At 61.6% G+C, this 57671-nt stretch carries 51 protein-coding genes and 1 pseudogene (2 of these 52 only partly in view); 10 read left to right on the forward strand and 42 right to left on the reverse strand.

The window, feature by feature from the left end; genetic code table 11:
- On the reverse strand, positions 1-430 hold the beginning of the coding sequence (putA, locus tag B0G81_RS25280) for a trifunctional transcriptional regulator/proline dehydrogenase/L-glutamate gamma-semialdehyde dehydrogenase (RefSeq protein WP_134138718.1). It extends 3500 nt beyond the left edge of the window; only the first 430 of its 3930 coding nucleotides appear in the window; its start codon is at positions 428-430; its stop codon lies beyond the left edge, outside the window.
- Positions 431-750: 320 nt separating this feature from the next.
- Here putA and B0G81_RS43790 point away from each other — a divergent pair, with 320 nt between their 5' ends.
- Positions 751-921: a hypothetical protein gene (locus B0G81_RS43790; RefSeq protein WP_166679059.1), complete on the forward strand. Its 171-nt coding sequence runs from the start codon at positions 751-753 to the stop codon at positions 919-921.
- Between the two features lie 124 nt (positions 922-1045).
- Here B0G81_RS43790 and B0G81_RS25285 read toward each other — a convergent pair whose 3' ends face one another.
- The 4 genes from B0G81_RS25285 to hemE form a co-directional block, all read right to left on the reverse strand.
- Positions 1046-1291 carry a hypothetical protein gene (locus tag B0G81_RS25285; RefSeq protein ID WP_134138723.1) on the reverse strand — a complete coding sequence of 82 codons (246 nt, stop codon included), beginning with the start codon at positions 1289-1291 and terminating at the stop codon, positions 1046-1048.
- Positions 1288-2709 (reverse strand): putative sulfate exporter family transporter, encoded by a 1422-nt coding sequence (locus B0G81_RS25290; protein ID WP_106284946.1) that lies wholly within the window; start codon positions 2707-2709, stop codon positions 1288-1290. The genes B0G81_RS25285 and B0G81_RS25290 overlap by 4 nt, the downstream gene beginning before the upstream one ends.
- Positions 2710-2879: 170 nt before the next feature.
- On the reverse strand, positions 2880-5126 hold the full coding sequence (locus tag B0G81_RS25295; protein ID WP_208328551.1) for a primosomal protein N': 2247 nt from the start codon (positions 5124-5126) through the stop codon (positions 2880-2882).
- A 465-nt stretch (positions 5127-5591) separates the two neighbouring features.
- Positions 5592-6692 (reverse strand): uroporphyrinogen decarboxylase, encoded by a 1101-nt coding sequence (gene hemE / locus B0G81_RS25300; protein ID WP_134138725.1) that lies wholly within the window; start codon positions 6690-6692, stop codon positions 5592-5594.
- A 218-nt stretch (positions 6693-6910) separates the two neighbouring features.
- On the opposite strand from hemE, the gene B0G81_RS25305 reads away from it, so the two are divergent.
- Together B0G81_RS25305 and B0G81_RS43795 are read left to right on the forward strand one after the other, a co-directional pair.
- Positions 6911-7708 carry a transporter substrate-binding domain-containing protein gene (locus B0G81_RS25305; protein ID WP_134138730.1) on the forward strand — a complete coding sequence of 266 codons (798 nt, stop codon included), beginning with the start codon at positions 6911-6913 and terminating at the stop codon, positions 7706-7708.
- A gap of 127 nt (positions 7709-7835) precedes the next feature.
- Positions 7836-8195 carry a hypothetical protein gene (locus B0G81_RS43795; protein WP_166679060.1) on the forward strand — a complete coding sequence of 120 codons (360 nt, stop codon included), beginning with the start codon at positions 7836-7838 and terminating at the stop codon, positions 8193-8195.
- Between the two features lie 394 nt (positions 8196-8589).
- Here B0G81_RS43795 and B0G81_RS25310 read toward each other — a convergent pair whose 3' ends face one another.
- From B0G81_RS25310 to B0G81_RS25435, 26 genes and pseudogenes are all read right to left on the reverse strand, one after another.
- On the reverse strand, positions 8590-10320 hold the full coding sequence (locus tag B0G81_RS25310) for an AMP-binding protein (RefSeq protein ID WP_134138735.1): 1731 nt from the start codon (positions 10318-10320) through the stop codon (positions 8590-8592).
- Between the two features lie 198 nt (positions 10321-10518).
- Positions 10519-10944 carry a F0F1 ATP synthase subunit epsilon gene (locus tag B0G81_RS25315; RefSeq protein WP_012434800.1) on the reverse strand — a complete coding sequence of 142 codons (426 nt, stop codon included), beginning with the start codon at positions 10942-10944 and terminating at the stop codon, positions 10519-10521.
- A gap of 69 nt (positions 10945-11013) precedes the next feature.
- Positions 11014-12408 carry a F0F1 ATP synthase subunit beta gene (gene atpD / locus B0G81_RS25320; RefSeq protein ID WP_116143580.1) on the reverse strand — a complete coding sequence of 465 codons (1395 nt, stop codon included), beginning with the start codon at positions 12406-12408 and terminating at the stop codon, positions 11014-11016.
- Positions 12409-12510: 102 nt separating this feature from the next.
- The gene (atpG, locus tag B0G81_RS25325) at positions 12511-13395 is read right to left on the reverse strand and encodes a F0F1 ATP synthase subunit gamma (protein ID WP_106284868.1); all 885 of its coding nucleotides are present in this window, start codon (positions 13393-13395) and stop codon (positions 12511-12513) included.
- A gap of 139 nt (positions 13396-13534) precedes the next feature.
- The gene (atpA, locus tag B0G81_RS25330) at positions 13535-15076 is read right to left on the reverse strand and encodes a F0F1 ATP synthase subunit alpha (RefSeq protein ID WP_116118562.1); all 1542 of its coding nucleotides are present in this window, start codon (positions 15074-15076) and stop codon (positions 13535-13537) included.
- 58 nt (positions 15077-15134) lie between these two features.
- On the reverse strand, positions 15135-15674 hold the full coding sequence (locus tag B0G81_RS25335) for a F0F1 ATP synthase subunit delta (RefSeq protein ID WP_006050846.1): 540 nt from the start codon (positions 15672-15674) through the stop codon (positions 15135-15137).
- Positions 15675-15676: 2 nt separating this feature from the next.
- Positions 15677-16147, reverse strand: coding sequence for a F0F1 ATP synthase subunit B (locus tag B0G81_RS25340; protein WP_106284870.1), 471 nt, complete (start codon positions 16145-16147; stop codon positions 15677-15679).
- A 136-nt stretch (positions 16148-16283) separates the two neighbouring features.
- On the reverse strand, positions 16284-16553 hold the full coding sequence (atpE, locus tag B0G81_RS25345; protein WP_007180033.1) for a F0F1 ATP synthase subunit C: 270 nt from the start codon (positions 16551-16553) through the stop codon (positions 16284-16286).
- Positions 16554-16641: 88 nt separating this feature from the next.
- Positions 16642-17493, reverse strand: coding sequence for a F0F1 ATP synthase subunit A (atpB, locus tag B0G81_RS25350; RefSeq protein ID WP_106284871.1), 852 nt, complete (start codon positions 17491-17493; stop codon positions 16642-16644).
- 163 nt (positions 17494-17656) lie between these two features.
- The gene (locus B0G81_RS25355; RefSeq protein WP_134138738.1) at positions 17657-18202 is read right to left on the reverse strand and encodes an ATP synthase subunit I; all 546 of its coding nucleotides are present in this window, start codon (positions 18200-18202) and stop codon (positions 17657-17659) included.
- Between the two features lie 810 nt (positions 18203-19012).
- Positions 19013-19900 carry a ParB/RepB/Spo0J family partition protein gene (locus B0G81_RS25360; RefSeq protein ID WP_121306970.1) on the reverse strand — a complete coding sequence of 296 codons (888 nt, stop codon included), beginning with the start codon at positions 19898-19900 and terminating at the stop codon, positions 19013-19015.
- Positions 19901-19918: 18 nt separating this feature from the next.
- Positions 19919-20710 (reverse strand): ParA family protein, encoded by a 792-nt coding sequence (locus B0G81_RS25365; RefSeq protein WP_116118565.1) that lies wholly within the window; start codon positions 20708-20710, stop codon positions 19919-19921.
- A gap of 91 nt (positions 20711-20801) precedes the next feature.
- Positions 20802-21485 (reverse strand): 16S rRNA (guanine(527)-N(7))-methyltransferase RsmG, encoded by a 684-nt coding sequence (gene rsmG, locus B0G81_RS25370; RefSeq protein ID WP_134138743.1) that lies wholly within the window; start codon positions 21483-21485, stop codon positions 20802-20804.
- On the reverse strand, positions 21482-23440 hold the full coding sequence (mnmG, locus tag B0G81_RS25375; protein ID WP_134138745.1) for a tRNA uridine-5-carboxymethylaminomethyl(34) synthesis enzyme MnmG: 1959 nt from the start codon (positions 23438-23440) through the stop codon (positions 21482-21484). Before mnmG ends, rsmG begins: the two co-directional genes overlap by 4 nt.
- 173 nt (positions 23441-23613) lie before the next feature.
- Positions 23614-24366, reverse strand: coding sequence for an ABC transporter ATP-binding protein (locus tag B0G81_RS25380; protein WP_208328552.1), 753 nt, complete (start codon positions 24364-24366; stop codon positions 23614-23616).
- A gap of 11 nt (positions 24367-24377) precedes the next feature.
- Entirely contained in the window at positions 24378-26162 is a 1785-nt protein-coding gene (locus tag B0G81_RS25385) for a branched-chain amino acid ABC transporter ATP-binding protein/permease (protein ID WP_134138755.1), read from the reverse strand.
- A 4-nt stretch (positions 26163-26166) separates the two neighbouring features.
- Positions 26167-27222: a branched-chain amino acid ABC transporter permease gene (locus tag B0G81_RS25390; RefSeq protein ID WP_134138760.1), complete on the reverse strand. Its 1056-nt coding sequence runs from the start codon at positions 27220-27222 to the stop codon at positions 26167-26169.
- 206 nt (positions 27223-27428) lie between these two features.
- Positions 27429-28589, reverse strand: coding sequence for an ABC transporter substrate-binding protein (locus B0G81_RS25395; protein WP_106284880.1), 1161 nt, complete (start codon positions 28587-28589; stop codon positions 27429-27431).
- 369 nt (positions 28590-28958) lie between these two features.
- Positions 28959-30125, reverse strand: coding sequence for an ABC transporter substrate-binding protein (locus tag B0G81_RS25400; protein ID WP_134138765.1), 1167 nt, complete (start codon positions 30123-30125; stop codon positions 28959-28961).
- 518 nt (positions 30126-30643) lie between these two features.
- Positions 30644-31615, reverse strand: a complete 972-nt coding sequence (locus B0G81_RS25405; RefSeq protein WP_166679150.1) for a branched-chain amino acid ABC transporter permease — start codon at positions 31613-31615, stop codon at positions 30644-30646.
- On the reverse strand, positions 31615-32499 hold the full coding sequence (locus B0G81_RS25410; protein ID WP_106284883.1) for a branched-chain amino acid ABC transporter permease: 885 nt from the start codon (positions 32497-32499) through the stop codon (positions 31615-31617). Before B0G81_RS25410 ends, B0G81_RS25405 begins: the two co-directional genes overlap by 1 nt.
- Positions 32500-32687: 188 nt before the next feature.
- Positions 32688-33902 carry an ABC transporter substrate-binding protein gene (locus tag B0G81_RS25415; protein ID WP_106284884.1) on the reverse strand — a complete coding sequence of 405 codons (1215 nt, stop codon included), beginning with the start codon at positions 33900-33902 and terminating at the stop codon, positions 32688-32690.
- 51 nt (positions 33903-33953) lie between these two features.
- Positions 33954-34712 (reverse strand): ABC transporter ATP-binding protein, encoded by a 759-nt coding sequence (locus B0G81_RS25420; RefSeq protein WP_106284885.1) that lies wholly within the window; start codon positions 34710-34712, stop codon positions 33954-33956.
- Positions 34709-35488, reverse strand: a complete 780-nt coding sequence (locus B0G81_RS25425; RefSeq protein WP_007180049.1) for an ABC transporter ATP-binding protein — start codon at positions 35486-35488, stop codon at positions 34709-34711. The genes B0G81_RS25420 and B0G81_RS25425 overlap by 4 nt, the downstream gene beginning before the upstream one ends.
- 294 nt (positions 35489-35782) lie before the next feature.
- Positions 35783-37496: pseudogene (locus tag B0G81_RS25430) on the reverse strand (GMC family oxidoreductase N-terminal domain-containing protein).
- A 131-nt stretch (positions 37497-37627) separates the two neighbouring features.
- The gene (locus tag B0G81_RS25435; RefSeq protein ID WP_134138768.1) at positions 37628-39166 is read right to left on the reverse strand and encodes a CoA-acylating methylmalonate-semialdehyde dehydrogenase; all 1539 of its coding nucleotides are present in this window, start codon (positions 39164-39166) and stop codon (positions 37628-37630) included.
- 145 nt (positions 39167-39311) lie between these two features.
- On the opposite strand from B0G81_RS25435, the gene B0G81_RS25440 reads away from it, so the two are divergent.
- Entirely contained in the window at positions 39312-40211 is a 900-nt protein-coding gene (locus B0G81_RS25440) for a LysR family transcriptional regulator (RefSeq protein WP_116118577.1), read from the forward strand.
- Between the two features lie 350 nt (positions 40212-40561).
- On the forward strand, positions 40562-41098 hold the full coding sequence (locus B0G81_RS25445; RefSeq protein ID WP_134138773.1) for a class IV adenylate cyclase: 537 nt from the start codon (positions 40562-40564) through the stop codon (positions 41096-41098).
- 50 nt (positions 41099-41148) lie between these two features.
- Here the strand turns inward: B0G81_RS25445 and B0G81_RS25450 are convergent, their stop codons facing one another.
- Complete coding sequence (locus B0G81_RS25450; protein ID WP_134138779.1) at positions 41149-41640, reverse strand: Lrp/AsnC family transcriptional regulator; 492 nt, start codon at positions 41638-41640, stop codon at positions 41149-41151.
- A gap of 145 nt (positions 41641-41785) precedes the next feature.
- Here B0G81_RS25450 and phhA point away from each other — a divergent pair, with 145 nt between their 5' ends.
- Together phhA and B0G81_RS25460 are read left to right on the forward strand one after the other, a co-directional pair.
- The gene (phhA, locus tag B0G81_RS25455) at positions 41786-42676 is read left to right on the forward strand and encodes a phenylalanine 4-monooxygenase (RefSeq protein ID WP_134138783.1); all 891 of its coding nucleotides are present in this window, start codon (positions 41786-41788) and stop codon (positions 42674-42676) included.
- A 93-nt stretch (positions 42677-42769) separates the two neighbouring features.
- Entirely contained in the window at positions 42770-43060 is a 291-nt protein-coding gene (locus B0G81_RS25460; protein ID WP_134138788.1) for a 4a-hydroxytetrahydrobiopterin dehydratase, read from the forward strand.
- Positions 43061-43165: 105 nt separating this feature from the next.
- On the opposite strand, the gene B0G81_RS25465 is transcribed toward B0G81_RS25460, so the two are convergent.
- On the reverse strand, positions 43166-43384 hold the full coding sequence (locus tag B0G81_RS25465) for a DUF3717 domain-containing protein (RefSeq protein ID WP_134138791.1): 219 nt from the start codon (positions 43382-43384) through the stop codon (positions 43166-43168).
- A gap of 239 nt (positions 43385-43623) precedes the next feature.
- Here B0G81_RS25465 and B0G81_RS25470 point away from each other — a divergent pair, with 239 nt between their 5' ends.
- Both B0G81_RS25470 and B0G81_RS25475 read left to right on the forward strand, forming a co-directional pair.
- Positions 43624-44310, forward strand: coding sequence for a response regulator transcription factor (locus tag B0G81_RS25470; RefSeq protein ID WP_013590077.1), 687 nt, complete (start codon positions 43624-43626; stop codon positions 44308-44310).
- A gap of 134 nt (positions 44311-44444) precedes the next feature.
- Positions 44445-45950, forward strand: coding sequence for a sensor histidine kinase (locus B0G81_RS25475; protein ID WP_116119677.1), 1506 nt, complete (start codon positions 44445-44447; stop codon positions 45948-45950).
- 64 nt (positions 45951-46014) lie between these two features.
- On the opposite strand, the gene B0G81_RS25480 is transcribed toward B0G81_RS25475, so the two are convergent.
- From B0G81_RS25480 to mnmC, 7 genes are all read right to left on the reverse strand, one after another.
- On the reverse strand, positions 46015-46533 hold the full coding sequence (locus B0G81_RS25480) for an SET domain-containing protein-lysine N-methyltransferase (protein ID WP_106284893.1): 519 nt from the start codon (positions 46531-46533) through the stop codon (positions 46015-46017).
- A gap of 218 nt (positions 46534-46751) precedes the next feature.
- Positions 46752-47864: an NADH:flavin oxidoreductase/NADH oxidase gene (locus tag B0G81_RS25485; protein ID WP_116118581.1), complete on the reverse strand. Its 1113-nt coding sequence runs from the start codon at positions 47862-47864 to the stop codon at positions 46752-46754.
- Between the two features lie 74 nt (positions 47865-47938).
- Positions 47939-48652, reverse strand: a complete 714-nt coding sequence (locus B0G81_RS25490; protein ID WP_134138793.1) for a glutamine amidotransferase — start codon at positions 48650-48652, stop codon at positions 47939-47941.
- A gap of 127 nt (positions 48653-48779) precedes the next feature.
- The gene (locus tag B0G81_RS25495) at positions 48780-49418 is read right to left on the reverse strand and encodes a MarR family winged helix-turn-helix transcriptional regulator (RefSeq protein WP_106284896.1); all 639 of its coding nucleotides are present in this window, start codon (positions 49416-49418) and stop codon (positions 48780-48782) included.
- 538 nt (positions 49419-49956) lie between these two features.
- The gene (locus B0G81_RS25500) at positions 49957-51072 is read right to left on the reverse strand and encodes a YbdK family carboxylate-amine ligase (protein WP_134138799.1); all 1116 of its coding nucleotides are present in this window, start codon (positions 51070-51072) and stop codon (positions 49957-49959) included.
- A gap of 130 nt (positions 51073-51202) precedes the next feature.
- Positions 51203-52405: a cation:proton antiporter gene (locus B0G81_RS25505; protein ID WP_106284898.1), complete on the reverse strand. Its 1203-nt coding sequence runs from the start codon at positions 52403-52405 to the stop codon at positions 51203-51205.
- A gap of 846 nt (positions 52406-53251) precedes the next feature.
- On the reverse strand, positions 53252-55222 hold the full coding sequence (gene mnmC, locus B0G81_RS25510; RefSeq protein ID WP_134138803.1) for a bifunctional tRNA (5-methylaminomethyl-2-thiouridine)(34)-methyltransferase MnmD/FAD-dependent 5-carboxymethylaminomethyl-2-thiouridine(34) oxidoreductase MnmC: 1971 nt from the start codon (positions 55220-55222) through the stop codon (positions 53252-53254).
- A gap of 494 nt (positions 55223-55716) precedes the next feature.
- On the opposite strand from mnmC, the gene B0G81_RS25515 reads away from it, so the two are divergent.
- Entirely contained in the window at positions 55717-55995 is a 279-nt protein-coding gene (locus B0G81_RS25515; protein ID WP_006050811.1) for an HU family DNA-binding protein, read from the forward strand.
- A 124-nt stretch (positions 55996-56119) separates the two neighbouring features.
- Here B0G81_RS25515 and B0G81_RS25520 read toward each other — a convergent pair whose 3' ends face one another.
- The gene (locus tag B0G81_RS25520) at positions 56120-57442 is read right to left on the reverse strand and encodes a GTP-binding protein (protein ID WP_134138810.1); all 1323 of its coding nucleotides are present in this window, start codon (positions 57440-57442) and stop codon (positions 56120-56122) included.
- Positions 57443-57584: 142 nt separating this feature from the next.
- Positions 57585-57671, reverse strand: the end of a protein-coding gene (locus B0G81_RS25525; protein ID WP_134138816.1) for a lytic transglycosylase domain-containing protein. It continues 360 nt past the right edge of the window; the window shows 87 of its 447 coding nt (coding positions 361-447); its start codon lies off the right edge, out of view; the stop codon is at positions 57585-57587.

The raw sequence follows: 57671 nt of genomic DNA on the forward strand, positions 1-57671 counted from the left end.
CACCGCCCTTGCTCTTGGTGCGCAGCGTTTCGACGAGCTTGCCGGCCATTGTCTGCACATCGCCCGCGAGGTTGGCCGGCAAGCGAGCCTGACCGACCAGGAACGGCAAGCATTCCGGCTCGGGACGACGGTAAGCGGCCGTGATCGCCGCGCGCAGCACCGACTGCGGTTGCACGTTTTGCGCGAACTCGAGGAACGGGTGCGACGCGCCGTCTTCTTCCTGCTCGACCGTGGCGCCGTCGGCGAGATCCGCCGAGCCCGTCACGCCCGACAGTTCGGGCGGCAACTGGCCGTGCTCGATCTTTTCGAGGTACGCGAAGATGGCCTGCTTGATGAGCCAGTGCGGAGTGCGTTCAAGACGGGTAGCGGCATCTTTCAGCCGTGAACGCAGGAGGTCGTCGACCTTGACGCCAAGGGTGGTGCTAGCCATGTTTCCTTCTTCGGATACCAAACGAATGCGCTGGGAAAGACTAAAAGTTGGGCGAATCGTACGCCTCCCAATAAAAAGGTGCAACCATGCTCGGCGCATGGTTGCACCCTGCTGAGAGCCTTGTGCGGCGAGGGTTTGCGCCAGATGGCGCTGGCCGTGGGCGCAGTGGTGGCGCTTAGTACTTTCCCTGGCGTGATTCTTTTTGCATTTACCCTTATCAGAACGGGTCGGCGCGCCGTTATACGGAACATAGCGGCACGCGGCCTCCGGGCACGCACAAAAAAACGGTACGGGGTTTGAGAAGACAGGCGAGGACAGAAATGGAAAAGTGGCTGGTAATACTTGGCATCTGGGCGATGTGCGCGACTTGCGCGGTGTTGTTCATGCGCGGCGCGACGAGCGGCCCAGGCAGGCGCGAGCCCGACGAGGAAAACGTGCCCGCGGCGTCGCGCGCATCGGTGGGCGACGCGCGGACCGCGTTAAACGAGTGAACTGAACAAGTGAATGGGCGCGTCCGGCGTTCCGTGCCCGACAGAGCGAGGACTATCTTCGGCTGACGCACCGGCGGAACGCTGGCACCGCCGGGCTCGACGCCGCGGCTGGCTTAGGCGCGCGTCAATGTTGACGAACCGGTTCGAACCGCGCGCAACTGTCGCCGGGCGAGACGAGTTGGTCGTGCAACCGGCAGAGCCGGCTGTTCGCCACGCTCGCGCCGAATGCGGAACCAAACACGGCGAGACCCGGAATGCCCTGCTCCAACGAGCCCCGATTCTCAGCGCGATGCCGGCAGCCCGCGCAGCACGGCGCGTGCGTTTCATCGCGCGCCTGCGCCGTACTGTCGACGCGGACCGTGCGCCTCATGAGCCCTGCCCCAAGCTATTCCAGTACGGCGCGAACACGTGCGCGGAAAGCGCGTAACCGATGGCGATATTGACCACCACGCCCACCGTGAATGCGAGGAACGGCTTCAGGCCGGTTGCAGTGAGCGAGCGCAAGCGCGTCGTCAGCCCGATGCTCAGGAAGCAGAAAGTGAACGCCCACGTGCGCAACGCCGTGATCGGCGCGACGAATTCGGGCGTCACGACTTTGCGGTAATCGGCCAGCGAATAGTGACTGGCGATCCACGTCACCAGCGCCGATGCGATCACGAAACCGATCACGAACTTCGGGAAGCGCGCCCATATCTCGCCGGCGTTGGCCTTGGCTTTGACGCCGCTGTCCTGCGATTCCCAGCGCGTCGTCGCGACGATCGCCAGCACGAACGCCCAGATGCCGATCCAGATATCGCGGCCGACTACCTTCATCAGCGTGAACGCCTGCAACGACGCCTCCGGCGCGCCGGCAATCGCGCCGCCCGCGTGTTTCGCAAAGTCGCCGTACGCTTGAGCGGCCGCGATGCCGGCGGCGTCGGCGAATTCAGACGTGCCGATCCAGGCGCCGGCGACCGCAGTCGACAGGCCGAGCGAGCGGGATGCGAACGGCAACACGAAGATCATCACGATCGCCCACAGCACCACCAGCGTGATTGCCACCGAGGCCTGCTCGCGCTTGGCGCGCACTGCGCCGGCAATCGCGATGGCCGCCGAGACGCCGCACACCGCGCCGCCGACGCCGAGCACAGCGGCAAAACGCCGGTCGAGGCCGAAAGCTTTCGCGGCAAAGAAGATCACGAAGAACGTGACGAGCGAGACGATGGTGGCCTGCCCGACCGCGACCGGTCCCGCCCACACCAGCAACGTAAACGGTAACGTCGCGCCGAGCAGCACGATGCCGACCTTGATATAAAACTCGACGCGCAAGCCGGCCGAAAACCATTCAGGCAGCGTGAACACGTTCGAGATCAGCAGGCCCAGCGCCAGCGCGACGAGCGGCGGCTCGAGGTTGTACTTCGACGCGTTGACCCACGCGCCCAGCGTAAAAATCAGCGCCGACGCGATGAACAGAATCAGGAACGACGCCAGGAAGGCGCCGACCCGCTGCTTGAGCGCCGCCAGGCTTACGCCGAATAGAAGCGCGAACGCGATAAACAACGCGGCGTAGTTCGGCAAATGCTTGCCGACGTCCTGTGCGGCCAGCGCCACGCTCGACCATTTGGCCGGCGCTACCGCCAGCCATTTGATGCTGCTGCCCGACGCGAACAGCGCCCAGGCGACTACGATCACCAGCAGGCCGACCCACACCGCCCACCAGTCTTCAGTCGAAAAGAGCCCGCCACCTTGCGTGCCAGGCCGGTTCGTCGGCGCCGCGCCGGGTTGTAGTGCTGGGTTCGTATCGCTCATCGCCATGCCCCGAGGAAGTTGAGGTGCCTCGGCGCCGGAGAGTTGAAGTTTTGCCCGAAAGTGCGCCGATTCGGCGAAATATAGGCGAGCGGCGTTGCAAAACGAAACGACCATTCGCTCTAAGAATATGACCGAAAGAAGTAACGGCGGCGTCGCCCCGGCGATGCGACTTAGATGTCGAGCGGATCGACTTCCAGATTCCAGCGCAGCACGCCTTTCAGGCCGCGCAGCAGCGGCTGCCACGCACGCAAGGTGGCCTGCAGGGCGGCCCGCGAAGCGCTCTCGATCAGCAATTGCGCGCGGTGCACGTGCATCACTTTGACGATGGTGAGCGGCACGGCGTCGTAGACGGTCACACGTTCGGCAGCCGCAATGCCGGTCAACTCGGCCGCCGCCTGTTGCAGGAAGGCGAGCGCGGCTTCGAGCGTGCGGCCTTCGGCGCGCAGCAAAGCCTGATAGACGAACGGCGGCAAATGGGCGTCGCGTCGTTCGGCCAGCGTGGAGTTGGCGAAGCCGACGTAGTCGTGGCGGCCCAGCGCGTGATAAAGCGCATGGCGCGGATAGCGCGTCTGCACCAGCACTTCGCCCGGCAAACCCGCACGGCCTGCCCGGCCGCTCACTTGCATCAGTTGCGCGAAAAGCCGTTCGCTCGCGCGGAAGTCGTGGGAAAACAACGCGGTGTCGGCGTTCAGCACGCCCACCAGCGAGACGCGCTGAAAGTCGTGGCCTTTGGCGATCATCTGGGTGCCGACGAGGATGTCGACTTCGCCCGCGTGGACGTCGGAGAACAGCGCCTGCGCGCTGCCTTTGCGACGCGTGCTGTCCGCGTCGATGCGCAAGATGCGGGCGCCGGGCACCGCGCTCGCCAGCGTCTCTTCGACGCGCTGCGTGCCACGGCCCATCGGCGCGATATCGACGTTGCCGCACTCCGGGCACGAACGCGGGATGCGCGCTTCCCAGCCGCAGTGGTGGCAGCGCAGCGCGCGCTCGGGCTTATGCAGCACGACATACGCGCTGCATCGTGGACAACCGGCGACCCAACCGCAGGCATCGCAGGCAAGCTGCGGCGCATAACCGCGGCGGTTCAGGAACACCAGGCTTTGCTCGCCGCGTTCGAGCCGCGCCTTCAGCGCCGCGATCAGCGGCCCCGACAAACCTTCCACCGATGCCCGCCCGCGCCGCCGCTCCTCTTCCAGATCGATCAGTTTGACGGTCGGCAATACGGCCTCGGCGACGGCACGGCGCGACAACGTGAGCCGCTTGTAGCGGCCCTGGTCGGCCTGCCACCAGCTCTCCAGCGACGGCGTGGCCGAACCCAGCACGACCGGCAAGCCGAGTTGCTTGGCGCGATAAATCGCCAGATCGCGCGCCGAATAACGCAAACCTTCCTGCTGCTTGTAAGCCGGATCATGCTCCTCGTCGACGACGATGATCGCGAGCTTCGGCAGCGAGGCCAGCACCGCCAGCCGCGTGCCGAGCACGATCCGCGCGCGGCCGGTGTGCGCGGCGAACCAGTTGCGGGCGCGCTCGCCTTCAGCGAGGCCGCTGTGCAGCGTGACGATCGACGTGCCCTCGAGCGCGGCGAAACGCGCGCGGAAGGCCGCTTCGAACTGCGGCGTCAGATTGATTTCAGGGACGAGGACGAGCGCCTGAGCGTCGGGCTTTGCGGCCAGAATCTCGGCGAGCGCGCGCAAATAGACCTCCGTCTTGCCACTGCCCGTCACGCCGTGCAGCAGGAACGGCGCGAAGCCGTCGGCATCGCGGATGGCTTCGACGGCGGCCGCCTGCTCGTCCGTGAGCGTGGGCAGCGTGGGCGCGGGCGCGTCAGGCGAAGCGACCGTGACCAACGCCGCCGCGGCCTCGACAATATCTAGCGCGATCCAGCCTTCCGCCTGCCATGCGTCGAGCGTTGCCATTGCTTTGGGGTGCAGCGCGCGAGCATCGGCGGCGAGCATGAACTCGGTCCCAGCCAATGCCTGCGCCAGTTTCCGCAACGCGCTCGCCCGCGCCGGCAGGGTATCGGGCAACGCGGCGCGGCCTGCGGGCGTGAGGCTGTAGCGCTCTTCCGGCGCGAACAGGCGCGACCAGCGCGACGCATCGCGCAGCGCCTGCGGCAATGCGGGCAATGCGACCTCGCCGAGACCACGCTGGTAGTAGTCGGCGGCGAACGCGGCCAGCTTCAGCCATTCCGACGACACCGGCGGGCAAGCGGTGCACACGCCACTCACCGAGCGAAGACGATCGGCCGGCACGTCGCTGTGAGCGGTCACTTCGCAGACGAGCCCCACGACATGGCGTTTCCCGAACGGCACGCTGACCAGCCTGCCCGGCGCGACAGGCTCAGGCGTGTCGCAGCGGTAGTCGAACAGAGTCGGCAGCGGATGGTCGAGCGCGACGCGGACGAACACGTCGCTCACGCGTCAGCAGCGGTCAGGGGAACGAGCGCGACACGATGCCGCATCGCGAGGCCCATCGAGCAGACGGCGAATCCGTAGAAGTTAAAGTAAAACTTCAATTTCGGCGCTAAGTTTTGGATTCGGCTGAACAATTGCAATCGGTCCGCGTGCCTGTGGATAACTTTGTTGAGAACTTTGCCCGGACGGCCCGGGAACCGCGCCGCAGCGGCCTTCTGTGGGATTCCGCACAGTCTGTCACGAACCCGGGAAACCCTTGCCAGACAAGGCTTAGATCAAATGCGCCTGCAAAGTGCAAGGGCCAGGACACGACTAAAGCTTCTACCGCGCCGCAGCGTGATGAATGTGCATAAGTCAAGTCTTGACTTTCGCAAGACCGCCATCTGACGGCCTGTTAGCTGCAAATTTGCCCTTAGACCGAGAGCCCAGTTCGCTGCAATGCAACAAAAAATGGTAACGATTACGGCTTCAGGCCGGTGCATGAGCGCCGCTGCGGATCGCCCGGCTATGACGGTGCACTTCGTCCACCAGCTCAGCGACATTCTCCGGCGGCGTGAATTGCGAAATACCGTGGCCGAGATTGAACACGTGGCCCGGATGATTCCCGAAGCTGTCGAGCACCGCACGAGCTTCCATGCGGATCGAAGCCGGCGGCGCGAACAACACCGAGGGATCGATATTGCCCTGTAGCGCTACCTTCCCGCCTACGCGTTCGCGCGCCTTGCTCAGGTTGACCGTCCAGTCGAGGCCGACCGCATCCACGCCGGTTTCGGCGATCTCGTCGAGCCACAGGCCGCCACCCTTCGTGAAGGTGATCACCGGGACTTTCTCGCCGTCGTGCTCGCGCTTCAGCTGACTCACCACTTGTTGGATGTAGTGCAGCGAAAAACGTTGATACACACCGTCTGCCAGCGCCCCGCCCCACGTGTCGAAAATCATCACGGCTTGTGCGCCAGCTTCGATCTGCGCGTTCAGATACGCCGCGACTGAGCGCGCGTTGATGTCGAGAATGCGGTGCATCAGGTCCGGACGGGCGTAAAGCATCGACTTGACCGTGCGGAAATCCGCCGACCCGCCGCCTTCGACCATGTAGCACGCGAGCGTCCACGGGCTGCCCGAAAAGCCGATCAGCGGTACGCGTTGACGGCCTTGCGCGTCGGTCAGCGCCGTGCGAATTTCGCGCACGGCGTCGGTCACGTAGCGCAGCGTGGCGTCGATGTCCGGCACGGCGAGCCGCGCGACGTCGTCTTCCGTGCGAACCGGGCGAACAAACTTGGGACCCTCGCCGGCCACGAACTCGAGGCCGAGGCCCATGGCGTCGGGCACAGTGAGGATGTCCGAGAACAAGATCGCGGCGTCGAGCGGATAACGCTCGAGCGGCTGCAACGTGACTTCCGTCGCGAACGACGGGTTCTTCGCCAAACCGAGGAAACTGCCCGCGCGACCACGCGTGGCGTTGTATTCCGGCAGGTAGCGGCCGGCTTGCCGCATCAGCCAGATCGGCGTGTAGTCGGTCGGCTGGCGCAGCAGCGCGCGCAGGAAAGTGTCGTTCAGGAGTTTATGGGCCACGTTGCGTACGACTGAGGGCAAAGGGGCATTTTACCGGAGCCGGCTCGCCGCATCGTGCTTGATCCGGCCAATAACTGTTGGACGCGTCGCTCGCGGCCGGTTTTCCGCGGGCTGGCCGCGGCGTCATGACTTGGCCGAACGGCCAATGTTCAAGCGCGAATTGCCGGGCTATCATCCAACGGACTTACCAGACAATTACATACAACCAAGGAGACTCGATGAACAAGGCAGCACTCGCACTGCTCGGCGCACTGGCCGGCGTTTTGATGCACGCAGGCGTGGCCGGGGCACAGACCAGCGCCACACCCGCAACGCCCTCGCGACTCGACGAAATTCTCGCGCGCGGCACGCTGCGCGCCTGCACGACGGGTGACTACAAACCGTACTCGTTTTACAAGGCAGACGGGCAGTTTGAGGGCATCGATATCGACATGACCGAGTCGCTCGCCAAGTCGCTCGGCGTCAAGACGGAGTACGTCAAGACGTCGTGGTCGAATCTGATGAACGACTTCGTCGCCAAGTGCGACGTGGGCGTGGGCGGTGTGTCGCCGACCCTCGAGCGGCAGAAGCGCGCGTTTTTCACGGAGGCCTACATGGTCGACGGCAAGACGCCGATCGTTCGGTGCGACGACGTCAACAAATATCAAACCGTCGCCCAGATCGACCAACCGGCGACACGCGTGATCGTCAATCCTGGCGGCACCAACGAGCGCTTTGCGAAACAGTACTTTTCGCGTGCGAACTTGACCGTCTATCCGGATAACGTGACGATCTTCAAGCAGATCCTCGCCGGCAAAGCGGACGTGATGGTGACGGACGCGTCGGAGACCCTGCTACAGCAGAAGCTAAACCCCGGCCTTTGCTCGGTTCACCCGGACAAACCCTTCCAGTATGGTGAAAAGGCTTGGCTGCTGCCGCGTGGCGATGTGTCGTTTCAGCAATACGTCAACCAGTGGTTGCACCTTGCGCGGGCAACAGGCGAGTATCAAGCCATTTCGGACAAGTGGTTGAAGTAGCCTGAAGCGTTTCTTGGCCGCCCCTTTTTTCACTGTAAAACAGCGGCGGTCGAGAAACGCCAAATGATCACGCTCGCGCGCCAATCATGTAACTTACGGGGCGGTTTTAAGTAAAACCCAAAAAATAGTGGCATCGCAACTGGCCGCGAACGCAGTCTTTGCGCCCCAATTGCGTGCCCGGACGAATGCTGCAACGCAATGCGGCCGCGCACGTTGGATCGCAGAAGTTGGTGACTGCGGGCCAGCACCTGCAAAGCGGGGAATTATTCGTCCAAAAGATGAACGTGCAACCATTTCATGCGGCATCGACTTAACGGATTACGCCGCATTATGCTTCGCGAATAGCATCAATCATGCGTATGAAATTGCGACTGAGTCATCGGTAAAAATTGCGTTTAAATCGTCGCTTTTTGGCAATATGTCCTGCAGCGCCTTATCTGGCGGGCGTTACAACCTGAAACACTTTGTTACCGCGCTCGTAGATTAATTCGCCCACAATGCCCTCAACGGTTTCAACACGGATGTGGCTGTGTGCGTGGTGTGAGCGGATACGATGCACTTGCCGGTCGGCCTATGCCGAAGCCCTGTGAAGGGGCATCCCTGCTGGGGCCGTAGTCGACGTAGGGTCGTCGTCTCAGTCGGTTCCTTCTTTGGTCTCCTCGCGCTAACCCCGTAGCGTGTGGTTTTTAGCGGGCTCCAGGCCCGCTTTTTTTTCGTCTGGCCAAACGTTTGCGCGGTGCGGTAGCGCGCTGTTTCGGGCACGTTCGCGGCTTTTGGCGACTTGTACGGCGAACGGTTGGTTCTACTTGGTTTGTTCCTCGTGCCCTGTTGGCTGATCCGGGTCGCGCAATGATCTTGCCGCGCGGACCAGCCGTTGAGTGTCACGCCGTCTTGTCTTCCCGCAGCTTCAACTCGCTGATCATCCGCTCGCGCATGATGAACTTCTGCACTTTGCCGGTTACCGTCATGGGCAGTTCGTCGACGAAACGGATGTATTTGGGCACCTTATAGTGCGCAATCTGCCCCTGACAGAACTGCTGGATCTCTTCGGCTGTCGCCTGCTCGCCAGCGCGCAATACGACCCACGCACACACCTCTTCGCCGTACTTTGTGTCGGGCACGCCAAACACCTGCACGCTCTGGATCTTCGGGTGGCGGAATAGAAACTCTTCAATTTCGCGCGGATAGATGTTCTCGCCGCCGCGAATCAGCATGTCCTTCAGACGGCCGACGATGTTGCAGTAGCCTTCTGCGTCGAGCGTCGCCAAATCGCCCGTATGCATCCAGCCATCGACAATGCTTTCGCGCGTCTTCGCCTCGTCGCCCCAATACCCCTGCATCACCGAATACCCGCGCGTGCAAAGCTCACCGGTTTCGCCCACCGGCACGATCTCGCCGAGAGGATCGACGATTTTCACTTCGAGATGCGGCTGGATGCGGCCCACCGTTGTCGTGCGCTTGTCGAGCGGATCGGTCGTCGAGCTTTGGAACGAGACCGGACTGGTTTCCGTCATGCCATAGGCGATGGTGATTTCGCTCAGATGCATTCTGGAAACGACCTTCTTCATCGTCTCGATCGGACAAGGCGAGCCCGCCATGATGCCGGTGCGTAGGCGCGAGAAGTCGTAGGTGGCGAAGTTCGGATGATCGAGTTCGGCGATGAACATGGTCGGCACGCCATGCAACGCAGTGCACTTCTCTTCCGCGACCGCGGCCAGCGTCGCGGCAGGGTCGAAGCCTTCGCCTGGAAATACCATATTGGCGCCAACCGACACGCACGCCAGCACGGCCAGCACCATGCCAAAGCAGTGGTACAGCGGCACCGGAATGCATAAGCCGTCCTGCTCGCTCAGCCGCATTGCCATGGCAATGTAGCGCGCGTTGTTCACCACGTTGCTGTGGGTCAGCGTTGCGCCCTTCGGATTGCCTGTCGTGCCGCTGGTGAACTGGATATTGATCGGCTCATGGCACGAGAGCGTCGCGCCGATCGCGTCGAGCCTGGCCACGTCGAGCGACGCGCGTCCCTGCTCGATCACATCGGAAAAGGTCAGCATGCCGGGCGTTTCCGTGTCGCACATGCGAATCACGTAGCGCAACTCGGGCAACCTTGCCGCGTGCAATTCACCGGGCGCCTGCGTGGCCAGTTCGGGCGCGAGCTCCTGCAGCATCTCCAGGTACATGGACGCCTTGAAGCGCTCGGCGGCGATGATCGCCTTGCAGCCAACCTTATTCAGCGCGTACTCGAGCTCCGCGAGCCGATAGGCCGGATTGATGTTGACCAGTACGGCGCCGATTCGCGCAGTCGCAAACTGGGTCAGCAGCCACTCGACGCGATTCGGCGACCAGATGCCCACGCGGTCCCCCTTCGCGATACCGAGTGTGAGCAGCCCTGCCGCCAAAATGTCGACTTCTTCAGCGAACTCCCTCCAGGTCCACCGAATCCGTTGCTCCCGAAACACCACGGCCGGACGATCCGGAAAGCGTGCCGCGGTGTCGCGCAGAAACCGGCCGACCGTCGCTTCGCTCAGCGGAATGTCGGTCGACCCGCGGACATACGACAGCCCGTCTTTGGGTTCGATGAGTGCACCTTCGCCTGACACATGCGTTGCCATGGTGTTGTCTCCGTGAGCTCAGCGGAAGCTCGTCTATTGAAATGAATTTGAAATCGATTGTGCCACCGGCGTGTGTCGGTTCGGCATCAAGTGTTACCCGCACCGCGAAAACATGATTTTTCTTACCTTTCCGTAAACGTCAAGTCGAGGTCAAAAAAAAGCAGCCACGAAGGCTGCTTTCTCTCTGATACGTATTGCTTAGTTCTGACCGCGCAGCTTGCGCAGGCGCTGGATCGCAGCGAGCTGAGCCGTCGCGTACGCCAGTTCCGCTTGCGCGGTCGCGTATTCGAGGTTCGAACCCGTGTTCTGCAGCGCTTCTTCCGCACGCTTGCGTGCATCTTCAGCCTTGGCTTCGTCGAGATCCTTGCCGCGAATAGCCGTGTCAGCGAGAACCGTCACAGCGCCCGGCTGGATTTCGAGGATGCCGCCGGCGACGAAGACAAACTCTTCTTCACCGTTTTCAGCTTCGATGCGCACCGCACCCGGACGAATCCGCGTGATGAGCGGCGTGTGGCCCGGCAGAATACCGAGTTCACCTGCTTCGCCCGGCAGTGCGACGAACTTCGCCTGGCCCGAGAAGATCTGCTCTTCCGCGCTGACGACGTCTACTTTAATGGTTGCCATATCGACTCCTGGTGAGCGTAACTCGAGGGCACCGACATTGGCCGGCGCCCGCTTCTATACACCCGACCTTTACTGGATCTTCTTGGCCTTTTCGAAGGCTTCGTCGATCGTGCCGACCATGTAGAACGCTTGTTCCGGCAGGTGGTCACACTCGCCGTCAACGATCATCTTGAAGCCACGGATCGTTTCCTTCAGCGGCACGTACTTGCCCGGCGAGCCCGTGAACACTTCAGCGACGTGGAACGGCTGCGACAGGAAACGCTGGATCTTACGAGCGCGCGCCACGGCGAGCTTGTCTTCCGGCGCCAGTTCGTCCATGCCCAGAATCGCGATAATGTCGCGCAGTTCCTTGTAGCGCTGCAGCGTTTGCTGCACGCCGCGCGTGATCGAGTAGTGCTCTTCGCCAATCACGTTCGGGTCGATCTGACGCGAGGTCGAATCGAGCGGGTCGACTGCCGGGTAGATACCCAGCGAAGCGATGTCACGCGACAACACGACGGTTGCGTCCAGGTGGCCGAAAGTCGTAGCCGGCGACGGGTCGGTCAAGTCATCCGCAGGGACGTACACAGCCTGAACCGACGTGATCGAGCCGGTCTTGGTCGACGTAATACGCTCTTGCAGCTTACCCATTTCTTCAGCCAAAGTAGGCTGATAGCCCACTGCTGACGGCATACGGCCGAGCAGAGCTGACACTTCCGTGCCTGCCAGAGTGAAACGGTAGATGTTGTCGACGAAGAACAGCACGTCGAGACCTTCGTCACGGAAGTGCTCAGCCATCGTCAGACCGGTCAGCGCGACGCGCAGACGGTTGCCCGGCGGCTCGTTCATCTGGCCGTACACCAGCGCGACCTTGTCGAGAACGTTCGAGTCCTTCATTTCGTGATAGAAGTCGTTCCCTTCACGGGTACGCTCGCCAACACCGGCGAACACGGAATAACCACCGTGTTCCTTAGCGATGTTGTTGATCAGTTCCATCATGTTCACGGTCTTGCCCACGCCGGCGCCACCGAACAGGCCCACCTTACCGCCCTTGGCGAACGGGCAGATCAGGTCGATAACCTTGATGCCGGTTTCGAGCAGTTCCGTCGACGGCGACAGTTCGTCGAACGCCGGAGCCTTCTGGTGAATACCGCGAACCACGTCCGAGTTGATCGGACCGGCTTCGTCGATCGGACGACCCAGCACGTCCATGATACGGCCAAGGGTCGGCTTGCCGACCGGCACGCTGATCGGCTTGCCGGTGTTCTTCACCGTCGTACCGCGGCGCAAACCGTCCGATGCACCCAGACAGATGGTACGGACGACGCCGTCGCCCAGCTGTTGCTGGACTTCGAGGGTCAGTTCCGAACCGTCGAGAATGAGCGCGTCGTAAATCTTCGGCATGTGGTCACGCGGGAATTCCACGTCGATCACCGCGCCGATGCACTGTACGATCTTGCCTTCTACCAAAGCAGTAGTACTCATCGCTTTTCCTTTAGATACTTAATTCTTCACTCGCGCAAAGGCGCAGTTTCGATGGGGTGCGCCGCGAAGGCGCACACGAAGCGGCGTGCCTGACCGTCAAGGTCAGACTGCCGCCGCGCCACCGACGATTTCCGACAGTTCTTTCGTGATCGCGGCCTGACGGCTCTTGTTGTACACGAGCTGCAGTTCGTTGATGACCGTCTTCGCATTGTCCGAAGCGGCCTTCATCGCGACCATGCGTGCCGACTGTTCCGATGCCATGTTTTCCGCGACGGCCTGATAGACCAGCGCTTCGACATAACGCACCAGCAGTTCGTCCACCACTGCCTGCGCATCCGGCTCGTAGATGTAGTCCCACTGCGTGCTCGGCGTCGTGCCGTCTTCTTCCTTGCGCTCGAACTGGTCTGCCGACAGCGGCAGCAGTTGCTCGATCACCGGCTCCTGCTTCATCGTGTTGACGAAGCGCGTGTACGCGAGGTACACCGCCGAAACCTTGCCTTCGGAGTACAAGTCGAGCTGCACCTTCACCGCGCCAATCAGCTTTTCCAGATGCGGCGTGTCGCCCAGATGCACGACATTCGACACTACCTTGGCGCGCAAACGGTTCAGGAAACCCAGACCCTTGGTGCCGATCGCAGTTGCTTCGATCGTCTTGCCCTGGCCTTCCAGTTCCTTGAACTTCTGCAGCGACGCGCGCAGCACGTTGGTGTTCATACCGCCGCACAGACCTTTGTCGGTCGTGACGAGGATGATGCCGGCCGCCTTCGCGCCTTCGTTCGACACCATGAACGGGTGACGATACTCCGGGTTCGCACGGCTCATGTGCGCAGCGATATCGCGGACCTTGTCGGCGTACGGGCGAGCAGCGCGCATGCGCTCCTGAGCGCGGCGCATCTTCGATGCGGCCACCATCTCCATCGCTTTCGTGATCTTGCGCGTGTTTTGCACGCTCTTGATCTTGCCGCGAATTTCCTTCATTCCAGCCATTGCTTGCTCCTTGTCGGCCCGAGTCAGCGCTTCAGCGCTCACTCGGGTCCCATGCAAAGCGATCGAAGCAGCGCGGGTTCAGTTGCCTGCGGCCCGCGCCGCTTCAAGGTCCGTTTATGCCTTGCGGGTCACTCGCGGATCAATAAGCGCCGGACTTCTTGAAGTCTTTGAGAGCCGTGTGCAGCAGGGCTTCGTCGTCCTTCGAGAGTTCCTTGGTGTCTTCGACGCGCTTGATCAGGTCAGCGTGCTTCGTCTTCAGGTAGTCGCGCAGGCCCTTTTCGAACGGCAGCACTTGTGCAACTTCCAGATCGTCGAGGTAGCCGTTGTTCGCTGCGAACAGCGCGACAGCCAGTTCCCACACTTGCAGCGGCTGATATTGCGGCTGCTTCAGCAGTTCCGTCACGCGACGGCCGCGCTCCAGTTGCTTGCGGGTGGCTTCGTCAAGGTCCGATGCGAACTGCGCGAAGGCAGCCAGTTCACGGTACTGCGCGAGGTCGGTACGGATACCGCCCGACAGCTTCTTCACGACCTTCGTCTGAGCCGCACCACCAACGCGCGACACCGACACGCCGGCGTTAATTGCCGGGCGGATACCTGCGTTGAAGAGGTCGGTTTCCAGGAAGATCTGGCCGTCGGTAATCGAGATCACGTTCGTCGGAACGAATGCGGTCACGTCGCCGGCTTGCGTTTCAATGACCGGCAGTGCCGTCAGCGAACCGCTCTTGCCCTTCACTTCGCCGTTGGTGAACTTCTCGACGTAGTCTTCCGACACGCGAGCAGCGCGCTCCAGCAGACGCGAGTGCAGATAGAACACGTCGCCCGGATACGCTTCACGGCCCGGCGGGCGGCGCAGCAGCAGCGAGATCTGACGGTATGCCCAAGCTTGCTTGGTCAAGTCGTCATAAACGATCAGCGCGTCTTGACCGCGGTCGCGGAAGTATTCGCCCATCGTGCAGCCGGCGTACGGTGCCAGATATTGCATGGCAGCCGATTCCGAAGCCGAAGCGGCCACGACGATCGTGTATTCCAGCGCGCCGGTCTCTTCCAGCTTGCGCACCACGTTCATGATCGACGAAGCCTTCTGGCCGATCGCGACGTAGATACAGAAGAGGTTCTTGCCCTTCTGGTTGATGATCGCGTCGACTGCGACTGCGGTCTTGCCGCACTGGCGGTCGCCGATGATCAGCTCGCGCTGGCCACGGCCAACCGGCACCATCGCGTCGATCGACTTCAGACCGGTTTGGACCGGTTCCGAAACCGACTTACGCCAGATCACGCCCGGAGCAATCTTTTCGATTGCGTCGGTCTTTTTCGCGTTGATCGGGCCCTTGCCGTCGATCGGGTTGCCGAGTGCGTCGACCACGCGGCCGAGCAGTTCCGGACCCACCGGCACTTCCAGAATGCGGCCCGTCGTCTTGACGATGTCGCCTTCCGAAATGTGTTCGTACTCACCCAGAATCACGGCGCCGACCGAGTCGCGCTCGAGGTTCAGTGCGAGACCGAAGGTGTTGCCCGGGAATTCGAGCATTTCGCCCTGCATCACTTCCGACAGGCCGTGAATACGCACGATACCGTCGGTCACGGAGATCACAGTGCCCTGGTTGCGAACGTCTGCGCTCGCTTCAAGGCCCTGGATCCGGCTCTTGATCAGCTCGCTGATCTCAGAGGGATTGAGTTGCATTATTCGCTCCTGATAGTCAATTCTGTTGCGTGCCAGCCGCTTCAGCGCATAAGGCGCTTCAGGCCGTCAGAGCCGTTTGCATGCTGGCAAGCCGCGCGCGGACCGAGGTATCGAGCACTTCATCGCCGACCGTCACGCGCACGCCGCCGATCAGCGACGAGTCGATCTCGACCGTCGGCTTCAGCTTGCGTTTGAACTTGCGTTCGAGACTTGCGACGAGGTCGTTCAACTGCGCGCCTTCGAGCGGGAATGCGCTGACGATCAGCACATCGGCCGCCCCTTCGCGGGCGTTCTTCAACTCTTCGAACTGCACAGCAATTTCCGGCAGCAATTGCAGACGATGGTTGTCCACCAGCATTTGCACCAGATTCTTCGCTTGCGCGTTGTCCTTGAGCGGCGACTTGACCGCGGCCAGCAGCAGTTCGCTGACCTGGGCGCGGCTTACTTTCGGGCTCGAGGCGATCGACAGCACTTCGGGCAGACGCGCAACCTGTGCCAGCTCCTGCACGAGCGTGGACCAGGCGGCGATGTCACCAGCTTCGGCCACGCCAAACAGCGCTTCTGCGTACGGACGGGCGATGGTTGCAAGTTCGGCCATGATCAGAGCTCGGCTTTCAGTTGATTCAGCAGGTCAGCGTGAGCTGCCTGGTCGACTTCGCGCTTCAGGATCTGTTCAGCGCCCTTCACAGCGAGTGCGGCGACTTCACCGCGCAGCGTTTCGCGCGCCTTCACGACTTGCTGGTCCGCGTCGGCCTTCGCTTGCGCGATGATGCGAGCGGCTTCAGCCTGTGCTTGAGCCTTGATTTCGTCAGCGACTGCCACAGCGCGCTTTTCTGCGTCAGCAATACGTTGCTGACCGTCGTTGCGTGCCTGAGCGAGTTCCTGGTCGACGCGCTTGTGAGCGGCTTCGAGTTCTGCCTTGCCCTTTTCGGCAGCCGACAAACCGTCAGCAATCTTCTTCGAGCGCTCGTCGAGGGCGTTGATCAGCGGCGGCCACACGAACTTCATCGTGAACCACGCGAGGATCAGGAACACGACCATTTGCGCAAACAGGGTTGCGTTGAGATTCACGGTGTTTCCTTAAACGTTGCTAGTTCGGAAAGTGAAACGGCAAGGCGCTCATCGATTCTGTTCGATCAGCGCCCGAGTGCCCGTTCCGCCCTGCGCCCTCACTAGTTATAGCTCAGGCGCAAACTTCCGAGGAACCTCAGCCTGCCAGCTTCGACAGCAGCGGGTTCGCGAACGCAAACAGCATTGCCACACCAACGCCAATCAGGAACGCCGCATCGATCAGACCAGCCAGCAGGAACATCTTGGTTTGCAGCGGGTTCATCAGTTCCGGCTGACGTGCACATGCTTCGATGTACTTGCCGCCCATCAGGCCGATACCGATACAGGCGCCGATTGCACCCAGGCCGATGATGATGCCGATACCGATGGCGGTCAGACCCTGGATGTTGGCGATGAAAGCTTGCATGATCACTCCTTTGTGAAAAGTCTTTTAGAACTGGTTGGAACTGGGATTTAAATGAAACAAAACTAAAACGTCGTTCGACAAGCCGCGATTAGTGGCTGTCGTGTGCCTGGCCGATGTACACCAGCGTCAGCATCATGAAAATGAATGCTTGCAGCAGAACGATCAGGATGTGGAAGATCGCCCAAACCGTGCCAGCGATGACGTGGCCGATGAAGCCGAGCACCGACGCGTCCGCGCCGAAACCCCACATGCTGCCGAGCAGGGCAATCAGCAGGAACAACAGTTCGCCCGCGTACATGTTGCCGAACAGCCGCATGCCGAGCGAGACCGTCTTTGCGACGAACTCGATGATGTTCAATGCAAGGTTCGGGATCCACAGGAGCGGATGCGCACCGAACGGAGCGGACAGCAATTCATGTACGAAGCCGCCCGCGCCCTTGATCTTGAAGTTGTAGTAAATCATCAGCGCGAACACGCCGAGTGCGATGCCGAGCGTGCCGTTCAGGTCGGCGGTCGGCACGATGCGGTGATGGGGGATGACTTCCGACAGACCCAGCCAACCGATCACGCGGCCCGGCAGATCGACGGGGATGAAGTCGAGCGAGTTCATGAGGGCAACCCAGACGAACACGGTCAACGCCAGCGGCGCAATGAAGGTGCGCGTGCCGTGGATCATCGACTTCGATTGGTCCTCGACCATTTCAACCAGCATTTCGATCGCGCATTGGAAACGACCCGGCACGCCGGACGTTGCCTTGCGGGCAGCAAGATGCAGAATCAGGATCGTGGCCAGACCGCAAACGATCGACCAAAAAAGGGTGTCCAGATTCCAGACGTGAATGTCGAAAATCGACGTCTGGTGCGCGGTGGAAAAGTTCTGCAAGTGGTGCGCGATGTACTCGGACGGATCCAGAGCGCGCGTGCCTTCGCTAGCTGCCATATCGTTAATGCCACCCAAATTGTCGAAAATCGTCTTAGGCCGCTCCCGCAGCAATGCTGTATTGCGGGAACACGCCGGGCGCGGATCGTGTCATATCCGCACTCCTGATGCCGGCGCTGCGCGCCAGCCTGAATTTATTGCTGCTACTTTCGTTACCGCTACGTTAGCGCCAGGCTAAGGCGATCCAGTACGTCTTGAGCGCGATGAGGTAGGTCACGAGCAGCGGAACCCAGCGTACGTCGTGATACCAGAAGGCGATGGCTACAAACATCGCGATCGTTGTCCCCATCTTGAGCGCTTCGCCGATCATCCAGCTCATTGCTGTTTCGGCGCCGCTCAGCGTTCTCAGTCGTGCCGCGAACAACGCGCTCGGCACCCAGCAGATCGCTCCTCCCAGGAACGCGGACAGCGCAGCAGCGCCCGGCGGCTTGTAGAACAGCCACCACACCAGCGTAGCACCCAGGGACAAAACCATTTGCGCTGCCACGACCTTGAAGGGCGTGACGCGCGATGGACGGCTCACAGTGGGACCAAATAGCTTTTCAGCTTCGGCCCGCGTGAGCGGAACGATATTGTTATCTTGCTGCTCGACATCCCACGCTTCGTCAGGTGTTGCTTGCTGACCGGTGGACGCAACGGAAGCCTTGCGTTCAGCGCGGTGTTCGTCGTGCCCATTCTTCGGCGCTTGATTCGACGTTTTGACCGCCATCGCAGTGTTCCGAAAGTCTTGTTCCAGCCCGCGAGCTTACGCTGCGCTTACGGGGTTCCCGTGCAATTAAATCCGGGCGATTGTAAGCGATAGTTGCAGGCAATTCAAGACTTTAGGCCGTTCAATAACCAGTGTGAAAAGGCTCCTCACCATGCGGGAGCGCCTGTTTCACCGGGCGAAACACGTCAAATGTAAGGCTGTCGGGGAGTGCCAAAACACGCTGCCTAAGAAGGAAGAATTTGTCTCCGCTGATGGCTCGTTTAAACGCCGTAGCAGACGTCTCGAAAATGCAACAAACGCCGATTTTTGCCCAAGCATATGGACATTGCGGGCACTGCCGGGTAGGCGCAACGGGAATATCCACGAGAAAGGGTTGTCGAGAAGTATCCCCTCGCTTGCGCTGAATCAATGTGCCGGCGAGGAGGCGGTCAACTTTCAGCATTTGCTTGGGACACGCCCTCCTCGCCAAAGTTGTCCCATGGAGATTGCGACCTGGCCGCTTCGCGGCTCCTGAGACCAGTTGGGCTCAAATGCCCCGTATCGCGACGCCGACGGCCCCAATCCTCGCGGCCAGCAAGCGCCCGTGAAATGACCGGATATATGAGTAATCCTGATTATCTCACGCCACTTTATTTAGGAATCCGTCGGACGTTGATATGGATCACTGGTAGGTCGCAAAATCCGATCAAAGAAGCCATGCGCCTTTTGCAAACCCGCCGCGTCAAATGATCCACGGCGAATCCAATAGCTTGCGATTGGCAACAGGCCTTATCGCAAGCTATCAGGTGCACTTGCCGGTCAGCTCGTCAATCAGGCGGTGGCGTTACCACGCAAGCGGACCAGAATGCCCTCCAACGCATCCAGATCGCCGAAGTCCACCAGCACCTGGCCGCGCCCGCGTCGGCCGAGTTTGATCTTGACCGTCGCCGCCAGCAAGTCCGACAGCTCTTCTTCCAGCCGGCGAGTATCGCGGCCGCCATCGCCATTCGCACGCGCCTTCACCGCCGGCGCGGCCTTTGTAGTCGCCGTCACAAGCTTTTCGGTTTCGCGCACCGACATGCGCTTGTTAACCACCTGGTTGGCCAACGTGATTTGCGTCGCGGCGTCGACGGCCAGCAGTGCGCGGGCGTGGCCCATGTCGAGATCGCCGGCCAGCAGCATCGTTTGTACGGGCGACGCCAGGTTAAGCAGACGCAGCAGATTCGATACCGCGCTGCGCGAGCGGCCCACCGACTCCGCTGCCTGTTCGTGCGTGAAATTGAACTCGTCGAGCAAGCGCTGGATCCCCTGCGCTTCTTCCAGCGGATTCAGATCTTCACGCTGAATGTTCTCGATCAGCGCCATCGCGGCGGCGGCCTGGTCCGGCACGTTCTTCACCAGCACCGGCACTTCTTCGAGGCCCGCGAGACGCGCCGCGCGAAACCGCCGCTCGCCGGCGATGATCTCGTACTTGTCCGCCGAGATAGGACGCACGAGAATCGGCTGCATCACCCCTTGCGCGCGGATACTGGCCGCCAGTTCCTGCAATGCGCCCTCGTCCATGCGCGTACGTGGCTGATATTTGCCCGCTTGCATCCTGCTGAGCGGCAGCACATTCGGCGCACCTTCAATCGTTACTGCCTCGGTGATGTCTGCCGTACCGCCCAGCAAGGCTTCCAGACCGCGGCCCAATCCCTTCTTTCGCGCTACTGCGTTCATCGTGCTTCCTCGATCCGCTTAGGATGCCTGGGGCGCGTCATTCAATGCGCGCACCCGCTCAATCATTTCCGCGCCGAACTGCACATACGCCTGCGCACCGCGCGATGCCCTGTCGAACACCACGCCCGGCAAACCGTAGCTCGGTGCCTCGGCGAGACGCACGTTGCGCGGGATCACCACGTCGAACACCTTGTCGCCGAAATGCTCTTTCAGCTGATCCGAGACTTGCTGCTGCAGCGTGATGCGCGGGTCGAACATCACGCGCAACAGACCGATCACCTTCAGGTCGCGGTTGAGGTTCGCGTGCACCTGTTTGATGGTGTTGACCAGATCGGACAGGCCTTCGAGTGCGAAGTATTCGCACTGCATCGGGATCACGACGCCGTGCGCGGCGCACAGGCCATTGAGGGTCAGCAGCGACAAGGCCGGCGGGCAGTCGATCAGCACGAAATCATATTCGTTTTCGACTGCCGCGAGTGCAATCTTCAATTGCCGCTCACGGTTCTGCACACTGACCAATTCGACTTCGGCGCCGGCGAGTTCGCGGTTCGCGGGCAGCACGTCGTAATCGACAGCCTCCGGGCGCACTCGCGCATCGGCAACCGCAACGCCGTCCACCAGCACTTCGTAGACGGTGTTTGCGCACGCAGCCTTATCGATGCCGCTGCCCATCGTGGCGTTGCCCTGCGGGTCCAGGTCGATGAGTAGGACTCGCTGTCCCTGCGCTGCCAAGCTCGCGGCCAGATTGACTGTGGTCGTCGTTTTGCCGACGCCGCCCTTCTGGTTCGCAACGCAGAAGATTTTTGCCATCGTTGGAGTGTCCCTTTTGCAGCTTGGATGAAGTAAAAATCGTGTGATGCCGGTGCGGCTAGGAGGCCGGTATGTGCCAGCCGCTAGTCTCCTAGCTGGCGACATCCACTAAAACTTTGATCAGATGTCGCTCGGCATCGAGCGACGGCACGTTCAGCCGGATAACCTGTTCCACGCGGGCGCCCGCCGACAAGCGTTCGATCTCGCCGTCCGGGCGCACTCCTTTCATGGCCCAGATTGCGCCCTGCTCCGCAACCAGATGACGGGCCAGTGTAACGAAATCCGCGAGTTCTGCGAATGCGCGCGAGACAATTACGTCGAACTTTGCCGGTACTTCGGCGCCTGGCTGCAAAGTCTCGACCCGGCCGGTTACCACGGAGAGATTCGCAAGGCCGAGTTCAGCCTTGGCCTGTGCCTGGAACGCCGTCTTTTTGTGAACGATGTCGTTCACGGTCACGGTCCATTCTGGCAGGACAATCGCCAGCACAATGCCCGGCAGACCGCCACCCGAGCCAACGTCGAGCACGGAGGACGGGCCCAGCGGGCCGAGGTGCGGCACGATCGAAAGCGAATCCAGAATGTGCTGAACCAGCATCTGGCGTGGATCGCGGATCGCCGTGAGGTTATAGACGGCGTTCCACTTCGACAACAACGCGACATAGTCGAGCAGTTTGCCGAGTTGCGCGTCACTCAACTTGAGCCCGAGTTCGCGAACACCGGCCTCAAGCACCGGCGCCAACGCTTCCCGGCCACTCCCCTTCTGGCTCATCGTCATTGCGTCACCGGCGTGCTGTCTGTGCCAGGTTCGGCGGGTTTCGTCGGACGACGGCCCAACCCGCGCTTCAGATGGACCATCAGCAAGGAAATCGCCGCCGGCGTAATGCCCGAAATACGCGACGCCTGGCCAATGGTCTCCGGGCGGAATTGCGTTAGCTTCTGGCGTGCTTCAAATGACAGCCCGCGAACTTCCGCATAGTCCAGCCCGTCAGGTAAGCGCGTGCTCTCGTGCGCCTCGTTTCGCTCGATTTCGCCAGCCTGGCGCTCGATATAGCCCTGATATTTAATGCCGATTTCGATCTGCTCCTTGATCTGGGCAAGCAGAACATCGTCTTCGGCCAAGGTCTCCGGCGCGGCGCAGGCGCCAGCGCGCAAGCCGCAAACCCCGTCGTAGGACACGCCCGGTCGACGCAGCAGGTCCGCCAGGCTGTACTCGTGGTCGATCGGCTTGCCCAGCAACGCAGTCGCCTCGTCTGCCGGTAAGGTCTTAGGATTAACCCACGTCGTGCGAAGACGCTCTGTTTCACGTGAAACAGCATCGCGCTTGCGGCTGAAAGCGTCCCAGCGGATGTCGTCGACGACACCAAGTTCACGACCAATCTCCGTCAGGCGCATATCTGCATTGTCTTCGCGCAAGCTCAAGCGATACTCCGCGCGGCTTGTAAACATGCGATAGGGCTCGGACACGCCACGCGTCACCAGATCGTCGACGAGCACGCCGAGATAAGCCTCATCGCGGCGCGGGCACCACGCTTCCTTCCCTTGCACAAACAGACCTGCATTGATGCCCGCCAGCAGACCCTGCGCCGCCGCCTCTTCATAGCCAGTCGTACCGTTGATCTGACCGGCGAAGAACAGCCCATGGATCACCTTGGTTTCGAGCGATGCCTTCAGCCCGCGCGGGTCGAAGTAGTCATACTCGATCGCATAGCCCGGCCGCAGGATGTGTGCGTGCTCCAACCCGCGCATTGAACGCACGAGTTCCAGCTGCACATCGAACGGCAGGCTTGTGGAAATTCCGTTGGGATAGAACTCATTGGTCGTCAGGCCTTCCGGTTCGAGAAAGATCTGATGCGATTCCTTCGACGCGAATCGGTGAATCTTGTCTTCGATCGACGGGCAATAGCGCGGCCCCACCCCCTCGATCACGCCGGTGTACATCGGCGAACGGTCGAGACCGCCGCGAATGATGTCGTGCGTGCGCTCGTTGGTGTGCGTCACCCAGCATGGCACTTGCCGCGGATGCTGCTCAACGCGCCCAAGAAACGAGAAGACGGGCACCGGATCCAGATCGCCCGGCTGCTCCTCGAGTTGGGAGAAATCGATCGTCCGGCCGTCGATTCGCGGCGGCGTCCCCGTCTTAAGGCGACCTTGTGGCAGCTTCAGTTCCTTCAGACGCGCGGACAACGACACCGCGGCCGGATCGCCGGCGCGGCCGCCGGTGTAGTTGTTCAAACCCACGTGAATCTTGCCGTCGAGGAACGTCCCGGCGGTCAAGACCACGGCGCGCGCGCGAAAACGAATTCCCACCTGCGTCACAGCACCAACGACGCGATCGCCCTCCACCATCAGATCGTCCACTGCTTGCTGGAAAAGCCACAGATTCGGCTGATTCTCCAGCCGATGCCGGATAGCCTGCTTATACAGCAGACGGTCAGCCTGGGCGCGCGTCGCACGAACGGCCGGACCCTTCGACGAATTCAGGATGCGGAACTGAATGCCGCCCTCGTCCGTCGCGGCCGCCATTGCGCCGCCGAGCGCATCGACTTCCTTCACGAGATGGCCCTTGCCAATGCCGCCAATAGACGGATTGCAACTCATCTGGCCGAGGGTTTCGATATTGTGGGTCAACAGGAGAGTGGTATTACCCATGCGCGCCGAAGCTAAAGCGGCTTCGGTGCCGGCATGACCACCGCCGACGACGATTACGTCAAATTCTGTGGGAAAGAGCATCGCGAGATCTCACGCCAGATCATCGCGTGAGCCTTCAAAGGAAAGTATGAGCGAATTATAACGGGTTCGGTTTAGGCCCGAATTCGTCCGAATGGCCAACCCACAAAAAAGCGGCGTGTTTCACGTGAAACACGCCGCTTCGAACAAGCCGGAAACAGAAGCAAACTTAGGCGCTAAGCCACTTTCTTCGCCAGCCCAAGATAGGTTTCGATCACACGCGGATTCTGCGCCAAGTCCGCCGCCGGCCCTTCGAGCGCCAGTTCACCGGTTTCCAGCACATAGCCGTAATCGGAGATTTGCAGCGCGGCGCGCGCATTCTGTTCGATCAGCAATGTCGCCACGCCGGTCTGCCGCAACGCGCTGATGATGTGGAAGATTTCTTTCACGATCAACGGTGCGAGACCGAGACTCGGCTCGTCCAGCATCAGCAGGTCCGGCTTGCCCATGAGCGCCCGGCCCACTGCGAGCATCTGCCGCTCGCCACCGGACAAAGTTCCGGCAACCTGCTTGCGCCGCTCTTTCAGCCGCGGGAACAGGGTAAAGACCGGTTCGAGCTGATCCAGGAAGTTGCGCTCCCCTGCCCGTTTGCGCCGATAGGCACCCAGGACGAGGTTGTCTTCCACTGTCATCGACGCAAACAACTCGCGCTTCTCCGGCACGAGACACATACCGCGCGACACACGCTTCTCGACCGGCACGGCGCTGACGTCTTCGCCTTGGTACAGGACGGTGCCTTTCGCATGACCCGTGGTCGGCAACGCGCCCATGATCGCGTTCAACAGCGTCGACTTGCCCGCACCGTTCGGGCCGATTACCGAGACAATCTGGCCGGGCCGCACCTTGATCGCCGCGCCGTGCAGCGCCTCCACCTTGCCATAGCGGACCGACAAACCGTCCACGTCGAGAATCGGGCCGGCAGCATTCATCGTGTTCTCCATCACTCCACCCCGCCGAGATAAGCTTCCAGCACCGCCGGGTCTTGTTGTACCTCTTGCGGCAGACCTTCGGCGATACGAGTCCCGAACTCCATGACCACCAGCCGATCGGTGAGATTCATCACGAAGTCCATATCGTGCTCCACCAGCAGCACGCTCATGCCTTCAGCCTTCAGGCGACGCAGCAGGTCGGCCAGTTGCAGCTTTTCCTGGTAGCGCAGACCAGCGGCCGGTTCATCCAGCAGCAGCAGCGTCGGATCGCAACACAGCGCGCGAGCAATTTCGAGAATCCGTTGTTGTCCCAGCGCGAGGCTCCCAGCTTCGTCGTACATGTGCTGCTCAAGGCCGACGCGGCGAATCTGACGAGCCGCCTCGGCCATCAAGCGCGCTTCTTCCGCGCTGTTCAGGCGCACGACGCTGCGCCAGACACCGGCTTGCCCGCGCAGATGCGCGCCAATCGCGACGTTCTCAAGCACCGTCATCCCCGGCAGCAGCTTGACGTGCTGGAACGTGCGCCCGATTCCGCGTTTGACGATTTCACGTGAACTCAGCGAATCGATGCGCTCGCCGCGGAACGTGATCTCTCCGCTGGTCGCCTGCAACACGCCGGTCACCAGATTAAAGGTCGTCGACTTGCCGGCGCCATTCGGACCGATCAGGCCGATGATCTGCCCCGCCTTCACCTCGAAGCTGACATCGTTCACCGCGACCAGACCGCCGAATTGCTTGCGCGCTTTATTCACCGTCAACAAGTCTTCACCGGCCGCCGGCTTGCTGCGCTGCGGCAACGGCTCGGCGTGATCAGCGACGTGAGCGCGCGGGCCCTTCGGGAAAAATCGCGCGACGAACGGCCAAACGCCCTGCCGCGCGTATTGCAGCAGCAGCACCATCAAGATGCCGAACACGATCACTTCAAAGTTGCCGTTCTCGCCAAGTAGCTTCGGCAGCAAGGTTTGCAAATAATCTTGCAGCACCGTCAGGATCGCCGCGCCGAGCACCGCGCCCCAAACGTGCGAGACGCCGCCCACGACGGCCATGAACAGAAATTCGATGCCGTGATTCAGACCGAAAGGCGTCGGGTTCACTGCGCGCTGCAGGTGGGCGTAGAGGAAACCTGAGACCGAGGCCAGCACCGCCGCGTACACGAAGATCACCACACGCATCCACCCGGTGTTGACGCCCATCGCCTCGGCCATCATGCCGCCGCCACGTAACGCGCGGATCGCCCGCCCCGGGCGACTGTTAAGCAGATTCTGAACAGAAATGACCGCACCGAGCGCAACCAACCAGATCAGGTAATAGATATGACGGCCGGATTCGAGGTTGATGCCAAACACATTCAACACCGGAATCCCGTTGATGCCGTCGTACTTGCCCAGCATTTCAAGATTGCCGAACAGATAGAACAGCGCGAGTCCCCAGGCGATCGTGCCAAGAGGCAGAAAGTGTCCTGACAACCGCATCGTCACCAAACCGAGCATCAGCGCGATCAACGCCGTCACTACCACACCTGCAATCAATGCGAGCCACGGCGAAACGCCATACCGCGTCGTCAGATAGGCGGTCGCATAAGCGCCGATCCCGACAAACGCGGCTTGCCCGAAGCTCGTCATCCCGCCGATCCCGGTCAGCAGCACAAGACCGATCGCGACGATCGAATACAGACCGATGTAGTTGAGCAGCGTCACCCAGTACTCAGGCACGTGAATCGGTTGCGGCAACACCGGCAGCGCGAACAGCACCACGAGGAACAACCAGAAGAACTTGTTTTGCATGATCCGTTTCATCGCGTCACTCCTCTTCCTCTTCGGCGTGCGGACTGGCGAGACTTCGCCAGAGCAACACGGGGATGATCAGCGTGAACACGATCACTTCCTTGTAAGCACTCGCCCAGAACGACGAATACGACTCCAGCAGGCCGACCAGGATCGAGCCCGCGGCAGCCAGCGGATAGCTGACGAGCCCGCCGATAATCGCCCCCACAAAGCCCTTCAAACCGATCAGGAAGCCCGAGTCGTAGTAGATGGTGGTCAAGGGTGCGACGAGGATGCCGCACAGCGCGCCGAGGCCCGCCGCCAGCGTGAATGCGAGCCGCCCTGCTTGCGTCGTGCCGATGCCGACGAGCCGCGCGCCCAGCCGGTTCACCGACGTCGCGCGCAACGCCTTGCCCGAGATCGAGCGATCGAAGTAAAGATACAGCGCGCCGATCAACACCACCGCCGTGCCGACCACCCACAGGCTTTGCCCGGAAATCGTCAGTGTGCCAATGTTGAAGGTCGCATCGGAAAACGCTGTAGTGCGTGAACCTTCCGCACCGAACATCACGAGACCCAGGCCGACCATCGCGAAGTGCACTGCCACCGCCACGATCAACAGCAGCAGCGTGCTTGCCTCGGCGATCGGCTCATACGCGAGCCGGTACACATAAGGACCCATCGGAATCACGATCAGCAGCGTCAACGCGATCTGCGCGATCATCGGCAGCGTATGCATGAAAACGCCTTGTGTCAGCGCATAGACCGCGATCGGAAACAGCAGATATTTGCCGACCAGCATGATCAGCGTGCGCGCCGCATGCCGGCGCCGTTCGGGATGCCGCACCAGCCCCGCTATCTCGACGACGAAGCAGGCCGCGCCCATCGCCATCAGCAACCAGCAGGTGGCGGGAAATTTCTGCGTCTGCAGTGCGGCGAGCGTCAACGCGCCGTACGAAACAAACTCCCCCTGCGGGATGAAGATCACCCGCGTCACGGAGAACACCAGCACCAGCGCGAGCGCTAGCAGCGCGTAGATCGCGCCCGTGGTGATGCCGTCCTGCGCGAGGATCGCCGCAATTGATAGATCCATACTTCCTCGTCCTGAAGCGTCGAAATCGAAACTGGGAAACCGTCGTGGCGGCAGAACTCGTGGCCGTCCATCGACCCGCTATGCCCTGAAAAGGCGACCGCCGCGCCGGTACACGGCGCGGCGGTCGATGCCATTGTCATCGAACAGAATGGCAATGCGGCGTCACATGCCGCACGTTGCGCGAGAGGCGCGTACCGCTTTTGTCGTTAGTCGTTCTGCAGCTTCCACTTGCCGTCGACGATCTGCACGATCACGCGTGCGCGCTTGTCGAGGCCGTTGTGGTCGGTCGTCGTGGTGTTCATGATGCCGTGCGAGACCGGCAGTTCCTTGATGTTCTCAAGCGCCCCACGCAGTGCCACGCGGAACTGTTCCGTGCCCGGCTGAGCGGTCTTCAGCGCGACCGGAATCGCTGCTTGCAGCATCTGACCGGCGTCCCATGCGTGCCCGCCGAACGTCGCCACCGAACCCGCGCCATACGCTTTCTCATACGCCGACTTATAAGCCAGCGACGACTTCTTCACCGGGTTCGAGTCAGGCAGTTGATCCGCCACGAGGATCGGTCCGGCCGGCAGGAATTCGCCTTCGCAGTCCTTGCCGCACACGCGCAGGAAGTCGTTGTTGGCGACGCCGTGAGTCTGATAGACCTTGCCCTTGTAGCCGCGCTCCTTGAGCGTCTTGGCCGGCAACGCCGACGGCGTGCCCGCACCCGCGATCAGCACCGCGTCGGGGTTCGCGCCCATCGTCTTCAGGACCTGGCCCGTCACCGATGCATCGGTGCGGTTAAAGCGCTCGTTCGAGACGATCTTCAGATTGTGTGCAGCGGCCGCCGCGGTGAAGACGTTGTTCCAGCCGTCGCCATAGGCATCCGCGAAGCCGATGAAGCCCACCGTCTTCACGCCGTGATGCTCCATGTAATCGGCGATGGCGTCGGCCATCAGGCTGTCGTTCTGCGGCGGTTTGAAGGCCCAGGCACGCTTCGCGTCCATCGGCGAAATGATCGCCGCCGATGCCGCCAGCGAGATCACCGGCGTCTTGCCTTCGGCAGCGGCGTCGAGCATGGCGAGCGAATTCGGCGTGACGGTCGAGCCGATGATCGCGTCGACGTGGTCTTCATCGATCAGCTTGCGCGTGTTCTGCACGGCTTTGCCGGTATCGGATCCGTCGTCGAGAATGATGTACTGCACGGTCTTGCCGCCGATCTCTTTCGGCAACAGTGCAATCGTGTTCTTTTCAGGAATCCCGAGCGATGCGGCCGGCCCCGTAGTAGAAAGCGTCACGCCGATTTTCACCTGAGCGAACGCCGCGCCCGCACTGCACATCAATGCCATGGCAATGCCGGTGCGTACCCATTGCTTTGTCTTTTTCATTGCAAGTCTCCAAACGCTTTGAAGCGCGTATCTGAAATCCGACTCGTGGGCCGGGTGTCTGAATCTAGTTATAGGGTTCTGGCGTGCCAAGCATGGTTTTCCCTGCTCAGCGCGAATACCGTCGCCGCTTTGCTGCTACTTCACTGCGCATACCACGACTGCAAACTGCTGCGATATCCTGTGAACAAAACACTAACATGTTAGTAGTATTGCGTTCTGCATGATTGACGGTCAATAGACTGCAACCCAAATGCGGGTTTGTCCTGAAGCGGCGGAGCCACACTTTTTCACGCGATGCGGACAATAAAAAAGACGCGTCAACTGCACGCGTCTTTTGTTTATTGAAGGTCCATATCGCTTTGCCTTCGCTCAGTCGCCGGACAACTTCCACTTGCCGCCGACAATCTCCACCATCACGCGTGCCCGTTGGTCGAGACCAGCATGGTCGTTCGCGCTCATATTGAAGATGCCGTGCGACGCGGGCATGTCTTTGGTGCTTTCCAGTGCGGCCCGCAATGCTTCGCGGAATGCAGGCGTGCCCGGTTGACCCTTCTTCAACGCCAGCGGAATCGCGCGTTGCAGCAGCAGGCCCGCGTCCCATGCGTGGCCGCCGAAGGTCGACACCGAGCCGGCGCCGTAAGCGGTTTCGTACGCGCGCTTGTACGCGAGTGCACTCTTCTTCACCGGATTCGAATCAGGCAATTGCTCGGCAACGAGCAACGGACCCGCCGGCAGATAGGTGCCTTCGCAATCCTTACCGCACACGCGCAGGAAGTCGTTATTGGCGACGCCGTGCGTCTGATAGTACTTGCCTTTATAGCCACGCTCCTTGAGCGTTTTCTGCGGCAGCGCGGCCGGTGTGCCGGCACCCGCAATCAGCACCGCGTCTGGATTCTGCGACATGATCTTTAGCACCTGGCCGGTCACCGATGCGTCGTTGCGTGCGAAGCGTTCGCTCGCGACGACCTTGATCTTCGCGAGATCGGCAGCCTTGCCGAATTCCCTGAACCAGTTCTCGCCGTAGGCGTCGGAGAAACCAATAAAGGCCACCGTCTTCACACCGTGGTTCGACATGTGCTGCGCGATGGCTGTGGCCATGAGGATGTCGTTCTGCGGCGTCTTGAAGACCCACGCGCGCTTTGCGTCCATCGGCTCGACAATGCTCGCCGCGGCCGCCATGGAGATCATGGGCGTGGTGGTTTCGGCGGCGACGTCGATCATGGCAAGCGAGTTCGGCACGACGGTCGAGCCGATCAGCGCATCCACGTGATCTTCGCTCGTGAACTTGCGTGCGTTCTTGACGGCTTGGGTGGAATCCGTGGCGTCGTCGAGCACGATGTAATCAATCTTCTGACCTGCCACCTCTTTAGGCAGCAGTGCAATCGTGTTCTTTTCCGGAATGCCGAGCGACGCGGCCGGGCCGGTTGCCGACACGGTCACGCCGATTTTCACGTCCGCGAATGCATGGACGCTCCATGCTGCGCTCACTCCGGTGGCGACCAATGCCGCGCTGATCCAACGCAATGCCGACTTCATCCCGCTCCTCTATCAACCCCGTTATTCATTCGAATTTAAATGCACAGATTTAAATCCCGACCATGCGGTCGGTGAATAGCGAGTTTAGCGGACGAAAGCCACGCGCGGCAAGCGTTTTGCAGGGTTGAGACGTGTGAAATAGAGACATGTTCGGCGAATGAAAAAGGGTCACCGAATTAGCGGGGAATTGGAATGTCGAATAACCGGAAATACAAATAAAAAGCGCTGTTGGATATCAATCCAACAGCGCTTTCGTCTGGGCACTGAGTGCCTCATTGTCTCCTCGTTCTCCACCTGCAAAATTCGTGGTGCATCAGAACTGCATGAAGATTAAACGAGCACTCCGCATACTACAACTAGCAATTACCCTAGTGGTGCACTGCGGCACCGAATTGGGGCACGTTGCGGGGAGCCATACGGTGTATGCATTTCGACTCGAGTGCCGCCCTTTTCAACCTGCCGCATCGAGACGGCTGGATTATATCGGATGCCGAAGCAATCGCCCATTTCACTGAGCGTCAGGCTCGCAGCGGCCGCACTCGCGCGATGATTTCGCCGACGATGCCACGCCGGAACGCCAGCACGCAGGCAATGAAAATCACGCCGGTGACAATGGTCACCGATTCGCCCAGCGAGCGGAACCACTCGACGCCCGTGGTCGTCGCCAGTGCCCCGCCGATATCGCCGAGCCGATCCTCGAGCGCGACGATCAGCGCCGCGCCGAGCAGCGGCCCGAACAACGTACCCATGCCGCCGACGAGCGTCATCAGGATCACGAGGCCGGACATGGTCCAATACGCGTCGCTCAACGTCTCGAAGCCTTGCACCAACACCTTGAGCGAACCCGCGAGGCCCGCAATCCCCGCCGACAGAATAAACGCGAGCAGCTTGAAGCGATCCGTATCGTAGCCGAGCGACACCGCGCGCGGCTCGTTCTCCTTGATGGCCACCAGCACCTGCCCGAACGGCGAATGCACGATCCGCACGATCAGCAGGAAGGCCAGCACCATCACGGCGAGCACGACGAAATACAGCGCCATGTCGGACGACAGATCCAGCACGCCGAACAGCTTGCCGCGCGGCACGCCTTGCAGACCATCCTCGCCATGCGTGAACGGCGCCTGCAGGAACACGAAGTAGACCATCTGCGCGAGCGCCAGCGTGACCATAGCGAAGTAGATGCCCTGGCGGCGAATTGCGAAGAGACCCACGATCAGGCCGAGCAAGGTTGCCGCCGCCGTGCCGGCCAGCACACCGAGTTCCGGCGAGAAGCCGAGCGACTGGATCGCATAGCCCGTCACATAGCCAGCCGAAGCAAGAAACATCGCGTGACCGAACGACAGCAACCCGGTGTAGCCGATCAGCAAATTGAACGCCGCCGCGAACAGCGCGAAGCACAGCACCTTCATTACGAAGAGCGGATAGATGCCGAGCACGGGCACCGCGAGCAGCACGACCAGCAGCAGACCGTAGAGCACTTTTCTCTGCATCATTTTTCCTTGCCGAAGAGACCCGCCGGGCGCACCAGCAACACCAGCGCCATGATCACGAAGACGACGGTCGCCGACGCTTCCGGGTAAAACACGCGCGTCAGCCCTTCGATCACGCCGAGCAGCAAACCAGTCAGAATCGAGCCCATGATCGAACCCATGCCGCCGATCACGACTACCGCGAACACGGTGATGATCATCGGCTGGCCCATCAGCGGCGAGACCTGAATCACCGGTGCCGCGAGCACGCCCGCAAACGCCGCCAACGCGACGCCGAAGCCGTAGGTGAGCGTGATCATCAGCGGCACGTTGATGCCGAACGCTTCGACCAATTTCGGGTTTTCCGTACCGGCGCGCAGATAGGCGCCGAGACGCGTCTTCTCGATCACGAACCATGTCGCGAAGCACACCGCCAACGAAGCCACCACGACCCACGCGCGATAGTTCGGCAGGAACATGAAGCCGAGATTGGTTGCGCCGGAAAGCGCCGACGGCACGTCGTACGGCTGACCGGACGAACCGTAGATGGAGCGGAACACGCCTTCCACCACGAGCGTGAGCCCGAATGTCAGCAAGAGCCCGTACAGATGATCGAGCTTGTAGAGCCAGCGCAGCATCGAGCGCTCGATCACGATGCCAAACAACCCGACGATCAGCGGTGCGAGCACCAGCATCAGCCAGTACGGCAGGCCGAAATACGAAAAGCCCATCCACGCGAGCATGGCGCCAAGCATGAACAACGCGCCGTGAGCGAAATTGATCACGTTGAGCAAGCCGAAGATCACCGCTAGCCCGAGGCTCAATATTGCGTAGAACGAGCCGTTCACGAGCCCCAGCAACAGCTGGCTCAGCATCGCCGGTAGCGGAACGCCAAAGATTTCCATTGAAGCCTTAACCCATCGCCAAGGTGAGATCGGTCACGCACGATCCGGCCGGCGCGCAATCGGCGGCAACGACGCCGATCGCGCGCGGCATGTGAAAACGCTTCGCCGTCTGCCTGTGTACCATCACGGCAGCACGCATCGCCCGTCAGGACGACCAGGCAGACGGCCATCCGGTTATGAACCAGCGATTACTTCCACAGCGCGCAGCGCGTTTCGGCCTTGGTCGTGAACGCCTGCTCCCCGGGGATCGTCGCCGTGATCTTGTAGTAGTCCCACGGCTCTTTGGATTCGGCCGGCGTCTTGACCTGCATCAGGTACATGTCGTGGATCATGCTGCCGTCCTGACGGATGTAGCCCTTCGCATAGAAATCGTCGATCTTGGTCTTTTTCAGTTGTGCCATCACCTTGTCGGAGTCGGTCGAACCCACCGCCTTCACTGCGTTCAGATAGGTCATGGTCGCCGAGTAGTCGGCAGCCTGCAGGCTCGACGGCATCTTCCTCATCTTGTCGAAGTAGCGCTGCGCCCACTTGCGGGTGGTGGCATCCTTGTTCCAGTACCAACTGTCCGTCAGTACCAGACCTTGCGTGGTTTCGAGACCCAGGCTGTGCACGTCGTCAATGAACATCAGCAGCGCGGCGAGTTTCATCGTCTTGGTAATGCCGAACTCCTTGGCCGCCTTGATCGAGTTGATCGTGTCGCCGCCCGCGTTGGCGAGGCCGAGGATCTGCGCCTTCGACGCTTGCGCCTGCAACAGGAACGACGAGAAGTCCGACGCCGACAGCGGATGGCGCACCGTGCCCAGCACCTGGCCGCCATTCGCTTTCACCACGTCCGACGTGTTCTTCTCCAGCGCCTTGCCGAAGGCATAGTCGGCCGTCAGGAAGTACCACGTCTTGCCGCCCTGCTTCGTCACCGCCGAACCCGTGCCCTTGGCCAGCGCCGTGGTGTCGTACGCGTAATGGATCGTGTACGGCGTGCATTGCTCATTGGTCAGCGTGTCCGCGCCCGCGCCGATGCTGATGTACACCTTCTTCTTTTCTCCGGCCACGGTGTTCATCGACAGACCGGTTGCCGAATTCGTGCCGCCGATCAGCAGATCGACGCCGTCGCGGTCGAACCATTCACGCGCGCGCGACGCCGCGATGTCCGCCTTGTTCTGGTGGTCCGCATACACCACCGTGATCGGCTTGCCGTTGACCTTGCCGCCGAAATCCGCCACCGCCATGCGAATCGCTTCGAGTCCACCCTGCCCGTCGATGTCCGCATACAGACCGGACATGTCGGTGATGAAACCGATCTTCACCGCGTCGTCAGCCGCTTGCGCGCTGCTCATCGTCAAGGCGGCGCCGGCGGCGACCGCGAAACAGAGTGTGGCAAGCCGCGCGAGTGGGTTCTTTTTCATTCCTGTCTCCTGGTTTCTTCGCTTGTGGTTATCAGAGGCAATCGGGCGCTTTTATACGCCCAGTAGATCGTGCAGGACCGGCATCTTGCTTTCGAGCTCACTTGCCCCGAAGTGCTCGACAATCGCGCCGTGCTCCATCACATAGAAGCGGTCCGCCAGCGGCGCGGCAAAACGAAAGTTCTGTTCGACCATCACGACGGTGTAGCCCCGCGCCTTGAGTGTCATGATCATGCGCGCCAGCGCCTGCACGATGACAGGCGCGAGCCCTTCCGAGATTTCGTCGAGCAGCAGCAGGCTCGCGCCGGTGCGCAGAATACGCGCCACCGCCAGCATCTGCTGTTCGCCGCCGGATAGCCGCGTGCCTTGGCTCGCGCGGCGTTCCTGCAGATTCGGGAACATCGAATAGATTTCTTCGAGCGACATCATGTGTGCCTTGTCGCCGATGGGCGGCGGCAACAGCAGGTTTTCCTCGCATGAGAGGCTCGAAAAAATACCCCGTTCTTCCGGACAGTAACCCACGCCGCAATGCGCGATGCGATGCGTGGGCAGACTGATGGTTTCGCGTCCGCCAATGCGGATCGAACCGGTGCGCCGTCCGGTCAAGCCCATGATGGCGCGCAGCGTCGTGGTGCGTCCGGCGCCGTTGCGGCCCAGCAGCGTGACGACTTCGCCGCGGTTCACCGTCAGATCGACGCCATGCAGAATATGGGATTCCCCGTACCACGCCTGCAAACCCTTGATGTCCAGCGCGGGAACGGCGTTATCCGTCCCGCTTATGTCGAGGCTTTCTCGCTCGGCAATCGTATTCATGCGTGAGCTCCGGCGAGCGCCGCGTCGGCGCTGCCCATATAGGCTTGCATCACCAGCGGATTTTTCGACACTTCGGCGTAGCTGCCTTCGGCGAGCACTTCGCCTCGTTGCAGCACGGTAATCGTGTCGGAGATGCCGGCGATCACATTCATGTTGTGCTCGACCATCAGGATGGTGCGGCCGCTCGATACTTTTTTGATCAACGCCGTCACGCGATCGACGTCTTCATGGCCCATGCCTTGCGTCGGTTCGTCGAGCAACATGAGTTCCGGTTCCATGGCGAGCGTGGTAGCAATTTCCAGCGCGCGTTTGCGGCCATAGGAAAGTTCGACCGTCAACACATCGGCGAAATCGGTCAGTCCGACCTGGGTGAGCAGGTCCATTGCGCGGTCATCGAGTTGGCGCAGCGTGCGCTCGCTCTTCCAGAAATGAAATGCCGTGCCGAGCTGGCGCTGCAAACCGATGCGCACATTCTGCAATGCTGTCAGATGCGGAAACACCGCGGAAATCTGGAACGAACGAATAATGCCGCGCCGCGCAATCTGCGCCGGGCGTTCGCCGGTGATGTCGATGCCGTTGAAAACGATCTGGCCCGCAGTGGGTTCCAGAAACTTGGTGAGCAGATTGAAGCAGGTGGTCTTGCCTGCCCCGTTCGGGCCGATCAACGCATGGATCGAGCCACGACGCACGCGCAGGTTGACACCGTTCACGGCGATGAAGCCTTTGAACTCACGAGTGAGGCCGCGCGTTTCGAGAATCGTATCGCCGAGAATCATGTTCCCTTCCATACGGAGTAAGGCGAAGCACTACGATCTTCCGCGCGAACCGCTGCGCGACTTTTTATGACGGCGGCACCCCGTGCCGCTCGTTGGCGTGCTGCACCAATCCGGACGGTAATCCATGGGGCGGCACGCAGCATGGCTGCCATTGTCGCGCCAATGATGCAGCGCATTCATTGGGATTTGCACTTAGTGGCAGTGGATGACACCGGCCCCGAACGGGGCGCATACGTGCGAGATGCCCGCCGAGCCGGTCGGACGGGCATCTCCATGAGGCTCGTGCGCTAGCTGTCACACTGCGGACATGGAAGGCGTTGCGCTAGCTTGTGCCGCGAAACTGCCGCCCACGTTCGCACGGCGATCTTCGCGGATCATGTCGCTGGCGCGCTCGGCGATCATCAGCGTGGGCGAATTGGTGTTGCCCGAGGTGATGGTCGGCATGACAGATGCATCGACCACGCGCAGCCCGTCAACACCGATAACCCGTAGCCTGTTGTCGACCACCGCGCCGGGGTCGTCGGTCGTCCCCATGCGGCAGGTGCCGACTGGATGGAAGATGGTCGTGCCGACCGCGCCGGCCGCCTGTTGTAACTCCTCTTCGGTCTGGTACTGAATGCCGGGCAAAATCTCCTGCGGCCGGTAGCGTGCGAGCGCGGGCGCCGCCGCGATGCGGCGCGTGAGACGCAGCGCGTTGGCGGCAACGTGCCGGTCGTAGTCGGTGGAGAGATAGTTCGGTGCGATCAGGGGTGGCGCTGAAGCATCGGCGGATTCGATGTGAATGCTGCCGCGCGATGTGGGCCGCAACTGGCACACCGACGCAGTGAACGCATTGAACCGATGCAGCGGTTCGCCGAAGCGATCGAGCGAAAGCGGCTGGACGTGATATTCGAGGTCGGGCCGCGTGAGCGTGCGGTCGCCCGGATCGGATTTGGCGAACGCACCAAGTTGCGACGGCGACATCGACATCGGGCCACTTTGAAAAAACGCGTACTGCATGCCGATCAGCAACTTGCCCCACCAATGCGCGGATGCCGTGTTGAGCGTACGCACGCCGTCGACCTTATAGGCCATGCGCAATTGCAAATGATCCTGCAGATTCTCGCCCACGCCGCGCATATCGTTGACGACCTCGATGCCGAGATTCTGCAGACGCGCGCCATTGCCGATGCCGGAGAGTTCAAGCAACTGCGGTGAATTCACCGCACCTGAACTGAGGATCACTTCACATCGAGCCTTGGCCAGATAGTCCGTGTTGTCGCCGCGATATTCGACGCCCGTACAACGGCGTCCTTCCAATACGACGCGTTGCGTGTGCGCGCCGGTGATCACGGTGAGATTCGGCCGCTTGAGTGCGGGACGCAAAAAACGCCTTCGATGCATTCCAGCGAATGCCGCGTTTCTGATTCACGTCGAAGTAGCCGACACCGGTGTTGTCACCACGGTTGAAGTCGTCGGTGGCGGGAATGCCGGTCTCTTGCGCGGCGCGCGAAAACTCTTCGAGAATTTTCCATTTCAACCGCTGTTTTTCGACCCGCCACGGTCCGCCCGCGCCGTGCGATTCGCTGGCGCCGGCATGGTGATCTTCGCTGCGTTTGAAAATCGGCAACACCGAGTTCCATGACCAGGATGCGTCGTTCGTAACGCGCGCCCATTCATCGTAATCTTCGCGCTGACCACGCATGTAGATCATGCCGTTGATGGAAGAACTGCCGCCCAAAACGCGTCCACGCGGATACGACAGCGCGCGGCCATTGAGACCCGCTTCCGCCTGCGTTTTATAGAGCCAGTCCGTGCGCGGATTGCCGATGCAATAGAGGTAGCCGACCGGCACGTGAATCCAGTGATAGTCGTCTTTTCCGCCTGCTTCGAGCAGAAGCACTTGCACGTCGGGATCCTGGGTCAAGCGATTCGCCAGCACACAACCCGCTGTCCCCGCACCCACGATGATGTAGTCGAACTCGCCTTCGAGACGCCGGGCCGCGGACGTCGGATCGGTATGGCTCATTGTTCAGTCTCCTAAGCTTTTTTTGCCCGCTAGTCCATGGTTGTCATGCGACTGCGGCTTGGGCTCTATTTTTGTTTTCCGCCTTCGACATGCCACCAGAAGCGCAGCCTGCCGAAGGCAATCGCCTCACACTACTTAGCCACCGGCATCGTGAACTCAGCACCCTTGGAAATACTGTCGGGCCAGCGCTGCATGATGCTCTTGTAGCGCGTATAAAACCGCACACCTTCTTCACCATACGCATGATGATCGCCGAACAGCGACTTCTTCCAGCCACCAAACGAATGCCACGCCATCGGCACGGGAATCGGCACATTGATGCCCACCATGCCGATCTGGATCTGCCGCGAGAAAGCGCGAGCGACGCCGCCATCGGACGTAAACAACGACACGCCGTTAGCAAACTCGTTGGCGTTGATCAGTTCCACCGCGGAAGCAAAATCCGGCACGCGCACTACACAGAGCACGGGTCCGAAAATCTCTTCGCGATAGATCTTCATGTCGGTCGAAACATTGTCGAACAGAGTGCCGCCCAGAAAGAAACCCTTCTCATGACCGCTGACCTGATGGCCGCGTCCGTCGACCACCAGCTTCGCGCCCGCTTCGATGCCCGAGTCGATATAGCCGACCACTTTCTCGCGATGCACCGACGTCACCAACGGTCCCATCTCGGCATCTGATTCCATGCCGTTGAGAATCTTCAAACTTTTCACACGCGGTGTGAGCCGCTCGACCAGTTCATCGGCGATATGTCCCACCGCGACGGCCACCGAAATTGCCATGCAACGCTCGCCCGCGGAACCGTATGCCGCCCCGATCAAGGCATCGACGGCCTGGTCGAGATCCGCGTCCGGCATCACCACCAGATGATTCTTCGCTCCGCCCAAAGCCTGCACACGCTTGCCATGCCTCGTGCCTTCCGTGTAGATGTACTCGGCAATCGGCGTCGAACCGACAAACGACAATGCGCTGACTTCCGGATGCACCAGCAACGCATCGACAGCGACCTTGTCGCCGTGCACGACGTTGAACACGCCGTCTGGCAAGCCGGCTTCCTTCAACAATTCCGCGAGACGGCTCGAACAGGACGGATCGCGCTCCGACGGCTTCAATACAAACGTGTTGCCGCACGCAATCGCGACGGGAAACATCCAGCACGGCACCATCATCGGGAAATTGAACGGCGTGATGCCGGCGACCACGCCGAGCGGCTGACGCAGATTCCAGTTGTCGATGCCACCGCCGATCTGATCGGTGAAGTCGGTCTTCAACAGGTTCGGGATGCCGCACGCGAACTCGACGATCTCGATGCCGCGCATCACCTCGCCCTTCGCGTCCGAAAACACTTTGCCATGCTCGCGCGTGATCAGTTCCGCGAGTTCGTCGTGGTGACGGTCGAGCAGTTCCTTGAACTTGAACAGGACACGCGCGCGCTTGATCGGCGCGGTTTCACTCCACGCGGGAAACGCGGCCTTCGCGGCGGCGACGGCGGCATCCACTTCGGCGACGCTCGCCAGCGGCACGCGCGCGCTCACACTGCCTTGCGCGGGATTGAAGACGTCGCCGAAACGTCCGCTCGTGCCCTCGAACGTCTTGCCGTTGATGAAGTGGGTCAGCGCACGGGCGCTGGTCGCGCTACGCTGGGTTTCGTCCTGATATGTCTCGCTCATGATGTCCTCTTTCGTGTGAAGTCTTCCGCGCCGGCGTGCCCGGGGCGTGATAAAGCCGTGCTGAAAGTGAAGCGTACGGCGCTTCGGGCCGGGAAATCCAATGAGTAATGCTCAACTGCGCTATAAGGCGCGTTAATATCAGGATATGGATCTGACTCTGCTCCGGGCGTTCGTCACCGTGGCGCGCGAGGGCAACCTCACGCGTGCCGCCGTGCAACTGCACCTGACCCAACCTGCCGTCAGCCTGCAAATCAAGCATTTGCAGGAGACGCTCGGCGTCACGCTGTTCACGCGGACCTCGCACGGGCTCTCGCTCACGCGCGACGGACAAGCGCTGCTGCCGCACGCCGAACGCGCGCTCGGCGCGGCGAACGACGTGCAGCGGGCGGCGCAATCGCTGCGTCACGAAGTGCGCGGACGATTGCGGATCGGCACGATCCTCGACCCGGCGTTTCTGCGCCTGGGCGGCTTTCTCAAGCAGCTCGTGGAAAGCTGGCCGCACATCGAGACGGCCTTGCGCCATGGCATGTCGGGCTGGGTGCTGGAGCAGGTTCGCGCGGGCGAGCTGGATGTCGGCTACTACATCGGCTTGCCGTCCGAAGACGAACCGCGCGACGGCCCCGCTTTTCATGCGGTCACGCTGACTGCCTTCCAATACCGCGTGCTCGCGCCGGCCGGCTGGAAAGATCGCGTCAAGGGCGCGCGCGACTGGCGTGCGCTGGCGGCGCTGCCGTGGATCTGGACGCCGCCCGCGTCGGCGCATAACCGGCTGTTGACGCGCTGCTTCGACGAAGCCGGTGTGAAGCCGGTCAAGGTGGCGGAAGTGGACCAGGAGCCGTCGATGCTCGATCTGGTCAAATCGGGCGTCGGCCTCACGCTCGCACGCGACGCCACCGCGATCGCCGAAGCGCATGCGCACGCGTTGACCATCGTCGAAGGTGTTACCGTGCCGACCCAGCTCAGCTTTATTACGCTCGCGCAGCGCAAGGAGGAACCGGCGATTGCCGCGGCGTTGAAGCTGATCGAGCAGCAATGGGCGACTTGAGGATCGCGCGAATGGCGCTTGCGTGACGGGCATGAGAGCGCCAGCGAGTGTGCGATATGAGCCGCTCTCATGACAGCCGCAAGCCGTATGGTCCTATCGCCATAGATAACCGGCGCTATCTCCTCACGCAGCAGCCGCCTGCGTGAGGGTTCAGCAACCCGCTCGCCCGCAGCGACCACTTGCCCCGCGCCTGAAACCACACCGTCACGCAGTTTTTGTTAGATTGAGGGTTCGCGCACACGCGCCTGCTCGCCATCCTTTTCCGTTCCACCTGATTTGTCCTTCCCGGCAGCTTCGCCTCGGCAACACCGGAAGCCGCCGACCAATCCATCCTTCAACAGGAACCTGACATGGCACGCAACATTGAAATCAAAGCCCGCGCCCAGCATTTCGAGCAACTCCGCGGACGCGCGGCGCAGCTCGCGCCGGACGCACCGCTGATCTTCCGCCAGCAGGACTTTTTCTACGACGTGCCGCGCGGCCGCCTGAAGCTGCGCCAGTTCGACGACGGCACGCCGGCCGAGCTGATCTTCTACCAGCGCGACGACCGCGACGGTCCGAAGGCGTCGTACTACACGCGCAGCCCGGTGACCAATCCGGAGGCCATGCACGCGCTGCTCGCCACCGCGCTGACCACGCGCGGCATCGTCACCAAGGAACGGCACGTGTATCTGACCGGGCGCACGCGGATCCATCTGGACCGCGTCGACGGTCTGGGCGACTTCGTCGAACTGGAAGTGGTGCTCGCCCAGGACGACGATGAAGAAGGCGGCCACGCCGAAGCGCATGCGATGTTCGCCACGCTCGGCGTGCCGGAATCGGATCTGGTGGCGGTGGCCTACGTCGATTTGCTGAGCCCGGACAGCGCGCCGAAGCAAGCGGCATAAGACTAAGGCAACCCGGAGCTGCGGGCGGAGTCAGGGCGGCCGGTGCCGCATCAAGGTGCGGCCGTCCCCGGCGACAGATGGCCCAGCGGCAACGGGCCATTGCGTTTGAACGTGGTGAGCACGATATTCGAGCGCACGCTGTCGACGCCTGGCACACGCATCAGCTTCTTCATCACGAACATCGATAGATAATTCAGATCGGGCGCGACAATGCGCAGGAGATAGTCGGCGTCGCCCACCACGGCATGACACTCCAGCACTTCAGGCAGCACATCAATCTGCTGTTGAAACTGCTCGATGATCGAATCGCCGTGGTGCTTCAACTTCAGACTGGTAAACGCGGTGACACCGAGCCCGAGCTTTTCGGGTCGCAGCACGACGCGATAGCCATCCACCACGCCCACCTGCTCCAGCCGCTGCAGACGCCGTCCAATCTGCGACGGCGACAGCGGCACCTGCTCCGCCAGTTGCTGATGCGTTGCACGGCCGAAGCGCTGAAGCACGTCCAGCAGCGCAAGATCGAAGTGATCGAGTTCTAACATGTTGGATATCCGCATTGAATGGCTTATTCATGCATGATTATTGCATGATCAGCCCATACGCCGCCATCATTGCGCCCATTCCGCACTGCCGCCGCTCTACACTTGCATCACCCATATATAAGCCGTCACCGTAGAGCGCAGCATCATGTCCACCGCCAATACCGCCAAACTGAAAGAGCAATTCGACGCCGGCCTCGAAACCCGCGCCGATTTCACCATCGACCAACCGACCGGGCGCTACGGCGCGGTCGACCATGCGGTATGGCAACAGCTTTACGCGCGCCAGACGGCGCTCCTCCACGGGCGCGTCTGCGACGAGTTCCTGGCCGGCGTCGACACCATTGGCATGCCCGCCGACCGCGTGCCCTCATTCGACGAAATCAACGCGAAGCTCACGCCCGCCACCGGCTGGCAGATCGTCGCCGTGCCCGGCCTCGTACCGGACCAGGTGTTCTTCGAGCATCTGGCGAATCGCCGCTTTCCCGTGACCTGGTGGATGCGCCGGCCGGACCAGCTCGATTATCTGCAGGAGCCGGACTGTTTTCACGATCTGTTCGGCCACGTGCCGCTGCTGATCAACCCCGTTTTCGCGGACTACATGCACGCGTACGGCCGCGCCGCGGTCGCGGCCCATGACGCCGGCGCCCTGCCGCTGCTCGCGCGCCTCTATTGGTACACAGTGGAGTTCGGGCTGATCCGCGACGCGGCCAGTCCGAACGGCGTGAAGATCTACGGCGCGGGCATCGTGTCGAGCAAGGGCGAGACGCTCTACAGCCAGCAAAGCGCCGCGCCGAACCGCCTCGGCTTCGATCTCGAACGGGTGATGCGCACGCGCTACCGCATCGACACGTTCCAGAAAACCTACTTTGTGATCGACGACTTCGCGCAATTGCTCAACATCGCGCAAACCGATTTCGCGCCGCTGCTGGCAAGGCTTGCCGCCGAACCGGCATTCGCGGCCGGCGACGTCCTCGAGCACGACCGCGTCATTACGCGCGGCTCGCAGGAAGGCTGGCTGGCCGACGGTGATATTTGAAAAGCGCGCCGGCTGCGGGCAGACGTCATCCGTGAAAAAATAGGGATGCGCACGCTCACCGGCGTGCCCGTTCGTATCCAATGAGGTAGCACCATGATTCAGAAACTGAGTTCCGAAGAACGCGCCACGCAGCTCGCCGGCTTGCAGGGCTGGCAAGCGGTGGCGGACCGCGACGCGATCCAGCGCCAGTTCAAATTCGCCGACTTCAACGAAGCATTCGGCTTCATGACGCGCGTGGCGATCAAGGCGCAGGAAATGGATCACCATCCGGAATGGTTCAATGTCTACAACAAGGTGGAGATCACGCTGTCCACGCATGAGGCCGGCGGCTTGACCGAGCGCGACATCAAACTGGCGAGATTTATCGACAGTATTACGGCGTAATACAAAAAAGCTGATACGTCTCAGGCGTGTTTATGCACCGGCCATCGAGCAATTTGGCAGCGATGAAAGGGCATTGCAGGTAATCCCTTGCCCAAACCTTCAGTTCTACAGGCTATTCTTAAGGTGCACGTAAGAATCCCACGCTTGCCTGGCAATCCCGTCTAAACGATCCAGTGATAGCGTGTGCTGACGCTGTACAATCAGCAGCGCATACGGCTTGGAGAGCGCGCTTGCCTCCTTGCACAGAACGAGTTCGTCGCCGCTCGAAGGTGAGCGGGCGCGCCAGAAGTTGATTGCGGCTTCCAGTTCGTGAATGCTTATCATGACTTCGTGATCGCTTTCAGGAAAACGCCGGGTTGTCCGAAGTTATCCTGGCCCTTCGGGAGACTGGTGCGATGTGACAGGTTGAGAAGCGCCCGGTTGGCGTTTCGAGGCCGCTCGATGCCTGCTTCGTGGCCGCTTCGTGCCAGTTCGGTACGGCCACGCCGCACGCTGCCTGTGCAGCAGGCGCCCCGGCGAACCGCTTGCCCAAACGCCTAACCCATTGTACTTGAGCGAAACTCATGCGACTCCTTCTGATCGAAGATGACCGCCCCATCGCACGCGGCATCCAAAGCAGTCTCGAACAAGCCGGCTTCACCGTCGACATGGTCCACGACGGCATTTTCGCCGAACAGGCCCTCACGCAAAATCGCCATGAGCTGGTGATCCTTGATCTGGGTCTGCCCGGCATCGACGGCATGACGCTGCTCTCGCGCTTCCGTCAGAGCAATCGTCACACGCCGGTGATCATCCTCACCGCGCGCGACGAACTGAACGACCGCGTGCAGGGCCTGAATTCCGGCGCCGACGACTACATGCTGAAGCCGTTCGAGCCCACCGAGCTCGAAGCGCGCATCCGCGCGGTCATGCGCCGTAGCGGTCCGCACGGCGATATGCCGCGTCCGGAAGTGTCGCTGGGCGGTGTGCGCCTGTCGGGCGTCGATCGCCGCATTTTCAACGACGACAAGCCGCTCGAACTCTCGCCGCGCGAATTCGCCGTGCTCGAAATGCTGCTGCTGCGTCATGGCCGCGTGGTCAGCAAGGCACAGCTGCAAGACCATCTGACGCATTTCGGCGGCGATCTCGGCGACACCGCGATCGAGGTCTATGTGCACCGGGTTCGTAAAAAGCTCGAAAACTGCCGTGTCGAGATCGTCACGGTACGCGGCTTCGGTTATCTGTTGCAGGAAATCCGTCAGGCCGCATAATCGTCGTGAAGGCCGCACGCTACGTTGCGGCCTGACGACGCCAGACCGGCGCCGCGCACCCGGTGCGCACTTCGCCGGCATCCGGCGACATTTCGCGGTGCTTGCGCCGTTGCTACTTTCCCGCGCGTTCGATCATGCCCCAGCCGGCCGCCAATAGTCTGCGCCGCACGCTGCTGCGGCGCCTCGCTGCTCCCCTTTCGCTGCTCGCACTTATGAGCGGCCTGATCGCCTACTGGCTGGCGTGGCAGTACACGCAGCACGTGGTCGACCGTTCGCTCGCCGATCTTGCCACCGCGATCTCCAAACAGATCCAGATTGCCGGCCCGGATGCACGCATCACGGTGCCGCCGCTCGCACAGGCCATGTTCTCGGACCCGGTCGAGCACCTCGTCTACCGCATCAGCACCGGCGAAACGGAAATTGCCGGCGATCACAATCTTCCGCTGCAAGGCACGAGCGTGCGGCGCATGCATTACGCGTACGTATTCGAAACGCAGCATCAAGGCGTGACGGTGCGAGTGGCGCAGGTCCGGGTCGATCAGCCGACGGGTAATCCGATCGTCGTCGAAGTCGGTCAGCCGGTGCATCACCGGTTTCGCATTGCCGCCGAGTTTCTGGTCGCGATCATGATGCCGCTGCTGTTGCTGCTGCTGGCGGGCTGGGTGATCGTATGGCGCGTGGTCAATCAGCAGCTCAATCCGCTTACCGATCTTGCCGATTCGCTGAACCGGCAAACCCACACGTCGCTCGAACCGGTCGATGAAACCTATGTGCCGGTCGAAATTCGCCCGCTGACCGGCGCGTTGAATGCGTTGCTCGGCCGCTTGAAAACGGCGCTCGACGGTCAGCGCAAGTTCATCGCCGACGCCGCGCATCAACTCCGCACGCCGCTCACCGCTGTCAAGCTGCATGCGGAGCAGGCGGCCATCGCGCGCGATCCGCAGCAAACCCTGGCCGCCGTGCGTGAACTGCGCGCCGCGGCTGATCGTGCCGTGCGGCTATCCAATCAACTGCTCTCGCTCGCGCGTGCCGAGCCGGGCGAACAGGCGGCTCGCTTCGTCAACGTGGACATGGCCGCGCTCGCGTTCGACACGGGCGCCGAGTGGGTGCCGCGTGCGTTGACGTTCCACGTCGACCTCGGTTTCCAGCGTCTGGACGACCCCAGCAACGGCCATCCGTTGATGGCGCGCGGCAATCCCGTGCTGCTGCACGAAGTACTCGCCAATCTGCTGGATAACGCGCTCAAATACGTGCCGCCGTCGCGCTTCGATGGCGGCCGCATCACGGTAACGGTGTCGCAAACGGTGATCGACGAATCGCGCATGGCGGAGATCATCGTCGAAGACAACGGGCCGGGCGTGCCGCGCAACCAGCAGGCCGATCTATTCAAGCGGTTCTTCCGCGGCGACGGTCAGACCGACGCCGGCGTGGATGGCGGCGCCGGTCTGGGCCTCGCGATCGTCCACGACATCATGGTGCTGCATCACGGCAGCGTGCATTACGAGGATGCCCCGGAAGGCGGCGCACGTTTCATCGTGCGCATTCCGCTCGTGCCGGTCACTGTTCAGAGCGATGTGGAGGTGGTTGAACCGAGACGCCAGGCAAAAAAATCGGCGCACTCGGCGCCGTTGGATATTTGACTGTCTGCAAGCTCGACGGGCGTCTGAATCAATCGCCAACGTGATCGATCAGACAGCCCAAACATCATTTCTTCTTCGCTTTCTTCGCCGACGTTTTGCCCTTGGCCGCCGACTTCCCGGACTTGCCCTTCTCCTTCTCCGGCGCCGCCAGCATCGTGCCGCGGCACTTGCGCGCGCCGCAACGGCATTCGTATTCCTTCTTGAGCTTCTTGGTCTGACGCGCGTCGATCACGAGGCCGTAATCGTAAAAGACCTCCTCGCCTTCCGCGATATCGCGCAATGCATGCACGTATACGTGACCGTCGATTTCTTCGGCTTCGCAGTTCGGCGCGCAGGAATGGTTGATCCAGCGCGCGCTATTGCCGTTCACTTTGCCGTCGATGACCTTGCCGCTGTCGAGTGCGAAATAGAACGTGTGATTCGGTTCGGCCGGATTATGCGGATGACGGCGCAGCGCTTCTTTCCAGGAGATCCGCTCGCCTTTGTATTCGATCAGGCGCTCGCCGGCCGCAATCGGTTCGAGGGCAAACACGCCTTTGCCGTGCACACCCGAACGGCGCACGGCGATCCTGCGTGAACTCATTGAATGAATCCTTGTGAAGAACTGGGGGTGAAGTTTGGCAGCCGTCGAAAATGCCCGCGTCTCGCGCGCTGCTTTTTTCTGCCGCGGATAGCAAACGCGGCGCCTTGCGAGCGCCGCGTCGACCTGCGACGCACGTGCGCCACAACCGGCATCCTACACGCTGAAGACGGCTTCGTTCAACCGTCAAAAAGACGCGCGCCGTTGACGGCTGGCCAACTTCACCGTTGTCCGAACGAAATGTCGCCGAACAATGCCTTTTGCTCGCGCGGTTGCGAACGCCAGTACTGCGGCGGCGCTTCGACCGTCGCGCCGAGCTGCGCCGCGGCGTGCCACGGCCAACGCGGGTTGTACAGCAACGCACGGGCCATCGCGATCAGGTCGGCGTCGCCGTCTTCGATCAGTTGTTCGGCATGCAACGGGTCGGTGATGAGGCCCACGCCGATGGTCGTGAGGCCGGTTGCTTTCTTAACCGCCTTGGCAAAGGGGATCTGATAACCCGGTTCAAGCGGAATCTTCTGCAACGGCGAGACGCCGCCGGAGGACACGTCGATCCAGTCGCAGCCGCGCTTTTTCAGCTCCTGTGCGAACGCGATGGTGTCTTCCAGCGTCCAGCCGCCTTCGACCCAGTCCGTCGCGGAGACACGCACGCCGACCGGTTTGTCGGCGGGAAAGGCAGCGCGCACGATATCGAAGATTTCAAGCGGAAAGCGCATGCGGTTTTCCAGCGAGCCGCCGTAGTCGTCGTCGCGCTGATTGGCGATCGGCGAGAGGAACTGATGCAGCAGATAGCCGTGCGCCGCGTGCACTTCCAGTCCATCGACACCGAGCCGCGCGGCACGCCGAGCCGAGGCCGCGAATGCTTCGCGGATGCGGTTCAGCGCAGGCGTGTCGAGCGCCAGCGGCGGTTCTTCGCCGGCCTTGTGCGGCAACGCGGACGGCGCGAGCGGCAGCCATCCGCCTTGCGACACCGGAATCAGCTGGCCGCCTTCCCACGGCGCGTGGCTCGACGCCTTGCGCCCGGCGTGCGACAACTGCATCGTGACCTTGATGTGCGAATGCTTGCGGATCGCGGCCAGCACGGGCACGAGCGCGGCTTCGGTGACGTCGTCCCACAGGCCGAGATCGCCTGGTGTGATGCGACCGTCCGGCTCGACCGAGGTCGCCTCGATGCACAGCATGCCGGCACCGGATAACGCCATGCTGCCGAGATGAATCATGTGCCACGCGGTTGCCTCGCCACGGTCGGCGGAATACTGGCACATGGGGGACACGACGATACGATTGGGAAGCGTCACGCTACGCAGCGTGAGCGGAGAAAAAAGCGCGCTCATGGATTACGCCCAGTAGAAACCCGAGAGCGATCGAGCATAGCACCGCAAGTGATTTAGTGCTGGCCCATAGCCATTCAGGGTTTCGCCTCGACCTGATCGAGCCACTCGCCGAACATCCGGCACGCGGCGGCTTCGAGCGCGGGACCGAACTTCGCGGTCTCGGCCCGCAACTGGCGCGCGTCGATGCCGTGGCCAACCAGTTCGCCCGCGTTGCCGATCAGCCAAGGCTCGAAGCGATCCGTCCGGATCTCCGGATGACACTGCAGACCCAGCACATGATTGCCCCAGGCGAACGCCTGGTTTTCGCAAGCCGGCGTCGACGCAAGCCGCGTTGCCTTGTCAGGCAGATCGAAGGTATCGCCGTGCCAATGCAGCATGGAGGTCTGCGCGCCGTCCAGATGACGGACCGGCGAAGCGCGGCCGGCGTCGGTCAGCGTAAGCTGCGACCAGCCGAGTTCGGTTCGACCCGCGGGATAGACGCGAGCGCCAAGAGCACGCGCGATCAATTGAGCGCCGAGACAGATGCCGAGAGTCGGCAAACCCGCAGCGATGCGTTTTTCGATCATGGACAGCAACGGCACGAGCGTCGGATAAAGCGCGTCGTCGGTTGCGCTGATCGGGCCGCCGAGCACCACCATCAGCGATGCGGAAACCGGATTCGGCGCTTCGATGCGGGCAAAGCCCACGTCGAGATAGCGGACCGGGCGCCCGCGCTCGCCGAGCACCAGCTCAAGACTGCCCAGATCCTCGAAGTGCACGTGGCGAATGGCCAGAACTTCGCGATTCATCGGCCTGTCCCACCTTCAGGTTGACTAAAGACTTGCCGTCACGCGGCACCAGTCGGCTGACGGGCGGCAAACGCCGCCCGCTGAAGCCGGCCTGGCAGTGTAGCGGATTGTCCCGGAAGAAGCCGCCTTATTGGGCGAAGATCTTCCAGGTCTTCTTCTGGGTGGCGACGTCGGCCATCTCATACACCGAGCAGTCGAGGCGCAGATCCGTATCCGACATGTTCAGGTCGAGCAATGCGCAATGATGCGGCGTCTTCTTCGGGTTCTTGCTCGGCTCGAAATGCGTGCAGCTCAGACACATGCGGTGCGGTGGAATCGTGCCTTGCGCTTCCAGCTGATGAACCGTCTTGAGCAGCGTGCGATAGAACACAGCCTGCTCGTCCTCGCGCAGCGTGCCGACCGCCTTGGCCAGGAAGTCCGGCCATTGCGCCGCGCGCTTTGCGGCCGTACGGCCACGGGCCGTCAGGCGGACCGCGAGGGCACGGCCGTCGTCGAGAGCACGGCGCTTTTCGACCAGTCCTTTGGTTTCGAGCGTGCTGACTGCATCACTTGTCGTCGCGGCGGTAAGCGCCGTTTCGCGGGCAATTTCGCCGAGACGCATCGGGCCTTTGCGCTGCATCAGCAAGACCAGAATTTCGCCCTGGGTGGGTGTCAGGCCAGCGCCCTCCGCCCATTCCCAAGCCTGGCTCCGCATCGCCGTGCTCAATCGCAATAGGCTGTGGGTCACCCGCCCGGTCGCCTGTTCTCCGTATACGCCTTCGCTCATAATCTTCGATTGGTTTATTTACAGCTTTCGTACGACGCCGGCGAACTGCTTGCCGACCGCGCCCGTAGCCTGTGTGGGGTAGCCTCGCCCAACTGCGGACAAGACGGTTTTCTACTATCTCAAAAATTTACCGCCTTGCAAGGCAAAGCAGCGGAAACGACATTCTATGCGAGAGCGGCGAATCGTACAGCTAAGTTATCCAACACAAGTTGTGGATAACCACGGGAAAACTCAGGGATGGCTTGTGCGCCGATTCTTGATAAGCACCCAAGCCTGATCCGCCTGTCACAAAGTTGTCCTCGTATACCGGCGCCCATGCACCCTCGATCAGCGCAGTTATGGTTTACGCAGCGCATTGACTTTGCAGGGAATTATTCAGTTGTCCACAGGCAGATGCAATGCTTGTTAACTACTACTACGTTTGTATACATTAACGGTATAAAAACCTATGGCACGCCGAGCTGGAAAATTAATTTATTGAAAAAAACCCGCTCGAGGCGGGTTTCCTTACGATTTCACGCGGGCCATCAGCCCGCGGTTAGGCCCGCCACTGCAAACACTGCTGCCTGACCGCTTCATGCAGAGACTTTTCCCGTTCGACGACACCGCGTAACCAGGTTGCATCATTCACCTGACCGCGAGCGATCGCGCCGATCTCGGCAAGCGCATTGCCCGAACCCAACGCTTCGGCGTGCGGAGCAATCAGATCCAATGTTTCGAGGATGTCTTCGGAAATCGTCTTGCGCTCGCCCGTTTGCGGATTGATGCAGATCCCGGCCAGGCCGAAGCGGCATGCTTCGAAACGATTGAACGTGTAGACGAGGTAATCGTCTTCTTGCGGCGTGATTGGTTTGTCGAGCAGCAGATGCCGGGCGAGCGTCTGGATGTAGCAGGCAATCGCCGCTGCGCGATCCACGGACAACGGCGTGTCCATCACACGAACTTCGATCGTGCCGAAACCCGGCTTCGGCCGGATGTCCCAGTAGAAATCTTTCATGCTGTTGACGACGCCGGTGTGGACCATCTTCGAGAAATATTCCTCGAAACTGTCCCACGTCAGGACGAACGGCGCGCGGCCCGACAGCGGGAACGCGAACACGGAATTCAGTCGTGCCGAATGAAAACCGGTATCGACACCCTGCACGAACGGCGACGACGCGGACAACGCAATGAAATGCGGAATGAAGCGCGACATGGAATGCAGCAGATAGAGCGCGCTGTTCGGATCCGGGCAGCCGATATGCACGTGCTGGCCGAACACCGTGAATTGCTTGGCAAGATAGCCGTACAACTCGGAGAGATACTGAAAACGCGGCGTATCGACGATCTGCCGCTCGCTCCATTGCTGGAACGCATGCGTGCCGCCGCCGCACAAACCGACGTTCAGATGATCCGCGGCGGAAACCAGCGTGTCGCGAATCTTGCGCAAGTCGGCGACGGCCTGCTCGTGCGTCGTGCAAATGCCGGTCGACAACTCGATCATGCTTTCGGTGATTTCCGGCGTGATGTTGCCGGGGATCTTTTCGTCCTTGATGAGGCGCAGCAGATCCGAGCCGGCTTTGGTCAGATCATAGTCATGCGTATTGACGATCTGCATCTCGAGTTCGACACCGAAGGTGAACGGTTTCGAATCGATGAAGGGTTCGAGTGACATGGCGTCCCCTGAGTCAGGTCGGCCGGGCGTGGGTCACATGCCCGGCCGTTTTTGAATCGAATATAAGTTGCAAAAAGCGTGTCGAAGATCGAGCTTCGAGCAGCACAACGCGCTCTTTGCCTCGCGCCGACTATTCGCGCCGCTCAGCGACCAGCGCCAGGCTGCGATAGACGAGCCACGGCCCGAGAATTTGCAGCACGAAAATGGAACACATCACGATCGCGCGCAGTTGCGGATCGAAGTTCGGATACAGGTTGTAGGTGTCGTCGACCAGCAGATACGCAAGCGCCGACATCGGCGATAAGGATAGACCGAGCGCCATCCCCTGCTTCCAGTTCAAGCCGCTCGGCTTGGCGAACGCCAGCACGCCCACCAGTTTCGCCACGAGGCGCGCAACAATCAGACCCAGCGCCGCGACGCCGCCGAGCGCGATGTCTTTCCATTCGAACGAAGTCAGCGTCAGCACGAACAGAATCACGGTCAACAACCAGCCGGCCGTGCCGAAGTGCTCCGGCCACAACTGCGGACGCGCTTCATGATTCTTCACGATGATGCCCGCGGCCAGCAACGCAAGAATGGTCGACAGCTTGAACAGATGCGCGACCGCGATAGCCAGCAGCACCAAGCCGAACAGCGCGACGAACGAGTGCTCGTCCTGCATGTTCAACCGTCGATAGAAGAATGTGCAGGTACGCGCGAGCAGATACGCGAGCACGAGCGAGCCGACCAGCAGATAAAGCGGTTGCAGGATGGTCGCGAAAACGTTGCCGTACATCTCCTGATGCAGCCAGCTCGATACGAGCTTTTCGATCACCACGGCATACATGCTGTTCAGCGCGGTCAGGGTCAACAGACGCTGGGTCACCTGGCCTTCCGCGCGCAATTCCGTTTTCAGCTGAATCACCATGGCCGGCGACGTTGCCATGGCGATCGCGGCGAGCACGGTTGCCACCATCAGCGGCACGTTGAGGAACAGCAAAACCGGCAACACGAGCGCGAAAGTCAGCGTGGCTTCGGCGACGCTCGACAGAATCAGCCACGGATTCCGACGGATCCAGCGCAAATCGAGCCGGCTGCCGAGTTCGAACAGCAACAAACCGAGCGCGACATCAAGCAGCGGCCGCGCGGCGCTCGCGGAATCCGCATCGATCACGCCCGATCCGGCCGCACCGGCGATCAGACCAATCACCGCATAACCGGAAATGCGCGGTAAACGCCACGCGCGATAGCACAGCTCACCGCACAGGCCGGCGGCGAGCAATGCGAGACCAGCCCAAAAAATGGCGTCGGGTGAAAGCGGCCAGGCTGGAAAAAATGAAAACGCCGAATTCATCGTAATGGGTTCTCCTTAGCAGCAACGGCAGGCGACACGAACCGGCACGAACACCGGCGAGCGGGGTGGGCACATGAAGCGCTCACTGTCGCGATCGCTTCGCGTGGCCAGCGTTGCGAGTTTTTCAACGATCGGATGATCTGAATGCCCGGCAGCAGTAAGGAACCTGGCGCATTCGGGGTGCGGCCGTAGCAACCGGCACGGTGATAGAGCGCCGTCGACTTTGAATCAGATTCTGATTGAGTGGCACCGTTCCGTTTGCTGCGTGTGCCGCTGTAGAGACAGGGCACGACGCGGAAAAGAACGGCGATTGTGCCATAGCTTTTTCAGCCTTGACCGAAAAGGCGCGAACATGCTGGCAAAACGGTAAAAACGTACGTTATCTCGCTGGCGTGAGGAAAAACCGACCGTTTTTAGCGGGAATCCCGCCGGTCAAACGGCTAGTTTGATCACGGCAGATGTGCTTTTCGGGACATCGCGGCGGGAGTTTTGCACGGGTTCAGAAGCGGTCCGAGCTACGCCGATAAGCTCTGCACCCCCCACGGTCTTTCTGTTTACAGGTTTACCGTATGTATACGTAGTAACAGTTAACAAGGTGCCTCGGTTTCTGTGGATAACTCCTGTTTACCGAAACGAATCATCGCTTTGCCGACGGCATAACCGGATGCACAGCATGTGCGGGAGCGGCGCGTATACAAGGGCAACTTTTGGCGATTTTCGGCGACGGCCAAGTTACCCCGTTTACGTCCACAACGGTTCCACACCTGTTGCGCCGGTAAACCAAGCGGTTATCCACAACTTTCAGTGGACAACTCATCTGGCGAACCGGCTGGGCGGGGCCTGCGGTTAACGCACCGTTCCCTGACGCAATGCGCGCAACAGGAAGCGCGCCGGGTCGATGTCTTCAGCCAGATCCCGTTCAAGCGGCCAAGGTTCGCCTTCGAGTTGCGAAGCGATGAGTTCCGCGCCGAGCGCCGCCCATACGAGGCCTCGTGAACCGTACGCAAAGGCGCCGTAGAGGCCATCCGTCCGCGGCAGATCAAGTGGCCACGCGCCACGCAGACGCGGCGCGTCAAGCGCAGCCTGCGCTTCGTCGGCGAGCTGGCCGATCATCGGCATGCGATCGCTGGTGACGCAGCGGAACGCGACGCGTCCCGCGAAGTCCGCCGATTTAGCCCGTTCGACGACATCCCCGAACGCCGGCAGCATCTGCGCGACGCGCTCAAGGTTTTCCTTGTGGCCGTCCGCGCGCAACGATGTGTCGGGGTCGTCGAGTTCATACGTGGCGCCGGTCAACGTGCCACCGTCCGCCAGCGGCACCGCGTAGCCTTCGCCGATTACGGGCATCTGAAGCGGCGGCAGCACGGTGCCGGCCGGCAGCAAAGTGAGTTGACCGCGAATGCTGCGAGTCGGAGCATGCTGCAAACCGGCGATGCGCGCGGCATCGTGTGCAGTGGCGACGATGACCACCGGCGCACGCACGATGGCCTCGCCCGATGTATCGAATACGGTCCATTGACCGTCGGACCGCTCGATTCGCGCGACGTCCACACCGAAGCGGCGCTCCAGTAGTGACCCCGCTGCGGCACATTGCGCGGCGCATAGCGACGCCGGGTCGATCCAGCCACCGTGTGGAAAGAACCATCCACCGCGCGCGAGCGGCATGCCGGCGAGCCGCTGCGCTTCATCTGAAGAGACGGGCGTGACGTAGTCGGACGGATAGCCGAATGCCGCGATCGCTTCGCTGATCGAACGGGCCTCGTCGTCGTCCGCGGCGATCTGCAATAGGCCCTGGCCGCCGCGCAACGGCGCGTGACCGAGCCGCTCGAGCGCGGCCCAACGGCTGAGCGCATACAGAAAGCCGGCACGCGTGACGCGTGACGCGACGCTGTCGTCGCGCGAAATCATGGGATGGAACACGCCGGCCGGATTGCCCGATGCCTCCTGCGCGACCGAGGCGTGCCGCTCCAGCGACGTGATGCGCCAGCCGCGCGCGGCGAGCCGCTCGATCACGGCGCAGCCGGCCAGCCCCGCGCCGATCACCACCGCATGCCTTTCGTCGACCGCGAGCGGCGCCGGCGGCTCGTGACGGCGCACGCGCCAGCGCGGCGCGAAATGGCCGACCAGCATCGCCCGTTTCCAGCCAAAGCCGTCCACCTTGCGGTACTCGAAGCCGCATTGCGTCAACGCGCGCTTGATGTCGCCAGCGCTACTGTAAGTGGCGAACGTGGCGCCCTCGCCTGCCAGCCGCGCGAGCGCCTTGAAGATCATCGGAGTCCAGAGCTCGGGATTCCTGGCGGGCGCGAAGCCGTCGAGATAAAACGCATCGGCGCGTAGCCTCAAGGCCGGCAGGCGCTCCTGCGCGTCGCCGAAGACGAGCGTGAGCACCACGCGCCCTTCATCGAATTCGAGCCGATGCGTGCCGGGAACGAGCATCGGCCAGGCGTTCGCGAGCGCTTGCGCGAGAGAGGCAATCTCCGGGTCGGAAATCGTCGCCGCAATCACCTTGCGCAAATCGCCGACTGTAAAGGGATGCTTTTCGGTCGACACGAAATGCAGCCGCTCGCACCGCGACGGGTCGGTGCGCCACGCGGCCCAGGTCATCAGAAAATTGATGCCCATGCCGAAGCCGGTCTCCAGCACGGTGAAAATGCGACGGCCCTGCCACCGATCGGGCAGCGAATTGCCGTGCAGGAATACGTATCGAGCCTGTTCGAGACCGCCTACGGCGCTGTGATAAATGTCGTCGTAAAGCGGCGAAAAAGGTGTGCCGTTGTCGCGAAAAGCGAGGCCGGCAGGGATCAGCGGATCGGTCATGCGCGACGGAAAATGACGCTCGGAAAAATGCCCCCGCACCTGTCGCTTCGCGCCAGGCCCCGCGAGGGAGATGAGAAAACTTGGGGCAAGCCGGCGTCTTCGCACACGCGGTCGAAGCTTGCCTTCCGCGCGCACAGCTCGCCGGACGGCGAAAAAGACCCGCCGAACGTTGGCAAAAACCAACGCCAAGCCCCGTCCATACTAGGTTTCAGGCCTCGGTTGAAGGTTGCCGAGCGCAAAAATTGCGATTTCCTTGCGATATCGACCCCGGAACCGCGTAAATCTTCGAAACCCTTGTCCTGATTGGGTTTGCGCTGCGCTATCATAGCAAGCGCCGCGACGGGAGCGGCAGCACGGCCGACGGGCAGTCATCTGTCCGGCGCTATTGGTCCGGAGGGGATCCGGAGCCGGCGCTGCTCGACGGCGCGGCCCGCGCACGTATAATCGGCGCGTTCGCGCTGTTCGTGTCAACCTAAACTCAGAAAGGAACCTTAATGAACAAACAGGAACTGATCGACGCTGTCGCAGGACAGACGGGCGCCAGCAAGGCTCAAACCGGTGAAACGCTGGACACGTTGCTTGAAGTGATCAAGAAGTCTGTGTCGAAGGGTGATGCGGTCCAGTTGATCGGCTTCGGCAGCTTCGGTTCGGGCAAGCGCGCAGCGCGTACGGGGCGTAACCCCAAGACCGGCGAAACTATCAAGATCCCGGCCGCCAAGACCGTCAAGTTCACGGCTGGTAAGGCGTTCAAGGATGCAGTCAACAAGCGCTAAGCAGATTACTGCCAGGCAGTTGACACCCGCCAACGGCGGGTTTTTTTTCGCCCGCGCAATGTGGATGCGAAAGCCGCGACGGGCGTCGCGGCGCGATTGGGCCGAGCGGCGAAGACCGTTCAATTCAGTCGTGACGATGCACGATCTCGCCGTGGCCATGACCGTCGTGATCGTGACCGTGACCGTGGTCATGATGATCGTGGTCGTCTTCGTCGAAGTCCCAGGCCGGGAACGGATCGGCGAACTGCTCCCAGGCTTGCGGTCCCTGCGCGTATTCATCGTCGGTCAGCAGGCACGCGTCGAACTTCGCTTTCCAGACCGCGGCGTCGATGCCGACGCCGATCATCACCAGTTCCTGGCGACGGTCGCCGATGCTCAGATCGTCCGGATCGCCGTACCAGTCCGCGGCGATTTCGGCGGCCAACTCGTCGTCGCCTTCCGGCCACTCGCTGCGATCTTGAGCGGCCCACCACATGCCCGCCGGACCGTGCCGGCAAGCACCGCCCGCCTGCGAGAGCGAACCGGCGATATCGTTACGCGTGGCGAGCCAGAAGAAACCCTTGCTGCGCAATACACCCTTCCACTCCTGATGCAGCAGCGCCCACAGGCGTTCCGGATGAAACGGCCGGCGCGCCCGGTAAATGAAGTTGCCGATGCCGAATTCGTCCGCCTCGCCGTGATGAGCATGACCGTGCTCGTGGTCATGCTCATGATTGAGCGATGTTAGCCAGCCCGGCGCGCTTGCCGCCTCGTCGAAATCGAAGCGGCCGGTGTTTAGCACCTGCTCAAGCGGCACGTCGCCAAAACGCGCGACCACTTGCACTGCGCGCGGGTTGATCCGACCGAGAATGCGCTGCAGGCGCGTGAGTTCGTCCGCGCTCACCAGATCGGCCTTGTTCACCACCAGCACGTCGCAGAATTCGATCTGCTCGATCAGCAACTCGACCAGCGTGCGGTCGTCTTCCTCGGTCGCGGCGATGCCGCGCTCGGCGAGCGCGTCGGCCGAACCGTAGTCGCGCAGGAAATTGAACGCATCGACCACGGTCACCATTGTGTCGAGGCGCGCAACGTCGGCGAGCGACGCGCCTTCATCGTCGACGTAGGCGAAGGTCTCGGCGATCGGCATCGGCTCGGCCACGCCGGTCGATTCGATCAGGATCGCGTCGAAACGCTGCTCGCCGGCCAGCCGCTTGATCTCGACCCGCAGGTCGTCGCGCAGCGTGCAGCAGATGCAGCCATTCGACAGTTCGACGAGTTGCTCCTCGACGTGAGAAAGCGCGGCGGCATCGCGCACGAGCGTCGCGTCGATATTGACGGCGGCCAGATCGTTGACGATCACGGCCACGCGCAAACCCGCGCGATTCGCGAGGATGTGATTCAGGAGCGTGGTCTTGCCGGCGCCCAGAAAACCGGAGAGCACGGTGACGGGCAGTAGCGGCTGGTTCATCGCAGTACGGAGAAGCTAGGGATTGGAAGGCACGCCGGGCGCGGCGCCGCATGACTGCGGACCGCAACGAGGTCGAGCCTCGGCGACGGCACGAAGCCGCATTGTGCATCAAAACGGGCGGAGTTCGCGTGATGTGGCCGGATCAGCGTGCAGCCGGCATCAGATTCCACTTGCGCAGGATCGCGGCGATCTGCTGCGCGTACTTGTCGCGCAGCGTCGGCGTTTCGGA

This window comes from Paraburkholderia sp. BL6665CI2N2, assembly GCF_004366535.1.
GTDB lineage: Bacteria > Pseudomonadota > Gammaproteobacteria > Burkholderiales > Burkholderiaceae > Paraburkholderia.

Excerpts from the sequence above, each read along its gene's own strand:
- B0G81_RS43790 (WP_166679059.1), top strand. The coding sequence starts at position 751 with ATGGAAAAGTGGCTGGTAATACTTGGCATCTGGGCGATGTGCGCGACT.
- B0G81_RS25285 (WP_134138723.1), bottom strand. The coding sequence starts at position 1,291 with ATGAGGCGCACGGTCCGCGTCGACAGTACGGCGCAGGCGCGCGATGAA.
- B0G81_RS25290 (WP_106284946.1), bottom strand. The coding sequence starts at position 2,709 with ATGAGCGATACGAACCCAGCACTACAACCCGGCGCGGCGCCGACGAAC.
- B0G81_RS25305 (WP_134138730.1), top strand. The coding sequence starts at position 6,911 with ATGAACAAGGCAGCACTCGCACTGCTCGGCGCACTGGCCGGCGTTTTG.
- B0G81_RS25310 (WP_134138735.1), bottom strand. The coding sequence starts at position 10,320 with ATGGCAACGCATGTGTCAGGCGAAGGTGCACTCATCGAACCCAAAGAC.
- B0G81_RS25315 (WP_012434800.1), bottom strand. The coding sequence starts at position 10,944 with ATGGCAACCATTAAAGTAGACGTCGTCAGCGCGGAAGAGCAGATCTTC.
- atpD (WP_116143580.1), bottom strand. The coding sequence starts at position 12,408 with ATGAGTACTACTGCTTTGGTAGAAGGCAAGATCGTACAGTGCATCGGC.
- atpG (WP_106284868.1), bottom strand. The coding sequence starts at position 13,395 with ATGGCTGGAATGAAGGAAATTCGCGGCAAGATCAAGAGCGTGCAAAAC.
- atpA (WP_116118562.1), bottom strand. The coding sequence starts at position 15,076 with ATGCAACTCAATCCCTCTGAGATCAGCGAGCTGATCAAGAGCCGGATC.
- B0G81_RS25335 (WP_006050846.1), bottom strand. The coding sequence starts at position 15,674 with ATGGCCGAACTTGCAACCATCGCCCGTCCGTACGCAGAAGCGCTGTTT.
- atpE (WP_007180033.1), bottom strand. The coding sequence starts at position 16,553 with ATGCAAGCTTTCATCGCCAACATCCAGGGTCTGACCGCCATCGGTATC.
- atpB (WP_106284871.1), bottom strand. The coding sequence starts at position 17,493 with ATGGCAGCTAGCGAAGGCACGCGCGCTCTGGATCCGTCCGAGTACATC.
- B0G81_RS25355 (WP_134138738.1), bottom strand. The coding sequence starts at position 18,202 with ATGGCGGTCAAAACGTCGAATCAAGCGCCGAAGAATGGGCACGACGAA.
- B0G81_RS25360 (WP_121306970.1), bottom strand. The coding sequence starts at position 19,900 with ATGAACGCAGTAGCGCGAAAGAAGGGATTGGGCCGCGGTCTGGAAGCC.
- B0G81_RS25365 (WP_116118565.1), bottom strand. The coding sequence starts at position 20,710 with ATGGCAAAAATCTTCTGCGTTGCGAACCAGAAGGGCGGCGTCGGCAAA.
- rsmG (WP_134138743.1), bottom strand. The coding sequence starts at position 21,485 with ATGACGATGAGCCAGAAGGGGAGTGGCCGGGAAGCGTTGGCGCCGGTG.
- mnmG (WP_134138745.1), bottom strand. The coding sequence starts at position 23,440 with ATGCTCTTTCCCACAGAATTTGACGTAATCGTCGTCGGCGGTGGTCAT.
- B0G81_RS25380 (WP_208328552.1), bottom strand. The coding sequence starts at position 24,366 with ATGAATGCTGCCGGCCCGATTCTCGACGTGGACGGTTTGTCGGTCCGC.
- B0G81_RS25385 (WP_134138755.1), bottom strand. The coding sequence starts at position 26,162 with ATGAAACGGATCATGCAAAACAAGTTCTTCTGGTTGTTCCTCGTGGTG.
- B0G81_RS25390 (WP_134138760.1), bottom strand. The coding sequence starts at position 27,222 with ATGGATCTATCAATTGCGGCGATCCTCGCGCAGGACGGCATCACCACG.
- B0G81_RS25395 (WP_106284880.1), bottom strand. The coding sequence starts at position 28,589 with ATGAAAAAGACAAAGCAATGGGTACGCACCGGCATTGCCATGGCATTG.
- B0G81_RS25400 (WP_134138765.1), bottom strand. The coding sequence starts at position 30,125 with ATGAAGTCGGCATTGCGTTGGATCAGCGCGGCATTGGTCGCCACCGGA.
- B0G81_RS25405 (WP_166679150.1), bottom strand. The coding sequence starts at position 31,615 with ATGCAGAGAAAAGTGCTCTACGGTCTGCTGCTGGTCGTGCTGCTCGCG.
- B0G81_RS25410 (WP_106284883.1), bottom strand. The coding sequence starts at position 32,499 with ATGGAAATCTTTGGCGTTCCGCTACCGGCGATGCTGAGCCAGCTGTTG.
- B0G81_RS25415 (WP_106284884.1), bottom strand. The coding sequence starts at position 33,902 with ATGAAAAAGAACCCACTCGCGCGGCTTGCCACACTCTGTTTCGCGGTC.
- B0G81_RS25420 (WP_106284885.1), bottom strand. The coding sequence starts at position 34,712 with ATGAATACGATTGCCGAGCGAGAAAGCCTCGACATAAGCGGGACGGAT.
- B0G81_RS25425 (WP_007180049.1), bottom strand. The coding sequence starts at position 35,488 with ATGATTCTCGGCGATACGATTCTCGAAACGCGCGGCCTCACTCGTGAG.
- B0G81_RS25435 (WP_134138768.1), bottom strand. The coding sequence starts at position 39,166 with ATGAGCGAGACATATCAGGACGAAACCCAGCGTAGCGCGACCAGCGCC.
- B0G81_RS25440 (WP_116118577.1), top strand. The coding sequence starts at position 39,312 with ATGGATCTGACTCTGCTCCGGGCGTTCGTCACCGTGGCGCGCGAGGGC.
- B0G81_RS25445 (WP_134138773.1), top strand. The coding sequence starts at position 40,562 with ATGGCACGCAACATTGAAATCAAAGCCCGCGCCCAGCATTTCGAGCAA.
- B0G81_RS25450 (WP_134138779.1), bottom strand. The coding sequence starts at position 41,640 with ATGTTAGAACTCGATCACTTCGATCTTGCGCTGCTGGACGTGCTTCAG.
- phhA (WP_134138783.1), top strand. The coding sequence starts at position 41,786 with ATGTCCACCGCCAATACCGCCAAACTGAAAGAGCAATTCGACGCCGGC.
- B0G81_RS25460 (WP_134138788.1), top strand. The coding sequence starts at position 42,770 with ATGATTCAGAAACTGAGTTCCGAAGAACGCGCCACGCAGCTCGCCGGC.
- B0G81_RS25465 (WP_134138791.1), bottom strand. The coding sequence starts at position 43,384 with ATGATAAGCATTCACGAACTGGAAGCCGCAATCAACTTCTGGCGCGCC.
- B0G81_RS25470 (WP_013590077.1), top strand. The coding sequence starts at position 43,624 with ATGCGACTCCTTCTGATCGAAGATGACCGCCCCATCGCACGCGGCATC.
- B0G81_RS25475 (WP_116119677.1), top strand. The coding sequence starts at position 44,445 with ATGCCCCAGCCGGCCGCCAATAGTCTGCGCCGCACGCTGCTGCGGCGC.
- B0G81_RS25480 (WP_106284893.1), bottom strand. The coding sequence starts at position 46,533 with ATGAGTTCACGCAGGATCGCCGTGCGCCGTTCGGGTGTGCACGGCAAA.
- B0G81_RS25485 (WP_116118581.1), bottom strand. The coding sequence starts at position 47,864 with ATGAGCGCGCTTTTTTCTCCGCTCACGCTGCGTAGCGTGACGCTTCCC.
- B0G81_RS25490 (WP_134138793.1), bottom strand. The coding sequence starts at position 48,652 with ATGAATCGCGAAGTTCTGGCCATTCGCCACGTGCACTTCGAGGATCTG.
- B0G81_RS25495 (WP_106284896.1), bottom strand. The coding sequence starts at position 49,418 with ATGAGCGAAGGCGTATACGGAGAACAGGCGACCGGGCGGGTGACCCAC.
- B0G81_RS25500 (WP_134138799.1), bottom strand. The coding sequence starts at position 51,072 with ATGTCACTCGAACCCTTCATCGATTCGAAACCGTTCACCTTCGGTGTC.
- B0G81_RS25505 (WP_106284898.1), bottom strand. The coding sequence starts at position 52,405 with ATGAATTCGGCGTTTTCATTTTTTCCAGCCTGGCCGCTTTCACCCGAC.
- mnmC (WP_134138803.1), bottom strand. The coding sequence starts at position 55,222 with ATGACCGATCCGCTGATCCCTGCCGGCCTCGCTTTTCGCGACAACGGC.
- B0G81_RS25515 (WP_006050811.1), top strand. The coding sequence starts at position 55,717 with ATGAACAAACAGGAACTGATCGACGCTGTCGCAGGACAGACGGGCGCC.
- B0G81_RS25520 (WP_134138810.1), bottom strand. The coding sequence starts at position 57,442 with ATGAACCAGCCGCTACTGCCCGTCACCGTGCTCTCCGGTTTTCTGGGC.